This window comes from Niallia sp. Sow4_A1 (genome assembly GCF_052116745.1).
Classification (GTDB): domain Bacteria; phylum Bacillota; class Bacilli; order Bacillales; family Cytobacillaceae; genus Niallia; species Niallia hominis.
Genome location: NZ_JBQKKM010000018.1, coordinates 1 through 57,671 on the forward strand (window position 1 = coordinate 1; position 57,671 = coordinate 57,671).

At 35.9% G+C, this 57,671-nt stretch carries 51 protein-coding genes and 1 riboswitch (1 of these 52 running past the window's edge); of the genes, 20 read left to right on the forward strand and 31 right to left on the reverse strand.

The features are described 5' to 3' along the window. Window positions 1-271 precede the first annotated feature (271 nt). The 4 genes from ACTQ5K_RS11530 to ACTQ5K_RS11545 all read left to right on the forward strand — a co-directional run bounded on the left by ACTQ5K_RS11530 (window position 272) and on the right by ACTQ5K_RS11545 (window position 5,289). Complete coding sequence (locus ACTQ5K_RS11530) at window positions 272-1,030, forward strand: hypothetical protein (protein WP_109768052.1); 759 nt, start codon at window positions 272-274, stop codon at window positions 1,028-1,030. After that, window positions 1,027-1,482 (forward strand): hypothetical protein, encoded by a 456-nt coding sequence (locus ACTQ5K_RS11535; RefSeq protein WP_109768053.1) that lies wholly within the window; start codon window positions 1,027-1,029, stop codon window positions 1,480-1,482. The genes ACTQ5K_RS11530 and ACTQ5K_RS11535 overlap by 4 nt, the downstream gene beginning before the upstream one ends. 235 nt (window positions 1,483-1,717) lie before the next feature. Next, window positions 1,718-3,157 carry an NAD(P)-binding domain-containing protein gene (locus ACTQ5K_RS11540; protein ID WP_441993937.1) on the forward strand — a complete coding sequence of 480 codons (1,440 nt, stop codon included), beginning with the start codon at window positions 1,718-1,720 and terminating at the stop codon, window positions 3,155-3,157. A gap of 125 nt (window positions 3,158-3,282) precedes the next feature. Continuing rightward, window positions 3,283-5,289, forward strand: a complete 2,007-nt coding sequence (locus ACTQ5K_RS11545; protein WP_109768055.1) for a catalase — start codon at window positions 3,283-3,285, stop codon at window positions 5,287-5,289. A 209-nt stretch (window positions 5,290-5,498) separates the two neighbouring features. Here the strand turns inward: ACTQ5K_RS11545 and ACTQ5K_RS11550 are convergent, their stop codons facing one another. Beyond that, window positions 5,499-6,536 (reverse strand): helix-turn-helix domain-containing protein, encoded by a 1,038-nt coding sequence (locus tag ACTQ5K_RS11550; protein WP_441993938.1) that lies wholly within the window; start codon window positions 6,534-6,536, stop codon window positions 5,499-5,501. Here ACTQ5K_RS11550 and ACTQ5K_RS11555 point away from each other — a divergent pair. Genes ACTQ5K_RS11555 through ACTQ5K_RS11565 form a run of 3 tightly spaced genes read left to right on the forward strand, consistent with a single transcriptional unit; the run spans window position 6,435 to window position 9,518 of the window. Further along, window positions 6,435-7,595, forward strand: a complete 1,161-nt coding sequence (locus tag ACTQ5K_RS11555) for a Gfo/Idh/MocA family protein (protein WP_441993939.1) — start codon at window positions 6,435-6,437, stop codon at window positions 7,593-7,595. The genes ACTQ5K_RS11550 and ACTQ5K_RS11555 overlap by 102 nt on opposite strands. 30 nt (window positions 7,596-7,625) lie before the next feature. Further along, a complete protein-coding gene (locus ACTQ5K_RS11560) occupies window positions 7,626-8,363 on the forward strand; it encodes a ThuA domain-containing protein (RefSeq protein WP_441993940.1) in 738 nt (245 codons plus the stop codon). A 60-nt stretch (window positions 8,364-8,423) separates the two neighbouring features. Next, window positions 8,424-9,518: a Gfo/Idh/MocA family protein gene (locus ACTQ5K_RS11565; protein WP_441993941.1), complete on the forward strand. Its 1,095-nt coding sequence runs from the start codon at window positions 8,424-8,426 to the stop codon at window positions 9,516-9,518. Between the two features lie 70 nt (window positions 9,519-9,588). Here the strand turns inward: ACTQ5K_RS11565 and ACTQ5K_RS11570 are convergent, their stop codons facing one another. Further along, complete coding sequence (locus ACTQ5K_RS11570; RefSeq protein WP_441993942.1) at window positions 9,589-10,170, reverse strand: NAD(P)H-dependent oxidoreductase; 582 nt, start codon at window positions 10,168-10,170, stop codon at window positions 9,589-9,591. A 111-nt stretch (window positions 10,171-10,281) separates the two neighbouring features. Between ACTQ5K_RS11570 and ACTQ5K_RS11575 the strand changes: the two genes are divergently transcribed. The 4 genes from ACTQ5K_RS11575 (at window position 10,282) to ACTQ5K_RS11590 (ending at window position 13,705) form a co-directional block, all read left to right on the forward strand. After that, window positions 10,282-10,737, forward strand: coding sequence for a MarR family winged helix-turn-helix transcriptional regulator (locus tag ACTQ5K_RS11575; RefSeq protein WP_441993957.1), 456 nt, complete (start codon window positions 10,282-10,284; stop codon window positions 10,735-10,737). A 21-nt stretch (window positions 10,738-10,758) separates the two neighbouring features. Further along, a complete protein-coding gene (locus ACTQ5K_RS11580; RefSeq protein ID WP_048717739.1) occupies window positions 10,759-11,421 on the forward strand; it encodes an SIMPL domain-containing protein in 663 nt (220 codons plus the stop codon). A 274-nt stretch (window positions 11,422-11,695) separates the two neighbouring features. Continuing rightward, on the forward strand, window positions 11,696-12,679 hold the full coding sequence (gene guaC / locus ACTQ5K_RS11585; protein ID WP_048717738.1) for a GMP reductase: 984 nt from the start codon (window positions 11,696-11,698) through the stop codon (window positions 12,677-12,679). Between the two features lie 186 nt (window positions 12,680-12,865). Then, the gene (locus ACTQ5K_RS11590) at window positions 12,866-13,705 is read left to right on the forward strand and encodes a hypothetical protein (RefSeq protein WP_441993943.1); all 840 of its coding nucleotides are present in this window, start codon (window positions 12,866-12,868) and stop codon (window positions 13,703-13,705) included. 190 nt (window positions 13,706-13,895) lie between these two features. Here the strand turns inward: ACTQ5K_RS11590 and ACTQ5K_RS11595 are convergent, their stop codons facing one another. Next, entirely contained in the window at window positions 13,896-15,893 is a 1,998-nt protein-coding gene (locus ACTQ5K_RS11595; RefSeq protein ID WP_441130803.1) for a carbohydrate-binding domain-containing protein, read from the reverse strand. Between the two features lie 242 nt (window positions 15,894-16,135). On the opposite strand from ACTQ5K_RS11595, the gene ACTQ5K_RS11600 reads away from it, so the two are divergent. The 3 genes from ACTQ5K_RS11600 to ACTQ5K_RS11610 all read left to right on the forward strand — a co-directional run bounded on the left by ACTQ5K_RS11600 (window position 16,136) and on the right by ACTQ5K_RS11610 (window position 18,980). Beyond that, entirely contained in the window at window positions 16,136-16,834 is a 699-nt protein-coding gene (locus tag ACTQ5K_RS11600) for a polyphosphate polymerase domain-containing protein (RefSeq protein ID WP_048717735.1), read from the forward strand. 30 nt (window positions 16,835-16,864) lie between these two features. Beyond that, window positions 16,865-17,548 carry a DUF4956 domain-containing protein gene (locus tag ACTQ5K_RS11605; protein WP_441993944.1) on the forward strand — a complete coding sequence of 228 codons (684 nt, stop codon included), beginning with the start codon at window positions 16,865-16,867 and terminating at the stop codon, window positions 17,546-17,548. A 289-nt stretch (window positions 17,549-17,837) separates the two neighbouring features. Next, window positions 17,838-18,980 carry a SpoIIE family protein phosphatase gene (locus tag ACTQ5K_RS11610; RefSeq protein ID WP_031539161.1) on the forward strand — a complete coding sequence of 381 codons (1,143 nt, stop codon included), beginning with the start codon at window positions 17,838-17,840 and terminating at the stop codon, window positions 18,978-18,980. A 100-nt stretch (window positions 18,981-19,080) separates the two neighbouring features. On the opposite strand, the gene ACTQ5K_RS11615 is transcribed toward ACTQ5K_RS11610, so the two are convergent. From ACTQ5K_RS11615 to ACTQ5K_RS11650, 8 genes are all read right to left on the reverse strand, one after another. After that, a complete protein-coding gene (locus tag ACTQ5K_RS11615; protein ID WP_031539415.1) occupies window positions 19,081-19,938 on the reverse strand; it encodes a CheR family methyltransferase in 858 nt (285 codons plus the stop codon). A gap of 13 nt (window positions 19,939-19,951) precedes the next feature. Continuing rightward, complete coding sequence (locus ACTQ5K_RS11620) at window positions 19,952-22,735, reverse strand: ATP-binding protein (protein WP_441993945.1); 2,784 nt, start codon at window positions 22,733-22,735, stop codon at window positions 19,952-19,954. 546 nt (window positions 22,736-23,281) lie between these two features. Next, complete coding sequence (locus ACTQ5K_RS11625; protein WP_441993946.1) at window positions 23,282-25,768, reverse strand: helicase-related protein; 2,487 nt, start codon at window positions 25,766-25,768, stop codon at window positions 23,282-23,284. Between the two features lie 353 nt (window positions 25,769-26,121). After that, window positions 26,122-27,063, reverse strand: a complete 942-nt coding sequence (locus ACTQ5K_RS11630) for an ABC transporter ATP-binding protein (protein ID WP_031539418.1) — start codon at window positions 27,061-27,063, stop codon at window positions 26,122-26,124. Beyond that, window positions 27,060-28,115, reverse strand: coding sequence for an ABC transporter ATP-binding protein (locus ACTQ5K_RS11635; RefSeq protein ID WP_031539419.1), 1,056 nt, complete (start codon window positions 28,113-28,115; stop codon window positions 27,060-27,062). The genes ACTQ5K_RS11630 and ACTQ5K_RS11635 overlap by 4 nt, the downstream gene beginning before the upstream one ends. A gap of 18 nt (window positions 28,116-28,133) precedes the next feature. Then, a complete protein-coding gene (opp3C, locus tag ACTQ5K_RS11640) occupies window positions 28,134-29,288 on the reverse strand; it encodes an oligopeptide ABC transporter permease (RefSeq protein ID WP_031539420.1) in 1,155 nt (384 codons plus the stop codon). 1 nt (window position 29,289) lies between these two features. Further along, a complete protein-coding gene (gene opp3b, locus ACTQ5K_RS11645) occupies window positions 29,290-30,219 on the reverse strand; it encodes an oligopeptide ABC transporter permease (RefSeq protein ID WP_031539421.1) in 930 nt (309 codons plus the stop codon). A 154-nt stretch (window positions 30,220-30,373) separates the two neighbouring features. Then, entirely contained in the window at window positions 30,374-32,041 is a 1,668-nt protein-coding gene (locus tag ACTQ5K_RS11650) for a peptide ABC transporter substrate-binding protein (RefSeq protein WP_109768065.1), read from the reverse strand. Between the two features lie 564 nt (window positions 32,042-32,605). Here ACTQ5K_RS11650 and ACTQ5K_RS11655 point away from each other — a divergent pair. The 3 genes from ACTQ5K_RS11655 to ACTQ5K_RS11665 all read left to right on the forward strand — a co-directional run bounded on the left by ACTQ5K_RS11655 (window position 32,606) and on the right by ACTQ5K_RS11665 (window position 36,658). Next, on the forward strand, window positions 32,606-32,968 hold the full coding sequence (locus tag ACTQ5K_RS11655; protein ID WP_235250977.1) for a DUF3899 domain-containing protein: 363 nt from the start codon (window positions 32,606-32,608) through the stop codon (window positions 32,966-32,968). Between the two features lie 826 nt (window positions 32,969-33,794). Beyond that, entirely contained in the window at window positions 33,795-35,513 is a 1,719-nt protein-coding gene (acsA, locus tag ACTQ5K_RS11660) for an acetate--CoA ligase (RefSeq protein ID WP_441993947.1), read from the forward strand. A gap of 227 nt (window positions 35,514-35,740) precedes the next feature. After that, window positions 35,741-36,658 (forward strand): aldo/keto reductase, encoded by a 918-nt coding sequence (locus ACTQ5K_RS11665; RefSeq protein WP_349204527.1) that lies wholly within the window; start codon window positions 35,741-35,743, stop codon window positions 36,656-36,658. A gap of 73 nt (window positions 36,659-36,731) precedes the next feature. Here the strand turns inward: ACTQ5K_RS11665 and queF are convergent, their stop codons facing one another. The 8 genes from queF to ACTQ5K_RS11705 all read right to left on the reverse strand — a co-directional run bounded on the left by queF (window position 36,732) and on the right by ACTQ5K_RS11705 (window position 43,366). Then, the gene (gene queF / locus ACTQ5K_RS11670) at window positions 36,732-37,232 is read right to left on the reverse strand and encodes a preQ(1) synthase (RefSeq protein ID WP_251628937.1); all 501 of its coding nucleotides are present in this window, start codon (window positions 37,230-37,232) and stop codon (window positions 36,732-36,734) included. Between the two features lie 125 nt (window positions 37,233-37,357). Then, window positions 37,358-37,404: riboswitch (PreQ1 riboswitch) on the reverse strand. A 166-nt stretch (window positions 37,405-37,570) separates the two neighbouring features. Beyond that, complete coding sequence (mnhG, locus tag ACTQ5K_RS11675; RefSeq protein WP_031539274.1) at window positions 37,571-37,951, reverse strand: monovalent cation/H(+) antiporter subunit G; 381 nt, start codon at window positions 37,949-37,951, stop codon at window positions 37,571-37,573. Beyond that, window positions 37,929-38,213 (reverse strand): Na(+)/H(+) antiporter subunit F1, encoded by a 285-nt coding sequence (locus tag ACTQ5K_RS11680; RefSeq protein ID WP_031539275.1) that lies wholly within the window; start codon window positions 38,211-38,213, stop codon window positions 37,929-37,931. Before ACTQ5K_RS11680 ends, mnhG begins: the two co-directional genes overlap by 23 nt. Then, window positions 38,206-38,688, reverse strand: a complete 483-nt coding sequence (locus ACTQ5K_RS11685; RefSeq protein ID WP_031539276.1) for a Na+/H+ antiporter subunit E — start codon at window positions 38,686-38,688, stop codon at window positions 38,206-38,208. Before ACTQ5K_RS11685 ends, ACTQ5K_RS11680 begins: the two co-directional genes overlap by 8 nt. Before the next feature lie 36 nt (window positions 38,689-38,724). Then, a complete protein-coding gene (locus ACTQ5K_RS11690) occupies window positions 38,725-40,209 on the reverse strand; it encodes a Na+/H+ antiporter subunit D (RefSeq protein ID WP_441993948.1) in 1,485 nt (494 codons plus the stop codon). Then, a complete protein-coding gene (locus tag ACTQ5K_RS11695) occupies window positions 40,202-40,540 on the reverse strand; it encodes a Na(+)/H(+) antiporter subunit C (protein ID WP_031539278.1) in 339 nt (112 codons plus the stop codon). Before ACTQ5K_RS11695 ends, ACTQ5K_RS11690 begins: the two co-directional genes overlap by 8 nt. Then, window positions 40,540-40,965, reverse strand: coding sequence for a Na(+)/H(+) antiporter subunit B (locus tag ACTQ5K_RS11700; RefSeq protein WP_031539279.1), 426 nt, complete (start codon window positions 40,963-40,965; stop codon window positions 40,540-40,542). Before ACTQ5K_RS11700 ends, ACTQ5K_RS11695 begins: the two co-directional genes overlap by 1 nt. Then, window positions 40,949-43,366 (reverse strand): Na+/H+ antiporter subunit A, encoded by a 2,418-nt coding sequence (locus tag ACTQ5K_RS11705; protein ID WP_441993949.1) that lies wholly within the window; start codon window positions 43,364-43,366, stop codon window positions 40,949-40,951. Before ACTQ5K_RS11705 ends, ACTQ5K_RS11700 begins: the two co-directional genes overlap by 17 nt. Before the next feature lie 232 nt (window positions 43,367-43,598). Here ACTQ5K_RS11705 and ACTQ5K_RS11710 point away from each other — a divergent pair, with 232 nt between their 5' ends. Beyond that, window positions 43,599-44,291 carry a universal stress protein gene (locus ACTQ5K_RS11710; RefSeq protein WP_441993950.1) on the forward strand — a complete coding sequence of 231 codons (693 nt, stop codon included), beginning with the start codon at window positions 43,599-43,601 and terminating at the stop codon, window positions 44,289-44,291. 38 nt (window positions 44,292-44,329) lie between these two features. On the opposite strand, the gene ACTQ5K_RS11715 is transcribed toward ACTQ5K_RS11710, so the two are convergent. The 3 genes from ACTQ5K_RS11715 to ACTQ5K_RS11725 form a co-directional block, all read right to left on the reverse strand. Continuing rightward, window positions 44,330-44,887 (reverse strand): tyrosine-type recombinase/integrase, encoded by a 558-nt coding sequence (locus tag ACTQ5K_RS11715; RefSeq protein WP_441993951.1) that lies wholly within the window; start codon window positions 44,885-44,887, stop codon window positions 44,330-44,332. Between the two features lie 494 nt (window positions 44,888-45,381). After that, a complete protein-coding gene (locus tag ACTQ5K_RS11720) occupies window positions 45,382-46,659 on the reverse strand; it encodes a histidine--tRNA ligase (protein ID WP_031539284.1) in 1,278 nt (425 codons plus the stop codon). Window positions 46,660-46,923: 264 nt separating this feature from the next. Then, window positions 46,924-47,664 (reverse strand): alpha/beta fold hydrolase, encoded by a 741-nt coding sequence (locus tag ACTQ5K_RS11725; protein WP_441993952.1) that lies wholly within the window; start codon window positions 47,662-47,664, stop codon window positions 46,924-46,926. 124 nt (window positions 47,665-47,788) lie between these two features. Here ACTQ5K_RS11725 and ACTQ5K_RS11730 point away from each other — a divergent pair, with 124 nt between their 5' ends. Continuing rightward, entirely contained in the window at window positions 47,789-48,424 is a 636-nt protein-coding gene (locus ACTQ5K_RS11730) for a copper homeostasis protein CutC (RefSeq protein ID WP_031539286.1), read from the forward strand. Between the two features lie 61 nt (window positions 48,425-48,485). Here the strand turns inward: ACTQ5K_RS11730 and ACTQ5K_RS11735 are convergent, their stop codons facing one another. Both ACTQ5K_RS11735 and ACTQ5K_RS11740 read right to left on the reverse strand, forming a co-directional pair. Next, on the reverse strand, window positions 48,486-49,517 hold the full coding sequence (locus ACTQ5K_RS11735) for a polysaccharide pyruvyl transferase family protein (RefSeq protein ID WP_031539287.1): 1,032 nt from the start codon (window positions 49,515-49,517) through the stop codon (window positions 48,486-48,488). A gap of 88 nt (window positions 49,518-49,605) precedes the next feature. Beyond that, window positions 49,606-50,067, reverse strand: a complete 462-nt coding sequence (locus tag ACTQ5K_RS11740; RefSeq protein WP_031539288.1) for a hypothetical protein — start codon at window positions 50,065-50,067, stop codon at window positions 49,606-49,608. Between the two features lie 145 nt (window positions 50,068-50,212). On the opposite strand from ACTQ5K_RS11740, the gene ACTQ5K_RS11745 reads away from it, so the two are divergent. Beyond that, window positions 50,213-50,620, forward strand: coding sequence for a VOC family protein (locus ACTQ5K_RS11745; protein ID WP_031539289.1), 408 nt, complete (start codon window positions 50,213-50,215; stop codon window positions 50,618-50,620). 393 nt (window positions 50,621-51,013) lie between these two features. Here ACTQ5K_RS11745 and ACTQ5K_RS11750 read toward each other — a convergent pair whose 3' ends face one another. The 7 genes from ACTQ5K_RS11750 to ureC form a co-directional block, all read right to left on the reverse strand. After that, window positions 51,014-52,450 carry a phospholipase D-like domain-containing protein gene (locus tag ACTQ5K_RS11750; protein ID WP_031539290.1) on the reverse strand — a complete coding sequence of 479 codons (1,437 nt, stop codon included), beginning with the start codon at window positions 52,448-52,450 and terminating at the stop codon, window positions 51,014-51,016. An 810-nt stretch (window positions 52,451-53,260) separates the two neighbouring features. Then, entirely contained in the window at window positions 53,261-53,905 is a 645-nt protein-coding gene (locus ACTQ5K_RS11755; RefSeq protein ID WP_031535423.1) for an urease accessory protein UreH, read from the reverse strand. 30 nt (window positions 53,906-53,935) lie between these two features. Continuing rightward, a complete protein-coding gene (locus ACTQ5K_RS11760) occupies window positions 53,936-54,751 on the reverse strand; it encodes an urease accessory protein UreD (protein ID WP_031535425.1) in 816 nt (271 codons plus the stop codon). 3 nt (window positions 54,752-54,754) lie between these two features. Continuing rightward, window positions 54,755-55,363, reverse strand: coding sequence for an urease accessory protein UreG (gene ureG, locus ACTQ5K_RS11765; protein WP_031535427.1), 609 nt, complete (start codon window positions 55,361-55,363; stop codon window positions 54,755-54,757). Between the two features lie 33 nt (window positions 55,364-55,396). Beyond that, window positions 55,397-56,083 carry an urease accessory protein UreF gene (locus ACTQ5K_RS11770; protein ID WP_048718656.1) on the reverse strand — a complete coding sequence of 229 codons (687 nt, stop codon included), beginning with the start codon at window positions 56,081-56,083 and terminating at the stop codon, window positions 55,397-55,399. Continuing rightward, the gene (gene ureE / locus ACTQ5K_RS11775; protein ID WP_048718653.1) at window positions 56,076-56,522 is read right to left on the reverse strand and encodes an urease accessory protein UreE; all 447 of its coding nucleotides are present in this window, start codon (window positions 56,520-56,522) and stop codon (window positions 56,076-56,078) included. Before ureE ends, ACTQ5K_RS11770 begins: the two co-directional genes overlap by 8 nt. A gap of 10 nt (window positions 56,523-56,532) precedes the next feature. Beyond that, on the reverse strand, window positions 56,533-57,671 hold the 3' portion of the coding sequence (gene ureC, locus ACTQ5K_RS11780; RefSeq protein ID WP_048718651.1) for an urease subunit alpha. Its footprint extends 571 nt past the window's final position; the window shows 1,139 of its 1,710 coding nt (coding positions 572-1,710); its start codon lies beyond the right edge, outside the window; the stop codon is at window positions 56,533-56,535.

Sequence of the window (57,671 nt, forward strand, 5' to 3'; positions counted from 1 at the left end):
TTTTTTCCAGCTACCGCGCTCTCGCTTGGTGGCCTTTTTGTCTAGTTGGGGGACTCGTCCCCCAACTAGACAAAAAGGATATTTATTCTCCCACAAACATTTTACTCATACGATGAAAGCCTATTCAACAGAATACAACTGAATGATTAATCTTTATCCCTTTCATTTTGAAATTTTTACCATCCATATCCCATTTTTGCAATAGATGAATAGGAATAACTTTTTTTCATAACCTATATTCATATTCCAAATTTAGTAAGTAGGTATACAAATGAGCGAAACAATAACTTTTCCCAAAGCAAAATACAGCACGGCCGGTATTACCTATATTATGTATCACAAACCCTGTATTGTCGCTTGGTGGTCCGCTGTATTTCCCGGGTTTGGACATTATCTGCTTAATCAATATGCACGAGGAACATTGCTAACAATTTTAGAAGTAATCATTAATACTGGTGCACATATTAATGAAGCAATGGTGTACTCCTTTTGTGGAGAAATCGACCTGGCTAAATCTGTAATCAATCTGGATTGGATGATTGGCTATATTGTCATTTATCTAATAACAATAGGAGATAGTTATCGTGCGGCAAACCAATTTAATAAATTAGTTTATTTATCTATTCCTAATTTATCTCATGCAAAGATATTCCCATCAGAAATACGATACTTACAGATTAAAAATCCTTTCATTAGTGCATTATACTCCCTTCTCTTTCCTGGATTAGGGCAGTTATATAACCATAGATTATTTCTAGGCTTTTACGCTATTTTTTGGTGGTGGACATATATTTTACTTTCTCATGCACATAAGGTACTTACATTAATTATACTTGGGAAGTTTGATTTTTCCATTACGATGTTAGCTCCACACTGGTTATTATTTATGCCTTCTGTTCTTGGCGGTTCCATTTACCATGCGTATATAACTTGCGTTCACCATAATATTCTTGTTATAGAATCTCAAGAAGAGCGCTTAACTAATCGATATGCTGGTACCAAATTTAATTTAAGAGGTACAAAAGGATGATTATAGTCGGTACATTTAAGCCATCTATCGAAATCGAGCATGCAACTTCTGAAATCGAACAATATGGAATTCCACCAGAAGAGATGATGGTTTTTTATATGAATGAATACCCACCTATCAGTAATAGAAAAAAAATCCCAATCGATATCCATGTTTCTTCCTTTGAAATTGGAATGGCATTTGCTACAGGATTTGCAGTCATTGGCGCAAGCATTGGCTTTAAATTAATTATAGGCCCTATTTTCAGTGGACTTCTTGCTGCTATTATTGGCTTTACCTTCGGCTATAGTATCTATTATTTTTTCCACCGAAAGAAAGAAAGCCCCCTGCCTAAAAGCTTGCCAGATATTATTATTATCATTCAAAGTCCAAAAGAAATTGCTCCCACCATTAAACAAATACTGTGGAAACATGAAGCAAAGAGTGTTGGAATGAGAAAAAGATATGACTAGCCCGAATACTAACAAAAGCCAAAAATCTTATGGAGAATAACGTTTTAGGCTTCTGTTAGTATTTGTTTTTCGATTATAAACCCTTTTAAACGAATTAACTAAATTTTTTTAGAAAATTTAGATATATTATACATACAATAAACAAATGAACATGTTAATATATTGGCAAGACATATTAATGTGAGGAAAGTTAACATTTATTTCTTTTATTTGCAAGGGGGAGGAATTTAGCGAGATGAGCTTAGAAGCATTAAATAAACGTATACAAACAGATCTATCCTACCTTAATTATGGCGGCCAAAATTGGGTTCGTCCAAAAACTCATTCAGAGGGCCATGTTTTCGATGTAGTCATCGTTGGTGGAGGCCAATCAGGATTAGGAATTGCATTCGGCCTTTTACGAGAACGTGTATCTAATATTCTCGTTATCGATGAAAACAAAGAAGGTCTTGAGGGACCATGGGAAACCTATGCCCGTATGGTCACCTTACGTACCCCTAAACACTTGACTTCCATCGATCTTGGCATCCCATCCCTTACCTTTCGTTCTTGGTGGGAAGCACAGTTTGGGGAAGAAGGTTGGGAAAAGATTGATAAAATTCCACGTGGTGATTGGATGAATTATCTAAGATGGTATCGGCAAACCCTTCAATTACCGGTTCAAAACGAAGTAAAGCTGACTTTAATTGAACCATTAGAAAAAGGATTACATCGCCTTCATATTCAAAAAAACGGCAAGACCCCCTCTTCCTTACTTGCCCGAAAGGTAATTTTAGCAACCGGCATCCAAGGAGGCGGAGAATGGCATGTTCCACCAATGATTTCTAATAATCTCCCTTCTTATTTATATGCTCATACCTCTTCACCAATTAATTTTAATTCCTTACAAGGGAAAAAGGTTGCTATTTTAGGTGGTGGTGCATCAGCTTTTGATAATGCTAATTTCGCTCTATCCCAAGGGGTATCTGAAGCACATGTATTTGTCCGTCGCAAAAAAATGCAACGCATTAATCCAATTAGGCAAATGGAGGTGTCTGGCATGATTGAACATTTCCCTGCTTTATCAGATGAAGACAAGTATGCTGGCATTGCCCACTTCTTTCAGCATAATCAACCACCTACGAATGATACTTTTAACCGAGCAACTTCTTGGTCAGGATTTCATCTTCATCTAGGCTCTCCATGGGTAAAAGTTTCAGAAAAAGGAGATAAAGCAGAAATAACCACTCCAAAAGGGACTTATCTATTTGACTTCTTATTTATTAGTACTGGTCTTCTAACAGATCCTAAACTCCGTCCAGAATTACGATTAGTTGAAAATCATATTACCCGATGGAAGGACAGATACGATGCCCCTGAAGAAATAGCATCACCCACACTCGATGCACATCCCTATTTAAGCCTTGGCTTTTCTTTTATTAGCCGAGATGAAAAAGGGGAAGCATTGCTCCATGGGATATACGCATTTAATTATGCGGCTTTAATCAGCTGTGGATTATCTGCTTCTGCTCTATCTGGCATGAGATATGGTATACCTCGCATCGTTTCAGCTGTAACGGATGAATTATTTATGGATGACAAAGAGGCTAATTTAAATGATTTTTTCGATTACGATGTAGAAGAGTTCACCGGCGATTGGCCAGTGAATCAAGAAGATACATCTGAAGTAGTTTAACAGGAATGGCTAAGACTGATATAACGTCTTAGCCTCTTTAATGCATGTTTTAACTAAAATAAGTTGGGTATACATAACAATACTGACTATTCATTTATACATATTATCGTGTGGGAGGTATTGTAATGGATAATAAGAAATTAGAGCAATTAAAGAAATACACCATTGATAATGAACAAAAAGCTGGATTAACGACCAATCAAGGATTAAAAATGGCAGAAGATGAATTCTCATTGAAAGCTGGCTTAAGAGGTCCTACTTTAATGGAGGACTTTCACTTTAGGGAGAAAATGACCCATTTTGACCATGAAAGAATTCCTGAACGGATTGTTCATGCACGTGGTGTTGGTGCCCATGGCGTTTTTCAATTATATGAGTCCCTAGAACCATATACGAAAGCCGATTTCCTGAATGATACAAGTAAAACCACACCTGTTTTCGTTCGCTTTTCCACTGTCCAAGGATCTAGAGGCTCAAGTGATACGGTGCGAGATGTGCGCGGGTTTGCTGTTAAGTTTTATACAGAGGAAGGTAATTATGATTTAGTCGGTAATAATATTCCTGTATTCTTCATCCAAGATGCCATTAAATTTCCTGATTTTGTCCATGCGGTAAAGCCAGAGCCTCATAATGAAATTCCTCAAGGAGCTAGTGCACATGATACCTTTTGGGATTTTGTTGGTCAAAATCACGAAACAGCTCATATGGTTATGTGGGTAATGAGTGATCGAGCTATTCCTAGAAGTCTCCGGATGATGGAGGGGTTTGGTGTGCATACCTTCCGCCTTGTTAATAAAGAAGGAAAAGCTCACTTTGTTAAGTTCCATTGGAAACCGAAGCTTGGCATTCATTCACAGGTTTGGGATGAAGCACAAAAGTCAGCAGGAAAAAATCCCGATTTCCATCGCCAAGATTTATATGAGGCCATTGAGAAAGGCGATTATCCTGAATGGGAACTAGGATTACAAATCATACCGGAAGAAGAAGAATTTTCATTTGATTTTGACATATTGGATCCAACCAAAGTATGGCCAGAAGAAATGATTCCTGTCAAAATCGTTGGAAAGATGACCTTAAATCAAAATGTTGATAATTTCTTTGCTGAAACAGAGCAAGTAGCATTTCATCCTGGACATGTTGTTCCTGGAATTGACTTTTCAAATGATCCCTTACTACAAGGTCGATTATTTTCCTATACAGATACACAATTATCTAGACTCGGAGGACCTAACTTCCACCAAATTCCTATAAATAAGCCTATCTGTCCTTTTCACAATAATCAAAGAGATGGTATGCATCAAATGGCTATTCATCATGGACAAACGAGCTACCATAATAATTCATTAAATAATAACCAGCCAGAACCTGTACCTGTTGAAGATGGGGGTTATCAGCATTATCAGGAAAAGATAGATGGTATAAAAATAAGAGGGCGTAGTGAAAGCTTCCTTGATTTCTATTCCCAAGCCAAATTATTTTATAATAGCCTAGCGCCATTTGAGCAGCAACATGTGAAGGATGCCTTTAGCTTTGAACTTGGAAAATGCAAATCAGAGACAGTTAAAAATAACGCTGTAGCGCTTCTAAATCGAATTGATCGCAGCATTGCTGAAGAAGTAGCTAAGAATATTGGAGCAGTATTACCTGATGAAAATTTAGAGGTCAATTCATCGAAAAAGTCTCCTGCTTTAAGCATGGCAAATACCATAAAAAAACCAGACACCCGTTGTGTAGCCATCCTGTTAAACGGGGACCCAGATAAAGTACAATTACGTCAATGGGTCCAAACATTGGCAGCAAATAACGTCAATTTTAGTATCGTTGATAAAACGATGCGCACAATTGATGGAGATTTAAAAGTGACGGATACGTATGATACAGCGGATGCCAGTCTTTTTGATGCTGCAATTCTTATTGGCACTAGCAATAAACTAGAGAATAAGGCGATTGAATTTATTGAAATGACTTTTAACCATTATAAGCCTTTAGGTATTTTCATTGGCGAGCCTAAAGCACTAGAAAAAAGCCGTATTACATGGAATGCACCAGGTATATTTGATTTAACGAAGGATTCCATTAATCGCTTTATTACAGGAGTAGCAGAAGCCCGCTTTTGGAATAGATCTGTCTAAATATAATTGGAACATGTATCAAAGACAAAGATAAACTCGAACAATCATGCGAAAGAAAAAATTTCGGATGATTGTTTGAGTTTTTTATTAGCGTTAAAAACACAATGAACGGATATATATTTACACCTTGGCTTTATTTAATAGCAAGATTACGTCTTTATAGATATCGATTTGGTTGTATCCCATCCCTTTTTTCTCGCTATCAGAAGTCAATATGTATGGAAAGGATACATATCCATAAACGACCGTGGGTGGTTTTCTCGATACTCCTTTGGTGTACAAAGTTTTATCTTCACAAAGTTACGATTAAAGGACCGTATACTTTCATAACCACAAAGAAAAGCTATCTCAGATATATTATGTTCTGAATAGATTAATAGATAACATGCATAGTTTACTCTCGTCTCATTTAAAAAATCTACAAAAGACATATTAACATTATGATTAAAGTACTTCGAAAGATAATTATAATTGTAACCTAAATTACCAGCGATACTTTTTAAAGTTATCGATTCTGTAAAATGTGCCTGAATAAACGTTAACAATTTATGAAGCAACTCTTGATCTTGTTTTTCGCCTTTAATTAAGCTAGTTTGCCCCATTAGCTCTGATAATAATAAATAGAGACAAGCTTTTTGTTCTAGTAGATTAGAGCTATCTTTGAAAAGCGTTCTAGAAACAAGTGAATCCGCTTCCAAAGATAGGTTAAAAATTGGATTTTCAAGTGAACCATTTTCTATCATTTTGTGAAATGTCGGGACATAGTCAGGGGAAAAAATACAAATTTTTGCATGTGACTGAGATTTTGTAATAAACGAGTGAATTTCATAAGGTAATATTAGTAAAAATTGTCCAGTACTCAAATGGTAACTTTTTTGACTAATAATAACTTCCATTTCCCCCTCCATGAGGAATAATAATTCGAAGCAGCGATGGAGATGGCTTGGAAAGTTTAAATTTAATGTATGATAGTTTGCTATTAAGTTAAAATGGTGTGCTTCATATATTATCATCCGCAAAACATCCTCAGTAAAGAATAAATTTTGTCTAGGATTATATAAGTTTTTACTTGTTGTGTCAAACCTATAAGTGATAGATTTATCGATAATAAAGTAATCTAAATGGACAACAAAAGGAGATACGCTATGGAAAAACTTAGAATTGGAATGGTTGGCTATAAATTTATGGGAAAAGCACACAGTCATGCTTACCGAGATCTCCCTCTCTTTTTCCCAAATACCGTTCATCCTGTGATGAAGGTTATTTGCGGGCGTGATCAAAAAGGTGTAGCACTTGCAGCCAAACAATTCGGCTGGGAGGAATATACGACAGACTGGAAGAGGCTCTTAGAAAGAGATGACATTGATTTAATTGATATTAACGCACCTAGTAATGTCCATAAAGAAATAACTATTGCCGCAGCAACTGCTGGCAAACATGTATTTTGCGAAAAACCGTTAGCGCTTACATTAAAAGACTCAAGAGAAATGCTTGATTTAGTTGAATCGGCTGGAATCAAACATATGGTTGGATTTAACTATCGCTTTGCACCGGCCGTTATGCTGGCTAAAAAGCTAATTGACGAGGGACGGTTGGGCGATATCTATCATTACCGTGCCTGGTATTTACAAGATTGGCTTGTGGACCCAAACTTTCCTTTAGCTTGGAGACTCCAAAAAGAAATTGCTGGTTCAGGTTCTCACGGAGACCTTGGGGCTCATCTTATCGATCTGTCGCACTATCTAATCGGCGATATAACAGAAGTTATTGGGATGAATGAAACATTTATTAAGGAACGACCCATTCCTTCACAGATGACGGGCTTATCAGCAAAAGGGAGTGATAGTGATAAAAAAGGGGAAGTGACCGTTGATGATGCTACCCTATTTATGGCTCGTTTTGCTAACGGTGCTTTAGGGAGCTTTGAGTCCACACGTTTTGCTGCAGGCCATCGCTGTACAAATTCCTTTGAAATCAATGGCAGTAAAGGAAGTGTCATCTTCGACTTTGAACGTATGAATGAGCTACAGGTTTATTTCACAGATGATAAGGAGGACGTACAAGGATTTCGGCGCGTATTAGCAACAGACCCTTCTCATGCTTTTGCAGAAAACTGGTGGCCTCCAGGACATACGATAGGCTATGAACATACATTTATTCACGAGATAGTGGAGCTTATGGAGTCTTTCCGTGAAGATCGACAGCCTGTTCCCAACTTCCGAGATGGCGTAAAGTGCCAAGAAGTTTTAGAAGCGGTTGACTTATCGATTGAAAACCGACAATGGGTCCGAATATCTGACGTTTAATCAAAATATCATGAAGGAGTTGCATGTACCATGAAAAAGAATGCATTGATTGTTTGGGGAGGCTGGGATGGTCATCAGCCTGAGCAGGTAGCAGAAATTTTTAAAGGAATTCTTGAAGAAGAGAACTTTCAAGTAGAGGTATCTAATTCACTAGACTCCTATGCAGATAAAGAAAAATTAAAAACCTTGGATTTAATCGTCCCCCACTGGACAATGGGTCAAATTGAACAACAATATGTTTTAAATATTTCGGAGGCAGTTGCAGCAGGTGTTGGGTTAGCTGGGTGCCATGGTGGTATGTGTGACTCTTTTCGTAATAATGTTGACTGGCAATTTATGACAGGCGGCAATTGGGTTGCCCATCCTGGAAATGATGGGGTGGAATACACGGTCAACATCAAACATTCTTCTAGCCCCCTTTTAGAGGGCATGTCTGATTTTAAAGTTGCTAGTGAACAATATTACCTTCATTACGATCCAGCTGTTGAAGTATTAGCTACTACACGCTTCCCGATTGTTCATGGTCCTCATGCCGCGAATAAAGCGGTAGACATGCCTGTAGTATGGACTAAACGTTGGGGGCTTGGAAATGTATTTTATAATTCATTAGGCCATCAAGCAAGTATCATTGCTCTGCCGGAAGTTTCGCTCATTATGCGCCGTGGATTCTTGTGGGCATCTGAAGGGAAAAGACGAACTGAAAAATCGAATGAAGCTTCCATTTATGAAAATGTACGGAACTATACAGGTATGGGAGACAGTCAATAAAAGGAGATCATCAAAATAAAAATTATCGAAAGCTAAACATAATCTACCGGAGGGTTTCTTATGAGAAAACTTAAAATTGGCATTATCGGTTGTGGGAATATTAGTTCTATTTATATGGAAAACTGTCCGAAGTTTCCCCACCTTGAGCTTGTCGCATGTGCAGATTTAGATGTCCAACGTGCTCAACTTCAAGCTGAAAAGTTCGGTATTCCAAATGCTTATTCCGTTGAAGAACTGCTTTCTGATCCTGAGATTGAACTAGTCATCAACTTAACCATTCCAAAAGCACATGCCTCTGTCAGCATCCAAGCACTTGAAGCAGGTAAGCATGTTTATACGGAAAAACCACTTGCTGTTACACGAGAGGAAGGTAAGCGAATTTTAGAAACAGCGAAGAAGCATAATCTTCTCGTTGGCAGTGCACCTGACACTTTCTTGGGAGCTGGAATTCAAACTGCTATCCATCTGATTGAACAAGGGGAAATAGGAATACCAATTGGTGCATCTGCCTTCATGATCGGTCGTGGGCATGAACATTGGCATCCAGACCCTGCCTTTTATTATGATATTGGAGGCGGACCAATGTTCGATATGGGGCCCTATTACTTAACAGCCTTAGTGGCTCTATTGGGACCGATTAAACGAATTTCTGGTTCGGCGCGGATTAGTTATCAAGAAAGAACGATACTCAGCGCACCAAAGGCTGGTACTAAAATGAAAGTATCCATCCCTACGCATATCTCAGGAGTAATAGATTTTGCTTCAGGTGTAATTGGAAGTATTACAACAAGCTTTGATGCCTTTGGCGGTAGCACATTGCCTCCTATTGAAATTTACGGCAGCGAAGGAACGCTACTTGTTCCTGACCCTAATACGTTTGATGGTCCTGTAAAATTAAGAAAACGTGATGAACAGGAATTTAAAGAAGTGCCTCTTGCATACGGGTATAACGATAACAATAGAGGGCTTGGCGTTGCTGATATGGCCAAGGCAATTCTCGAAGGTGGAAACTATCGAGCAAATAGCGAATTAGCCTATCATGTTTTAGAAGCGATGTATGGTTTCCAGGATTCCTCCGATAGCGATAAACATTATATAATGGAAAGTACATGTGAGCGTCCTGAATCACTATCTTTAGAAAGAAAGAATTCATAATTTGCCTAAAACAATATCAAAGGAATCTCTCTCTTTGGCTAGGGGGTTCCTTTGATTAGGAAAGAATCTTTCAAGCACATATTCCTCTAAAATAGCGATAAATCTTATCTATTTTTTTCGCTTGCCCTGTTCCTTCCATGCTTCCAAATTCAAAAAATTTCACCTTTTTAATTCCTACAAAGCGAAATACTGCCTTTTTCATTAAAACCTTATGAACATTATGCAAAAAGAAAAAGGGGTACATTCCAGGTCCCTTCATAGTAGAAATACAGATGACTGACTTTCCTTTTAAGAGCCCCTTTGTGGTATATTTTCCAGTTTCTTCATAAGCAAAATGAGCAGATAATACTTGATCAAAGTATCCTAGTAACATGGCTGGTGGTCTTCCCCACCAAATAGGATAAAGAAAAACGATTTTATCCGCCCATAATAACTGATCTCTATGCTTTGAAAAAGCTGGGTTCTTATACATATGACGCCTTTTTACTTTTTCATCAAAAAATAAAATGGGATTAAAATTTTCTTCATATAAATCTAAAAGCTGTATATTCTTTATAGAACTGTTTTCCATACTGCCATTCAAAACACTTTTTAAAAACGCTCCATTTAAACTTTTCTGATTGGGATGTGAAAAAACAATCAATAAATTCATAAGAATCCTCCTCTTTTTAGTTATCATTTGATAACTATATTACCATTTCATCTTTTTGTTATCAATTGATAATTGTTTATTGATAACTTTTTATGCTATCTTACCTATGAGGTGATTCTTTTGGATGAAAGACAATTTTTTCAGAAATTCATTACATTTACAGCATCTGTTCATCAACTAAAGCACGCTTTAACGAATGATCTAAGACCAACTAATTTAACTCCGATTCAGTATAATATCCTTGAATATATTTCGATCAATGAGCCAGCGATTCCAAGTGATATTAGTTCATGTCATCAAATGTCATTGCCTAATACTAGCCGAGAATTGAAAAACTTAATGGAGAAAAACTTAATGGAAAAAAACTTAATTAATAAATTCACAGATGAAAAAGACCGCAGAAAGCAGTATATAGTGCTATCAGATGAAGGAAAAGAGGTAATGAATCTCGTATTTCATGAAGTAGAACAAATATTAAAAAAAAGAATAGACACTCTTTCAGGTGAACAATTGCAGGAAATAGCAACTGCCATGGAATTATTACAAAATAAGGTGTTTTATAAATAAACAATACAGAGGTGAATAATAATGTACCCTTCCTCTCCCCTTTTTCACACAAATGTTCCGTTAAAAAGAAGCTTAACAGTGTTTGGAAATAGCATGTTGTCCATTGAACCGACTATTTGCAAAATTATTCTTGGCATTAATACGGAGTCCAAAAATGTAACAACTGCCCAGAAAGAAAATGCTACCAAACATCAACAAGTTATTTCGTCCATTTTAGGTTTAGGTATTCCTTCCTCCAATATTCAAACCGTTGACTATACTATTCTCCCTCAATATGACTATGTGGAGAATAAACAAGTCTTCAAAAGCTATAAAGTAACCCACCTGCTATCTATCCTTGTAGAAACGATTCAACTTGCAGGAAACGTTATTGACACAGCCGTTCAAAATGGCGCAAACCAAGTTACCAGTATTCAATTTGATGTAAGTAATCGTTCGGAATATTATGAGCAAGCACTTCAAAAAGCGGTTAAAGATTCTCTTTCAAAAGCAATGGCCATTGCTGAAACCCTCCGTGTAACGATAGATCCGATTCCGGTAAAAATACATGAAATTCTATCTGATTCTAGCAATCCTATCCCACTTGCAAAAATGTCGTTTGGTCAGGTAGGAGGAATTGCTACTAATCTAGAACCAGGACAGTTACTTATAGAAGCGAAGATTGAAGCGAAATTCTCCTACTAAGCCACTTTCTATATCCTTTCAAATTATCTTTGCTATGACTTGTTGAGAAGTTAATCTAACATTCTCCTTTCAAAATAAGGGAGTTCCTTGAGTACAGGAATCTTCCTTATTTACAAAATATTTTTTACCCTCTCCAAAATGATAGCGCTTCATTAAAAACATCTCATTAAATGAAAAATCTTTGACATCCTGGCAAAAATAATGTAAAGTACCTAATGGTCGAACATTTTTAGATAACAGCGACCTTAATATTCGTATTTAGGAGTGTATTTTAATGGATAACGTGTTTGATTACGAAGATATACAATTAATCCCGGCTAAGTGTATTGTTGATAGCCGTTCAGAATGCGATACAACTGTAACATTAGGTGGCCATACATTTAAGCTTCCTGTAGTGCCTGCAAATATGCAAACTATTATTGACGAAAAAATCGCTGTATATTTAGCAGAAAATGGATATTTCTATATTATGCATCGTTTCCAGCCAGAAACACGCGAGACCTTTATCCGTGATATGCAATCTCGTGAGTTAATTGCCTCTATCAGTGTTGGTGTGAAAGCAGAAGAATATGACTTTATATTACAATTAGCAGAAGAAAATTTGGTTCCCGAATTTATTACGATTGATATTGCACATGGTCACTCAAATGCTGTTATCGCAATGATTAAACATATCAAAAAGCATTTACCGAATAGCTTTGTTATTGCTGGTAACGTTGGAACTCCTGAAGCAGTAAGAGAACTTGAGCATGCAGGTGCAGATGCTACAAAAGTAGGAATTGGACCTGGTAAAGTATGTATCACAAAAATTAAAACAGGTTTTGGAACTGGTGGTTGGCAGTTAGCTGCATTGCGCTGGTGTGCAAAAGCTGCGAGCAAGCCAATCATTGCAGATGGTGGTATTCGTACACATGGTGATATCGCAAAATCGGTTCGTTTTGGAGCAACGATGGTAATGGTCGGTTCGTTATTTGCTGGCCACGAAGAGTCTCCAGGAGAAACATTTGAAAAAGACGGAAAGCTCTATAAAGAGTATTTCGGTTCTGCTTCCGAGTTTCAAAAAGGTGAAAAGAAAAACGTCGAAGGTAAAAAAATGTATGTAGAACATAAAGGCTCTTTACAAGATACATTAACAGAAATGGAACAAGATCTTCAGTCTTCTATCTCTTATGCAGGCGGTAAAAAATTAGATTCTATTCGTAATGTAGATTATGTAATTGTTAAAAATTCTATCTTTAATGGCGATAAAGTATATTAATTTAAAAGTTACACGAAGGATGCCCTACCAATTTTGTAGAGCATCCTTCATTTGTACGAAAGGAGATAACTAGAAAAATAGTGACATATTCCTATTATATAGGTATAATAGAGACAACCTCTTAGAACTCCTTCCTTCTTATTATCAGAAATTTCAAATAAAAACACGAAAGGTTGATTGTATTACATGAAGAACTTTTCCTTCCACACAAACCACCGCCAGAGAGCAAAATCCCCAGAAACAACATTTAAACTTATTCCCCTTACCAGCACACAAAGCAGAAGCGAAATACTAAAGAAAATTGAAATCAGTTCACAATTTAATATGCGCTACCGAGGACTATTTGAATATTATGGCGACGATTTAATTGCTTATAAGAAAGAAAAGCCTACTGATTTTTTTCGAAATGAGTTTTTACGAACGTTCTCGAGTTATCTAACTGACTACCTAGAAGACAACATGCCGATCTCTTGGAATAAATGTAAAAAACCCTTTATCGAGTTACTTCTTTATATTCATCTACCTAACACTATAAAAATCTCCAAAGAAAGCAACAGCATCCAACATTTCATCTCCGAATTTAGAAAGTTTTCCATATGGCTAGATCAAAAAGAAAAAACAACCTGGACAAAGCTGTTAACTCCTTATGAAGAATCCATTAATGAGTTACTGTTATGCGAGGAATTGTTGAATAGATTATATCTCCAAATGTATCCTCAGTTTTTTGAATCCAATTGGGATTACGAAAAAGACTTAACAAGGGTTAGCCAGATCTTTGAGAAATGTACGGACATAGAGGACAGCTTCTTTCAAATAATAAATATGGAGGGAAACACTGTTTTTCTATCCAATATTCATACAAATAAACAATTTCAGATAAACAATCTTCCTATTACCAAGCGGTTTCTTGGCATCATTCTTCATGGTTCCATTGGGCGCATAGAGGGGAATACAACATGGTCATTGCTACTGGCAGCAGGGTTATATCCAAAAAAAGCGAAGCGATATTTATCCTATATGGAGTAATGAAAAGGAGCAAATTGGGTAGCAAAAAGACTGTGAAATCAACAAAAATTCAACTAAATAAGCCTTTTTAAAACAAAAAAGCCAAACAATCAACGAAACTTTCGTTTGATTGTTTGGCTTTATCTTTGGCTTGGAACCTTATGTCTAAGCAGCTTTTTTTAATCCGGCTATCATTTTCAGTAAAAATTACTTACTGGGAACTATTAGTGGAAGAATTATTCTCCTGTCTCTCATTCTCATTACCAGAAGGAGGAGCTTCTCCTCGATTTCCTTCAAAATCACCACTTGGTGGATTTCCACCTTGTCCTCCTCCTCTGCCGCCACCTGGTCTACCCATATTATTACTAGGTGCCTCTGTAATGCCAGATTCATCGACGTAGGTTACTATGTCAGAAATAGTAAATTCTACAAGTTCTGTTCCTTTTTCATAGGTCCCTGTAGCTAAACCATTACTGTTCACTTCTGTGCTACTACCACCAGAATACAATACATAAGTACTATCCTCTGTAATCTTCGGTGAGCTAATCACAACCGTTTGGTAATCCTTGCTTGGTTGTACTGTTACAATAGCATTCCCATCACTATCCTCTAAATGAACAATAGTGCCAGCTTTTTGCGTTTCCGAATAGGTCATCATAATTGAGTTTTGCTTAGATGTATCAGATGTTGTTTGTGCCATCCCCGAGCTTCCTAGCGCTACTAGTGTTCCTTCACTTATCTCTAGGCTTCCATCATAGTCTAGGGCTCCATTTCCATCATTTGTTGGACCATTAACAATAGTCGTACCGCCTGTGACTACTATTGATCCATTTGCATCCAATCCATCTCCATCTGCATTTACGTAAATGCTTCCTCCATTGATAGTTAATAGTGCATTTCCTGCAGATTCCATTCCCATTTCTCCACCAGGAGTAGCACTTTCACTACTTCCATCACTTACATTAATTCCGTCATCTGCTGTTACAACAGATATATCTCCATCATTAATAGTGACTGTTTTTCCTTCTATTCCCTCATAACTTTTATTAACTTGAATTGTTCCACCAGCAATTAGGAGCTCATTCTCTGTATGAATCCCATCATCACCAGTAAGAATAGTAAACTCACCATCCATAATCGTAATATTCGTGTCACTATGCACAGCATCATCTAAAGTATCTATTACGAATGTTCCTCCACCAATAGCGATTTCCTTATTTGCTTTTAAACCTTTCGTACTTGGGGTATCCTCCTCTTCTGTCTCTTCTGCTGCGCTATCTCCCCAAGGTTGTCCTCCCATCATTTCCTCTCTTACTTCAATAGTCTCTGGACTTCCTCCACCTGCTGTAATGGTGAAATTGCCATCTGCCACATAGAGAGAAGACTCAGCTTGTATACCATCTGTTCCAGCCTTTATATTAAATATTCCATCTTCAATGGCAATAATACCTTTTGTATCATTTGTATTCGTTGATTTAATACCGTCTCCACCTGCATTAATTTCAAACGTTCCACTCTTTATTGCAACTAAATCTCTGCCCAATATGGCATCATCTACTGCTGTTATTTTTATCGTTCCTTCCATAATTCGCAAATCATCTTTACTTCCAATTCCATTATCATAATTTCCTACTACTTCCAAAGTACCTGTCCCATTTATTGTTAAGTCATCCTTGCTAAAGATTGCTGCATTGGGCTCGCCAGATCCATCATCTTCGGTATAAGTTTCTGCATCAGACACAACATTTTCAGTTTCCTCTGCAAGCGTAATAATCGTATCCTCTGCTTCTTTTACAAAAATAGCTGAAGACTCACTATTATGAATGTCTACTCCATTTAAAACTAATTGAACCTCTCCTGTATCCGGTGCGTCAACTACTATCTGCCCGTCAGCTAAATCACCACTTAAAACATATACTCCGCCAGACCTTATGGTAACAGTTGATCCAGATGTCATTATTGCAGCCGATTCATCGTAAGAAATTTTGTCCCCATCTAAAGTAATATAAGTAGGATTTTCTTCTTCCCAATTCGTTAGATAATCCTCCTCCTCAAAACTTATATTTTCACTAATATATGCACTCACATCCATTTCACTAAGTGAGCTATCGTTACTATTTTGGGAGTTATCGCTGTCCTCACTACATGCAAATAAAAGCAAGGTACATGCAATAGGCAAGACTAACTTTTTCATTTTACTTTTTTTCATTACTATGTCTCCTTTCTTTCACCATGCCTTCATTATGAGTGCACAACCTTAACAATTCCTTTAGAATCTCGTTTTTTATTTTTCTTTCCATCTATAGAGAAAAAAAAGTCTCATCTTTCTTCTCCTGCATCTACTTTTACAGTATTTTTACAAAAAATTAATACCTTCTTAAAAATCTTAAGGATAGATTAAGGTTTATAAATGATAATGTGTCCAAGCAGTTAACAGAAAGGAGAATCAAAATGGAAGCACAAAAACTAAACGGCTTAAATGGCCGAACCGAACTAAAACATGAATTAAATCAAATAGATTGTTACTTATTAAGAAATAAATTAAAGCATGTGATGGAAGTTGACCCCCATGCTACTAATAATGGGAAGTATCTAATTAGAAGTGTTTACTTCGATAATATTGAAAACAAGGCACTTATTCAAAAAAAAGAAGGACTTCTTAACCGAGATAAATTTCGAGTAAGATTGTATGACTATAATACAAACCTCTTAAATTTAGAAAAAAAAAGCAAACGTAATAATTTGACCTATAAAGATAAATGTAGAATTACAGCAGAAGAATATGAAAAAATCCGCATTGGAGATATTAAGTGGATGGAAAATGACCATCGCGAATTGGTCAAAGAACTATTCATTCAGATGAGTTTATATCAATTAAAGCCACATACAGTGGTTGATTACGAACGGGAAGTATTTATCTATCGTTATGGAAATGTCCGGGTCACCTTTGATAGCTCCATTAAAACAAGTTTCCGAAATAATGATGTACTGAACAAGGATTTACCTATGGTTGAAACCAACCCAGATATCACCATTTTAGAGATTAAATACGATGAATTTTTGCCTGAAATAATCAAAAATCTTCTTCAATTAAGTGATAGAAGAAAAGGAACTTATTCTAAATATCAAATCAGCAGAATGTATGGATAAATTTATATAAATTCAAGGAGGAACAAAAAAATGAGTAATATTAGCTTCGAAGATATTTTCAAATCAAGTATTTTAGAAAAAACGAGTAACTTTTCCGTAATTGATTCTTTAATAGGGCTGTTAGTAGCCTTTGGCGTCGGTTTATTTATCTATTATGTTTATAAAAAAACTTTCTCAGGTGTCATCTATTCCCACACCTTTAATATTTCTCTAATTATTATATCAATGGCAACTGCCTTAATCATTATCGGGATATCATCCAATGTTCTATTATCACTTGGTATGGTTGGTGCCTTATCGATTGTACGCTTTAGAACTCCTATTAAAGATCCTATGGACTTAGTTTATTTATTCTGGGCAATTGTTACAGGAATACTTTGTGGAGCAGGCTTTATTATCCTAGTTATATTAGGTGCTATCCTAATTGGTTTAGTTCTTATTCTGTTTACTAACCGAATCAAAATTGAAAATCCTTATTTATTAGTTGTTAAATATACAAATGAAGCGTTAGAAGGTTCATTAACAAAAACTATTTCAACTCATGCTAAAAAATTCTCCATTAAATCAAAATCAATTATGCCTGGAAACGATTTTGAAGTAACATACGAAATTCGTGTGAAAGAGAATAACTCTACCTTTATTAATACTATTTCTAAACTTGATGGCGTGAAATCAGCAATTATGCTTAGCTATGATGGAAATTTCACTGCATAACGAATAAGGATTTTACGTAATGCTGATTCCAATCATACACATTCATTTCATAGGCTAAGCATATTCCCATTGGTTTTAAAAAAAACAGCTTATAAAAGAAAAAACATCCAATCTAAGAGAACTCTTATGTTGCGATGTTTTTTTCTTTTCCATTCTATAATACTTATAATTATTATTATCCAATAAAAATCTGTATAATTATAGTTATATACACTTGATGGTTTTAAATAAAATAAGGTATACATAATTTATTTCTTAACATCATAATAGACAAGGAGTTATAAGAATTATGACTATTCTTTTAGTAGATGACAATACTGTCAATCTATTTGTAATGGAAAAAATACTAAAAAACGCTGGGTACGATGATTGTGTTTCTCTCTCTTCAGCCCAGGAATTATTTCATTATTTACAACTTGATGCTCCGCTTTCGACAGGGAATAGTGTGGATTTAATATTGCTCGATATTATGATGCCAGAAATCGATGGCATTGAAGCTTGTAAACGCATTAAAAAGATGGAACACCTCAAGGATATTCAGATTATCTTTGTAACAGCATTAGAAGATAAGAATAAGCTCGCGGAAGCCTTGGATATTGGTGGTGTAGATTATATTACAAAACCTCTAAACAAAATCGAACTCCTCGCAAGAATACGCGTTGCTCTACGGTTAAAGGCAGAGCTGGATTGGCATACTCAACACGAAAAAAAAATTCAGTATGAATTAGACTTAGCAACACATGTACAAAGAAGTCTTTTAAGTGCCCCTTTAGAAGATGAACATATGCATATTGAAGTTTCTTATTTGCCTTCCTTTAATCTTGCAGGTGATATGTATTATTGGCATAAAATTAATGATCACAAATATGCAATTATTTTATTAGATATGATGGGACATGGAATATCCGCTTCTTTAGTGTGCATGTTTATCTCTTCTGTCCTGAGAGAATCAGTTAAACAATTAGTGAAGCCAGATCTTGTTATCAAAGAATTAAATCGCTATATGACCTTATTAAAAAATGAAAAAGAAGGTCTTCCATTCTACTTTACGGCAATCTATTTAGTAATAGATACAGAGAAGAAAACAGTGGAATATGTCAATGCTGGTCATCCTTATGGATATATGCTAATGGATGAAAAGGAAGTAGTTGCATTAGAACAAGGTACTTGCGCAGTAGGATTTTTCGATGAAATGGAAATTAATACAAAAGAAGTTACCTTTGAAAAAGATGTACAAATCATCCTTTATACTGATGGTGTCTTAGAAGCAATGGGACCGTGTGAATTTGAAGCCGAAAAGAAAATCCAAGCAATTTCCTCCAAAAGATGGGAACATACCAGCTCCGTAATGGATCACCTTCTAACAAAAGAGCAACAGTCTAATCAGCCAGATGACATGTGTGTATTAATGATCCAAGCAAAAGGCAAATAATTAACACTTTACTTATTTCTTTAATGAGTACATAGTAAATAAAAAGGATTTCTCCTAAAGAGAAATCCTTTTTATTGTTTTAGAAGAGCTCCTATAAATCTTAGTAGATTTTCTGATAAAGTCTTTCTCCACCAGCAAGCTCTCTATATTTTGGCATTACATCAACAAAGCTTAATGTCTCTTTATCTCCTAAACCAATAAAGCCATCTTTACTTAAACTTTCATAAAATAGATGATGCACCTGGTTTTGGAGCATGGGATTAAAATAAATGAGTACATTTCTACAAATAATGACATGAAATTCATTAAAAGATTGGTCTGTTACTAAATTATGTTGGGCAAATATAATATTTTTCAATAGATCAGAATGAAAATAAGCATATTGATGGTCTGTTTTATAATATTCCGAGAACGCATTTGTTCCTCCTGCAAGCATATAATTCTTAGTATATGCTTGCATTTTATGTATAGGAAATACCCCTTTGCTTGCCTTTTGCAGTACATTTTCATTCATATCTGTTGCATATATAACTGCCTTTTCCTTTAGCCCCTCTTCTTCCAATAAAATAGCCATCGAAAAAACTTCTTCCCCTGTAGCACATCCCGCATGCCATATCCGGATTTCATCATACTTTCGTAAATGTGGGATTACTTGCTCTCTAAATGCACGAAAAAAGCTTGGATTCCTAAACATTTCCGTTACATTGATAGAAAAATCATTTAAAAGCTGTTCCAGGAAAACCTCTTCATGAATCACTCGTTCAAGTAGTCGTGTAATCGTAGGAATATTATCCATTTTCATTCTATAGTAGATCCTGCGTGTAATAGAAGACCGGTTATATTGACGAAAATCAAAACCTGATAATCGAAATATCCCTTCAAGCAGCAGATCCACTTCTATATCTGCATGATCTGGATTCTCTACCTCGTGTTCGTTATTCAGGAATGGATTATTCATAACCGCCTCCTCCTTACTTAACTAGCCATACTCTTAGAACAGAATATAATTGATCTAAATCTAGTGGTTTACTAATATAATCTGATGCGCCTGCTTCCAGACATTTCTCGCGATCGTTTTTCATTGCTTTAGCAGTCAATGCAATAATAGGTATTTCGGTCAAGTTCATTGTTTGACGAATAATAGTCATTGTTTCATAACCATTCATATTTGGCATCATAATATCCATTAGAATCACATCTAAGTCAGGTGTTTCTTCAATAATTCCTAACGATTCTTTTCCATTGTGTGCAACAAGGACGTCCATCCCTATTTTTTCAAGGGTTGTTTTAAGAGCAAATATATTGCGGTTATCATCATCAACAATCAATACTTTTTTCCCTTTAAATACATCATCATGCTTGTCACTAGACAACATGATTTCCGCCTTTCTTTCTTCCTCATGTCTCTGTTCTTCTTTATCTATTTCAAATCGAGCCTCTTGCTTTTTCACTTCCATTGTAGCTGCAACATTTATATCACTAATATTGAGCTTTGCATCAGCTATTCCATTAGGAAGACTTGGAATCGTTAAGGTAAATGTACTTCCTTTTCCTTCTGAGCTCTTCAAAGAAATCCATCCACCTAGTAATCTAGCAAATTCTCTACAAATAGATAGTCCTAGACCAGTACCACCATATTTACGTACAGTGGCCCCATCTGCCTGCTGGAATGTTTCAAAGATTAATTTATGTTTATCTCTCGGAATGCCAATACCGGTATCCGAAACCGAAATTTCCAGCCATTCTCTGCTTAATTCTTTCATGCTTCGACTTATCTGTTGCTTTTTCTTAATATTTAAAGAAACGGATCCACTTTCCGTAAACTTAAAGGCATTGGATAATAGATTTTTTATAATTTGTTGGAATCTCTTTTCATCTGTATACATAATATCTTTAAGTGTTTCCTGCTTATGTATAATAAATTCTACATCCTTCTGCTTTGCAATAGGGGCAAAACTTCTCTCCAATTGTGAAGTAATATCATTAATACTTACCTCACTAAAATGAACATCGAGCTTTCCTGCCTCAACTTTTGAAAGATCAAGAATATCATTTATAAGCGAAAGGAGATCTTTACCAGAAGAATGAATGACATTCGCAAACTCCATCTCCTCTGCCGACAGATGATTAGCGTCATTTTCTGCAAGCATTTCCGAAAGAATTAGAATACTATTTAATGGCGTTCTTAATTCATGGGACATATTTGCTAAAAACTCTGATTTATAATTAGAATTTTGAATGACCAATTCGGTTTTCTCTTCCAATTCCTCTTTTGCTTTTTCTAAATCTTTTGTCTTCGCTTCCGCTTCTCTTGTTCGATCTTCTAGTTGTTCATTTGTAGCCATCAGTTCTTCTTTTTGCATTTGCAACTCTTCAGACTGTGATTGTAATTCCTCTGACTGTGTTTGTAGTTCTTCAGATTGTACCTGTAGCTCTTCGGTCATGGCTCTAGATTCGTTTAATAAGCGAACAATTTCCATTCTACCCATAATACTATTAATCGTTACTCCAAATGATTCTACTATACCAACAATCAAATCTTGCTGAAGCTTTGTAAATTCAGTCATCGTCGCAAGCTCCAAGACAGCAATAACGTCTCCCTCAAACATAACGGGTACAATTATAATGCTTCTTGGTGAAACATCCCCTAAACCGGTTGCGATTAAACGGTAATCATTAGGTATTTCCTTATAGTGAATCATGCGCTGTTCTTTTGCACTTTGACCGATTAGTCCTTCTCCTAATTGAAAAGTGTCTCTGCCAATCGCCTCGCCTGATTCTGCGAACGTTGCGGCCTTTACATACATTTCTTTCTTTTGTTGTGCATCCTTTACATAAAATGCTCCAAAACTAGCATTTGTTTTTTTAGCCAATTCTGTAATAAATGTATTGGACAAAGCTTCAATAGAAGCAAGCCCTTGAAATTTCATCACAATATCGGCGACATTAGACTGTAGCCATTCTCTCTGCTCTACATTATCAAGAAGCAGATTAGTCGCTACAGCAAGCTCTTTTATTTCATCATTCGTTCGCACATGTATGCGTGTATTAATGATGCCTTTAGATGCTGCAATCGTACCTATAGTGCCTGTCACTTCTTTAATCGTTCTAACAATGGATTTAGAAATTTGACTAGCAATAATAATCGCAACAAGGGAAATCAAAACTAATGCACCAAATAGACCAATGGTTACAGTATTATTTTGGGCATCTAATTTTGCTGCTTGCTTAGCAGATGCAGTCTTTTCTGTATCTCTGAGTGAATTAAACTTCTCTGTAATATCATTTATATACTCTCGACCAGAATCTGACTCAAAAAAAGCATTTAGAGCATCTAGATTATTCTGTTCTTTGTATTGGATGGTTGGCTCGCCTGCTGTGTTAATCCAATTTTCAATATTATCTTTTATTTCTAATAAATTTTCCTGCTGTGCAGGTTTATCTTTCATTAACTGATAAAGTTCATCAAATTGCGCTTCCCAGTTTTCCTTCCCATCGTTATACGGAATTAAGTAGCTTTGGTTACCTGTTATTATAAATCCACGCTGACCTGTTTCCATATCTAAAACACTTTTTTCAATGGAAGCAGTTAATTCCTGTATGCGAGAATCATAATTAATAATCGAGTTACGTTCCTCTTGCAAGGATCGAATTTGATTATTGAGCAAAATTACCGACACAAGTAAACAAAGTATAATAACAATGTAGCCAAGGATAATTTTGGAGCGAATTCCGAACTTGAATTTCGATTCCATTTTAATTACCTTCCTTAAATTAGTTTCTATTTTAATAGTATAGTATTTATGATAAAAATGAAAAGGAAATTCGCTCTATTTTCTTCCATTATTTATAGTGTAAATGACTTTTGCTTTTGACTCAAACCATCTATTTTAATAAAACTTCTAATCAACAAATAAATAAATACTTGATTAATCGTAGGAAAGAGGCTGGGACATAAGCATTTCAACTAATAATAGACACGAACTTTTATATAGTTATAATATACATAAAAGTTCGTGTTTATCATTTGGGAAAAAGGTTTAAAAACGAATTGAAATAGAGCGGAGGACGCTCGACTCCTGCGGGAAATAGAGGAAAGGCTGAGACCCCGTAGCGCAATGGAACGACTTAGTTTTTACACTTGATATATTTAAAAACATAGATAACCAACATGAGAAAGTAGCTTTATTTAAGAGCTAAATTAGAGATTGTTCTTATTAAAAATTATTTATTTAGTTTTATCCCAGCCTCTTCTTTTTCCCTTTCTCTGTCAGCAATATGCAATAGAATACTACTCCAAATTATGTTCTATGAAAACAATCATTACAGATAGAAAATTTAAATCTAGATGACAGCTCTTTTCCACACTTTCTACATGTTTTAACACGCTTTTTCCCTTTAATTCCAGCTTTCAAATGATCATTTATTTGATCACTCAATTCTCCTCTTAACTTTTCCCAATAATATGCTTCTGTTCTTCTTTCCAATTTATATAAAAATAATAAATGAAGGCCGATAGCCTTATACGATAACTCTAACTCCTCCAAGCTGTCTGTTTTTAGTTTAGGTTCTGGTAAATCCTTATTTTCAACAATTGCCTCCATATTGATTTTCCATTGAGCACGTAAGGCTGCTTCACTTGTTGCAAACGGAAGCTTCAAGAAGCTGAATAAGTCATGTAAGGACATTCTAGCTTCCACCATTGTATCCATTATCATTTCATATAATAGTACTTCCTCTGCTAAGGATGCCTTTTTTGTTCCCTCTGGACTTTTAAAGTGTCCCCATAAATAGAAGAAAAGCCCAAGGTTATTAGAGTACTTTTGAAATCTTTCTAATACAGCATTAGTCGGTGCAATCGTAAATCCATAAAGATCATTATCCTTTTTTTCTAATAAATACTTCATCTTTTTACGATCGCTTGTAAAAGCAACTCTGCCAATATCGTATATTCCTTTTCTTCCTGCCCTACCTGCAATCTGCTTCACTTCCTGAGAGCTTAACATCCTTCTTCTTATACCGTCAAACTTGTCATTTTCTAAGAATACGATTCTTCTTATCGGCAAATTAAGCCCCATTCCAATGGCATCTGTGGAAACAATTACCTTTGTTTCTCCTTCAATAAACCGCTGCATTTGTTTTTTTCTAGCTTCTGGAGGCATACTTCCATAAATTACACTTACTTGCCAGCCATTTCTTTGTAACTCAGAAGCCGTTTCTAATACACCTCTCCTTGAAAAGCAAACAAGCGCATCTCCTTTCCTTGTTTTGCTCAATTGAAATAAATCCCCTTCTATTTGTAACGGCGTATCCCTACGATACTCGTGGACTTCCACATTTGCATCGCCTAGTAGCTGCAGAAGCATATTTTTTGCATGTAGACTTGCGATAATATGAATCTCTTTTGCATTTGCCTTCGTTATTGCTCGATACCATGAAAATCCCCGTTCCTTATCTGCAATCATTTGGGATTCATCGATAACCACTACGTCATAATATTCTTTCTCATGAAACATTTCTACTGTACTAGACTGATGTTGTGCCTCTAGTACAAGCTTTTCCTCTTCCCCTGTTTTAAGAGAGCAAGGTACACCTTGCTGATTTAGTTTTTCATAAATCTCTAATGCCAGCAATCTTAATGGAGCCAAGTATAAACCACTGTCTGCCTCCATCATGCGATTAATTGCTTGATACGTTTTACCAGTATTCGTTTCTCCGGTATGCAATACATATTTTATATTTCTACTAGTTGGAGGATAGTATTCTTTACCAAAAATATCCTCAATCATTCTTGCTTCTTCTTCTTTTCGCCGCCTTTGTTCCTCGCGATCCTCCGCTTCTTTCAGTTCTTTTCTTTTGCGATCCTTCTCCATTATCTCCTTATGAATCTCCATATCAAAAGGAATATCTAATAGCTTCTCTAAATCAATTATATATTCAGGAAATAAATCTTCTAGAAACTCTCCTGTAATTTCTTTAAGTAACGGCGTACTTGCTTCTAGTAAAAAGGAGTTGGATAAGGATTGATTAAATACTTCTTGATATTCCTCCTTTATACGTGTTGGTAGTTTATCTTTTACCCATGAAGGAAAAAAATCAATGAGATGTTGAAAAATTAAATTTTCATATGTTTCTGTTCTGTCTTCTAAAAAGTAAAATTGGTTATAAGACATGTCCATTTCATTCGATAGATATTCTTCAAACGTTATTTCCATGGAAGGCAAAATAATCCCATTTCTATCGATCTCAACAGCAATATTACATCCCGTTAAATAGCGTATATAAAGAAAAAGTTCCTCATAATGTTTCTCCATTAATTGTTCTATATAATAAGAGAATTTAGCGGAATATTTACGCTTCCTTTCCAAATCATTATTTTCCTCTACATGTTGTAAGTAGATTTTCCGTATCTCTTTATATCTATTTTCCCATTTCTCTTCATGGTCGCCTATATGTGCTTTAAGCCAACCCTCATATGAAAATACATCAACATCTCGAATTTCATTTCGAAACAATCGATTTATATCCTTTTTATTAAGATCACTGATATCAAAACCTTTACTAGTAAGATAATCCTTTTTTTCAGAATAACGAATATGGCTGGCAGCTGTATTAATCCATGTGTTTAACCATATTTGCTCGATAAACACCTTTCGATCAGCCATGTATTGTTCAAAGGATGGTTTAGTTTCTTGTTTTTCTAAATACTTATTTACGTCATCCATGATAAGCGTTTTTGTTTGTTGAATCGCTTTATCATATTGGGATTTTAATATTGAATTGACCATTTATGAACTCCTATAATATATATTTCCACTCTTCTTTTACTTATTTTCCTTTATTTTAGCGTAGTCATGTAAATTTTTTAATATTTTTTGGATTTTCTTGTGTTTTTTGATGGGAGTTTTACTATTTATAGAGAACACAGCCTTCCTTTCTACGACAAGATACTGTTTAGTCAAGTAAGGGTATGTCGGTTTTTATCGTTTTTTAGAAAACGATTTTTCCTCCATTTAGGATTACATATGTAATGATAGGGGAAAGAAAAAGAATACAGATTCATTTCCTGAGAAATGAAAAAATCCTTGCATCTTGGCAAGGATTATTTGGGAGGTCTTCTTTAATAGATTAAATTTGATGCTTATTTTTTCTTTAGGCTCAATTCTCTTTTGTACTTCTCTAACTCTTTCGTAGTACAACGCACAAAGTGACCTGGAGTAATTTCTCTTAACTCTGCTGGCTCACTAGTGTCATGTACGGATGGATCATAAGCGATTCTTGTACGTTCACGCTCATAACGTGGATCTGGAAGCGGAATTGCCGATAATAATGATTTTGTATATGGATGAAGTGGATTATCATAAAGCTCATCTGCTTCTGCTAACTCAACCATATTTCCCATATACATAACACCAATACGATCACTTATATATTTAACCATAGATAGATCATGGGCAATAAATAAATAAGTTAATCCACGTTCCTTTTGTAACTTTTTCAATAGGTTAACAACCTGTGCTTGAATAGAAACATCAAGTGCAGAAATTGGCTCGTCACAGATGATGAAATCTGGCTCTACAGCTAGCGCACGAGCAATCCCAATTCTTTGTCGTTGACCACCACTGAATTCATGTGGAAAGCGTGTAGCATGCTCTTTGTTCAATCCAACTACTTCAAGTAATTCTTCTACTCTCTGACGACGTTCTTCTGGTGTTTTTGCAAGCTTATGATTATCAATACCTTCTGCAATAATATCCAGTACCGTCATACGCGGATTAAGAGAGGAATGAGGATCCTGGAAAATCATTTGCATTTTTCGGTTAAACTTGCGAAGCTCTGCATTTGATTTTTTTCCATGCACATCTTCGCCTTCAAATTTAACTTCTCCACCTGTTGCATCATAAAGACGGATAATGGTTCTACCTGTTGTAGACTTTCCACAACCAGATTCACCAACAAGACCAAATGTTTCTCCCTTAAAAATGTCAAAGGATACACCGTCTACCGCTTTAATGATTCTATCTCTACCAGCTGAAAAGTGCTTTTGCAAATTCTTTACTTCTAATAATTTTTCGTTAGTCAACTTTTTTCACCGTCCTTGCGACCTGTTTTGGAGAAACCAAGCATTCTTTGTTTAACCGCTTCTGGTGGCTCAATCTTTGGTGCATCTTCATGTAATAGCCAAGTTGCTGCATAATGTGTATCAGAAACTTTAAACATTGGTGGTTCCATCACTGTGTCAATTTCTAGTGCAAATTGATTTCTAGGCGCAAACGCGTCTCCTACTGGAGGCTTTAACATATTTGGTGGGCTTCCAGGTATAGCAAATAGTTCTTCATCCTTACTATCAAGTGTAGGCATTGATCCAATTAATCCCCAAGTATAAGGATGCTTTGGATTATAGAAAATATCATCTACTGTACCAATTTCAACAATTTTACCAGCATACATAACAGCTACGCGATCAGCAACATTTGCTACTACACCAAGGTCATGGGTAATAAAAATAATCGCACTCTCCGTTTTCTTTTGAATGTCCTTCATCAATTCAAGGATTTGAGCCTGAATCGTAACATCAAGTGCTGTAGTTGGTTCGTCAGCAATTAAAATCTTCGGATTACACGCAAGCGCAATTGCTACAACCACACGTTGACGCATTCCGCCTGAAAATTGATGTGGAAATTGATTAATGCGAATTGCTGGCTGTGGAATGCCTACTAATTCAAGCAACTCAAGCGCACGTTTCTTAGCGTCAGCTTTATTCATGTTTTGATGCTTGATTAGACCTTCCATGATTTGATTCCCGATTTTCATTGTAGGATTCAAAGAAGACATTGGATCTTGGAATACCATAGAGATATCTTTTCCGCGAATTTTTTGCATATCCTTCTTCGATTTTTTAATAAGATCTTCGCCTTCAAATAAAATTTCTCCACTTTTTATAATACTTTGTGGTTCAGGAAGAAGTCTCATTAAAGCATTGGAAGTAACGGATTTACCAGAACCGGATTCTCCTACAATTGCTAGTGTTTCCCCTTTATTTAACTCAAAGCTAACACCGCGAACAGCTTGTACTTCACCGTTGTAGGTGTTAAATGATACTCTTAAATCTTTGACTTCTAATAATTTACTCATTTATAAACACCTACTCTCCTATTTATGCATTTTTGGATCGAATGCATCACGCAAACCATCACCTAATATATTGAATGCAATCATTAATACTGATAATACAGCCGCTGGGAAAACTAGTAAATATGGGTACAATCGTAAATTGGCAAACCCTTGCTGAATTAAAGCACCTAGTGAAGCATTAGGTGGGACAATACCAAGTCCGATAAAGCTTAGGAATGCTTCGAAGAAGATAGCTCCTGGAATGGAGAACATTGTATTAACAATAATAATACCAGTTATATTCGGAATTAAGTGTCTTCTAATTATCGTACCATTTGATGTTCCTAACGTTCTAGCAGCAAGAACAAATTCTTGATTTGTTAGCTTTAATACTTCGCCACGAACAATACGGGACATACCTATCCATCCTGTAATTGCTAATGCAATAACAATGGAGACAATACCAGGCTGGAGAATAAGCATCATTAAAAGAATTATTACTAGGTTTGGAATCCCTACTAATATTTCTGCAATACGCTGTAATACGTTATCAACTCTTCCGCCATAGAAGCCAGAGACACCACCGTATGTTACCCCAATTAATAAATCAAGAATTGCAGCAACAAATGCAATGATTAAGGATACTCTTGTACCTTCCCAAAGTCTTGTCCATTGGTCACGACCAAGTGTATCAGTACCAAACCAGAAATAGGTATCATCCATCTCCTTTGCTTCATAGATATGAAAGGTTGCTTTAACAGCAGCAGAATTTCTTGAACCGTCTCCTTCTTCAAGGACTTTAATATCAACAAACTCATCTGTACTTTTATAACGAGCCATTGCCTTTGTAGTTGCATCTTCCACATCAGTGCCTTCATATCGACCTGATAATGTACCATTTAGACCCAACCAAGAAACATTCTCTAATAATGGCACCCTAGGCGGAAGCTTTGCTCGAGAAAGTTCCTGATCATCGTTACCATAGTCATTCATACTTGGACCAATTATACTCATAATAATAATTAACAAAATTATGAATATGCTAACTATAGCAGGCTTGTTTTTCATTAGCGTTCTTCTTGCATCCTGCCCAAAGGTTCTACTTGGTGCCGTTATTTTTTCACTAACATTTTCTTCTTGATTAAGAGGCTTAAATAAATTCTTATCAATTTGATTAAGATTTTTCTTTTCCATTTTATTTATTACCTCCTGCAATTCTAATTCTAGGATCGATTAATCCATATAGGAGGTCAATAATTAATATAATGATTACAAACCCAAAGGCAAACAATAATGTTGTCCCCATAATTGTCGGATAATCATTTACATTAACAGATGATACAAATTGCTCTCCAATTCCAGGAACAGCAAATATTTGCTCAATTACTAAGGATCCTGTCATTAAGCCAACCGCCATTGGCCCAATTACTGTAACTAAAGGAATCAATGCATTACGTAATCCATGCTTGAAAATAATTCCTGCTTCACTAACTCCTTTTGCACGAGCTGTCGTTATATAATGTGAATGCAGAACCTCGATCATTTCAGTTCTAGTGAACCTTGCAGCTACAGCTAGTGGTGAGATTGCTAGTGCAATAGTTGGTAGAATCGTATATTCAAACCCATCCCAAAGCGCAACAGGTAGTAAGTCCCATTTCACCGCCAAGAAATATTGTAATAGTCCTGCAAATACGAACGATGGAACTGATGTCCCGAGTACCGCTATAATGGTGGATGTAAAATCGATTGGACCATTCCTATAAATAGATGCTATTAAGCCCAGTAGAATTCCAACAACAGTTCCCAGCACTAAAGCCTGTCCACCTAAAAGCGCAGAAGGGCCAATTTTAGACGTTAGAATATCTGTAACCGGCGTATTATCAAATGCAAACGAAACCCCTAAATCCCCCTGCACTAGGTTTCCTAAATAACGTACATATTGAACAGGAATCGGATCGTTCAAACCATATTTTTCCAATATAATTGTTTTTTGTTCTTCACTTAATTTATCGTCAGCCTTCAGCGGACTTCCTGGAAGGAACTTCATCAGGAAAAAGGAGACTGTTGCGATAATGAACAGTGTTATTAACATATACCATAAACGTCGAAGTAAGTATCGAGCCATCTGTGCACCTCCTAATTTTCTTTGTTTATTATAGCATAATAATTTATTTTTGCTATAATCAGAATTTTCCTACTCAAAAATACAAGAGAGTATATGCTATAAAAGCATACACTCCCTCTTATTTCATAGCATCGAATTTTTCAAAAAAGCGAAATTACTCTTCAGCTCCAATAGATACCCATTTGTATTCATAATCTGGTCCAAATGGATTTTCAATTAAGCCATGAATTTTTGGAGATGATAGGAATGCGCCAGCACTTTGATATACAGGAGCGATTGCCGCATCTTCAAATAGAATCTTTTCAGCCTCTAAGAAGTTTTGGTAACGAGCTTCGTTATCTGTAGCAAGAGTAGTTGTTGTTTCTTCTAACAATTTATCGTACTCTGCATTTGAGTAACCCATTTTGTTATTTCCGCCATCTGTAATCCATAAGCTTAAGAAAGTGTATGGATCAAGGTAGTCAGGACCCCAACCAGCTAATTGAAGATCGTAGTCTTGATTAGTATCTAAATCTAAACGTTGTTCAAATGGTACTTGTTTTAGAGTTACTTTTAATCCTGGTAGATTTGTTTGTAATTGGTTAGCAAGATATTCGTTCATTGTTTTAGATACATCTGTATCTCCGCCTAGGAATTCGATTTCTACTGAATCAGTTCCTAATTCTTCTAAACCTTTTTCCCAGAATTCTTTCGCAGCAGCAGTATCATATGTTACAAGATCTCCACTAACTTCGCGGAAATCACCACTACCGTCAGGCATTGGAGTAAAGTCTGCTGGAACTAGACCATTAGCAGCTAAAGAACCATTATTTAAAATTGTATCTACTAAAGCCTGTTTATCAAACGCACGGCTGATAGCTGCGCGAATATTTTTATTAGCAAGCGCTTCGTTTCTTGTTTGATTTATTTTCAAATAGAATACAGAGTTTCCTGCTTTAACTGTATAATCTTCATCAGAAGAATATTGGTCAACTAAGTCTGAAGATAAACCAGTACGGTCTACTTCTCCTTTTTCATAAAGGTCAACCGCTGTTTGAGCTTCTTTTACTACTACATAATTAATCGTTTCTAACTTAACTGTATCTGCATCCCAGTAAGTATCGTTTTTAGCAAGATTCCACTTTTGAGATGTACTTTCCCAGTTTTCTAATTTGAAAGGACCATTAGCTAATAGATTTTCAGAGCTAGTAGCGAAAGCCTCGCCTTTTTCTTCAACGAATTTTTGGTTCAATGGTAAGAATGTACCAAAAGTTGTTAAAGATTCAAAATAAGGTGTTGGGTTAGCAAGTTCAACAACTAGAGTATAATCGCCGTCTGCTTTAACTCCCAAGTCTTCAACTGGCATATCACCTTGGCTAATTTCTGCAGCGTTTTTAATTACGCCACCCATCATATATGGACCGTACTCAGAACCTGTATCAGGATTTACAGCACGTTGCCAAGCATAAACGAAATCGTTAGCAGTTACAGGATCTCCGTTTTCCCATTTTGCATCTTCACGTAACTTGAACGTCCAAGTTAAGCCATCTTCAGATACTTTATGGCTTTCAGCAATACCTGGTGTAACTTCTCCGCCTTCACCTAAACGATTAAGACCTTCCATTGTAGCACCTAAGAATTGGAAACCATATTGATCTGTTGCCATTGATGGATCCATAGAAGGAATCGCATCTCCGTTAATTAAGTTTAATACTTGTTCAACATTTTCTTCTGATGAACCATCAGTACCTTCAGACGCGTTATCATCGCCGCCAGAACATGCTGCTAAAAATACACTCAGTATCAATGTAAGTGAAAGCAGCCAAGTTAATTTTCGCTTCATTAAAAAAGACCCCCCATTGTTATATTATTCTGTAAATTACATCTAAAAAAGAAGCTAAAGTGAGTATACTATTATTCTAGTAGAGTTGTAAAGACTAAATATAGAGATAATTTCAAATATTGCTATAGTGTGCTAGAGTGCTTTTGCATTATAACAACAAAGATAGCGCTTACTTTTATATTAAAATTCTAAAAATTTATATTAAAAATATAGCAAAAGATATGGCAAAAGAACGATTAATTGTTAAAAATATCCATATCTCAATATACTTTTCTCCCTGAAATTAGAAGACAGTATTATTATTGTAGAATTTCATAATAGGATATATTTACATTATTAGTTCTTTTCTTCCTTAATATTGTAAATAATAATCCGATTCCTCCTAGATTAATTCAACTATCTTTCAACTATATAAAAATGAAGGTGACACTCTTTTTGACTATTTGATAGTATATATGCTCAATATTTTATAGTCATATGGCTTCCGAAAATGTACATTCTATAAAAGTTAGGTTAAAATACGATTATTCGTGTTGCAAACATACTTAGTAAAGGTGAATAAACATGCTTAATAAAAAATGGTCTCTATTTCTAATAAATATCTTTATAACGGGAATTCTTTTTTTTATTTTTTCTTCTGAATATACTTTTGTTTCTTATATAAATACTGTCTTTTATCTTACTTTCTCTTATATCGTTGTTTTTCTATTTCAATATATTGCAAAAGGAGGCTTTTTTGACGGAGTAACGTTCAGCTTCCGAAGATTCCATCACGTGATTCTTAAAAATGATGACTACTTGGATGAATGGAAGGAAAAACCACTTCCATCTCAAAAGTTTAACAAAAGGTTTTACGCTACAATTAAATTTCAAGTACTACTTCTTTTGATTTATCTATTCATTTTGCTTTTCATTCACTATATTTAATACTACTGTTTTTATAGTCCTTTTTAATGAAGATTTTCCCATTAAAGAGGCTGGAACAAAACTAAAAAACTAGTCTTTAAAGACGAACAATCTTTAATTTAGCTCTTAAATAAAGCTACTTTCTCTTGATGGTTATCTATGTTTTTTAATATAGTTAAGTGTAAAAATTCAGTCGTTCCATTGCGCTACAGACGCACGATGCGCCGGGGAGGAAGCTGAGCCTCCTCGCATGCTAGGGCACTGAAAAACTGCAATATAATCATAATTGTTGGTGGCCGACTTATAAATTCGGGTATTTCATTTGTTTTCCGAGGCGACAGCTCGCTTTCCATGGGGCGAGCGCCGAGCCGCTTCGTCACTGCGTTCCTGCAGGGTCTCGGACTTTCTCGCAACTCCCATAGGAGTCGAGCTGTCGCCTCTCCAAACCAACTTTATATTCGCTTTCAAATAAATAAATACTTATTTAATTTGGAGAAACTATACTTTTTCAGTGCCCTCCTCGCATGCGCTGCGGGGTCTAAAGCGTCTCTATTTCCCGCAGGAGTCGAGCGTCTTCCGCTCCATTACACTTCGTTTTTAAACCTTTTTCTAAAAAACAAACACGAATTTTTTTGTAAATTAATTACATTATAGTTCTTGTTTAATGTTGGTAGAAATGCTTATTTCCCAGCCGCTTTATTCCTTTATATAGAAAAGTTTTAACTTATACCCCTATCCATTTTTTAAATGTAGGAATATTTATTCAATTACAACATTAAAATTGTATATATAGTGTTTTCCCATTATAATAGTGTTGTTAAAAAATTGAAATGAGGGGGATGTATGAATGAAATTGAAAGCGTTTCCACCTGTTAAAGGCAAGCATAACCTTGAGAACTATGAGGACTTGTACCAACATTTCAAATGGGACCAAGCAGAAAAGGAATTTTCTTGGCATCAGACTGGAAAAGTTAACTTAGCTTATGAAGCAATTGACCGTCATGCTGAGAATTACCGTGCCAACAAAGTAGCCCTCCACTATTTTCATCCATCAAGAAAAGAGACATACACATTCAAAGACTTAAAGAAATTATCAAATAAAGCTGGAAATGTTTTAAAAAAAGTAGGAAACGTAAAAAAAGGCGATCGAGTGTTTATTTTTATGCCTCGTTCCCCTGAATTATATTTCGCTTTAATTGGAGCGATAAAATTAGGAGCCATCGTTGGTCCACTGTTTGAAGCATTTATGGAGGATGCCGTAAAGGACCGTCTCCATGATAGTGAGGCAAAAGTTATCATTACTACACCTGAGCTTGTAAATAGGATTCCACATACAGAATTACCAGCTTTAGAAACAATTTTTATTGTTGGGGAAGATGTACAAGAGGATGATAAAACAAAAGATTTCCTTCAATATTTTCGCTCTGCTTCTATTGAATTAGACATAGAATGGGTTGATCGTAAAGATGGATTAATCCTTCACTATACCTCTGGTTCCACTGGAAAACCAAAAGGTGTGCTTCATGTCCACAATGCGATGATCCAGCACTACCAGACAGCAAAGTGGGTCTTAGATTTACAAGAAGATGATGTCTACTGGTGCACAGCTGACCCTGGTTGGGTAACAGGTACCTCCTACGGCATTTTTGGTCCTTGGCTAACTGGCTCAACAAATGTGGTTGCAGGTGGGCGCTTTAGTCCTGATATTTGGTATAAAACGATTGAAACATTTGGAGTGACCGTTTGGTACAGTGCACCTACCTCATTCCGGATGCTAATGGCAGCTGGGGATACGGTTACCGAAAAATACACCCTCTCCTCCTTGCGTCATATTCTAAGCGTAGGTGAACCGCTAAATCCGGAAGTAATCCGGTGGGGTCACGAAGTATTTGGACATCGCATTCATGATACTTGGTGGATGACTGAAACTGGTGCACAGCTGATATGTAATCTACCTTGTATGGATATCAAGTTAGGCTCAATGGGGAAACCTCTTCCAGGGATAGAAGCTGTTATTCTGGACGATAACGGAAATATTTTGCCGCCAAATCAGATGGGGAATTTAGCCATTAAAAAAGGTTGGCCATCAATGATGCATACAATTTGGAATAATCAGGAGAAGTTCAATAGTTATTTTCAACATGATGAATGGTATGTTTCTGGCGATTCCGCTTATATGGATGAAGAAGGTTACTTCTGGTTTCAGGGACGGGTGGATGATGTTATTATGACGGCTGGAGAAAGAGTTGGTCCATTTGAAGTGGAAAGCAAACTAATTGAATTTCCGGCAGTAGCAGAAGCAGGTGTAATTGGAAAGCCAGATCCTATTCGAGGTGAAATTATTAAAGCCTTTATTGCACTAGTTGACGGCTATAAAGAAACAGATGAATTAAAAGAAGAAATACGTATATTTGTAAAAACAGGCTTGGCCGCTCATGCCGCTCCAAGAGAAATTGAATTTTGCGAAAAGCTTCCTAAAACCCGTAGCGGAAAAATAACGAGACGTGTTTTAAAGGCTTGGGAACTCGGACTCCCTACTGGCGATCTTTCTACAATGGAGGATTAAAATTCAAAATAATAGGAAAAGAAATGGAGTGCTTCTTCCATCTCGAAATGGGAGTGCACTCCTTTTCTATTTTTTTTGCTAGAAAAGGAGTATTTTTCGATTTCATAAGTCTAAAGGTTGGTGTTCATCTCCTTTCTATGGCAAAATAAAAATGGTCTACTGTATTAGAAATTTTAATCTTGCACAATTATTAAAGCGTTTTCTATTAATAGAAGGGACTGAGAAACGTGAGAATAATCAAACTAGGTAGCAGTAATTTAGAAGTGCCTGTAGTAGCGGTTGGCTGCATGCGTATTAACTCATTAGAAAAAAAGGAAGCAGAGCAATTTGTACAAACTGCTTTAGAACAAGGTGCTAACTTCTTTGATCACGCAGACATTTATGGTAGCGGTACTTGTGAAGAGATATTTGCAGATGCTATTCATATGTCTCCAAGTGTACGCGAAAATATTATTTTGCAATCCAAATGTGGCATTCGCAAAGGAATGTTTGACTTTTCAAAAGAACATATCTTAAACTCCGTTGATGGAATATTAAGTAGGCTAAAAACAGAATACTTAGATACCCTTCTGCTTCATCGTCCCGATGCTTTAGTTGAACCTGAGGAAGTTGCAGAAGCATTCCAAATTCTTGAGCAATCTGGAAAGGTTCGTCATTTTGGCGTTTCTAACCAAAATCCGATGCAAATACAACTATTGCAAAAATATGTGAAACAGCCTCTTGTGGCTAACCAATTGCAACTAAGTATTACAAATGCCAATATGATTTCTAATGGAATCAATGTAAATATGGAGAATGACTCTGCAATTAATCGTGATGGCAGTATTTTAGACTTCTGTCGCTTGCATGATATTACAATCCAGCCTTGGTCTCCATTCCAATATGGTTTTTTTGAAGGGGTATTCCTTGGAAATGAAAAATTTCCTGAATTAAATCAACAAATAAATGAAATTGCTGAAAAGTATCAAGTCAGCAATACAACTATTGCGATTGCGTGGTTATTGCGCCATCCTGCTAACATGCAGCCGGTTATTGGAACAATGAATGTGGATCGTTTAATCGATTGCTGTAAAGCAAGTGATGTTCATTTAACACGAGAAGAATGGTACAGTATTTATCGCGCTGCTGGGAATATCTTGCCTTAATCCACAAAGGAAAATATGACTTTAAAAAGCCAGTCAACAACCACAAAATTGCGAGTTGTTAACTGGTTTTTTATTATCGATTATCTACTTTTTCTGGATACATATCATGGTTCATTAATCGATGGGCTGCCATCTCTTCAAATTTAGTGCCCGATTTTCCATAATTGCACCATGGATCAATTGATATTCCGCCACGTGGAGTGAATTTCCCCCAAACCTCGATATATCGAGGATCTAATAGTTTGATTAAATCATTCATGATAATATTGACACAATCTTCATGAAAATCACCGTGATCACGAAAGCTATATAAATATAATTTAAGAGATTTGCTTTCTACTATTTTCTTATTTGGGATATAGGAAATATACATTGTGGCAAAGTCAGGCTGTCCAGTTATTGGACAAAGGCTAGTAAACTCTGGACAATTAAATTTTACAAAATAATCTCTATCAGAGTGGAGATTATCTACCGATTCTAACACCTCTGGTGCATAATCACTTTTATATTGAGTATTTTGATTTCCTAACAAAGTTAAATCTGTTAATCCTTCTTCTTTCTTTCTTCCAGACATTTGAGCTCCTCCTTGTTTGGTGTTTCCCAACACTGCATAAAAGAGAGGTATTTTACCTTACGCAGAAACTAGCTGAATAAAACAAAAAAGCCATATCCTTTTTATGGACATGGCGTTGATTGCATGTATCCATAGTTTTTTATAGAGGGTATTCGCTATGAACCTCTCCCGTCTCAGTACGGGTATTTCGTTTTTAACTATATAGAAATCGCGAAATTTCGTCAATTAGAAATAAATAACTTTCTCTCTTCATGAAGATGTAACGTAATTTTTTTAATGAATCCACAGCCTCAATCGTTCCAATATTAATTTTCCTATCCAAAAAAATCAATCTATGCCTACTTGTGCTGAACTTCTATTGTTTCGATTCCTTCTTCTTCCATTTCAGCCTTTAAATCATCTTGTACTGTTACATCCGCAAGCTTTACTTTAGAACGATAGGCAGAACGCACGACTACATGGGATGCGACAGGTGAGGTTAGGAAAACAAAGAAAATTCCTAGAAATAAACGAATACTAAAAGTTCCCTCTATGATAAAAAAGACAAACGTTCCAACAAGAGTAAAAAGTACTCCCATTGTAGAGCCTTTGGATGCAGCATGTGATCTCGTATAAACATCTGGAAGTCTTATTAGTCCTAATGAGCTAAGAAAACAGAAGATAGCGCCAAAAAATATAAGTAGAACTGCTATAAGCTCAATCGGATTGTTTTCGCTCAATGACTACACCTCTTTCAATATATCGTGCAAAGGCAATGGTTCCAATAAATGATAGAATCCCTATTAATAAAATTACTTCAAAAAAACCTGTATTTCGAAGCAACACAGAAAAGATAGCTACTCCGGCAATTAAATTAATCCCCAAACAATCAAGCGCCTGAATTCTATCTGGAGCAGATGGACCTTTGACCAGCCGAAAAACCGTTGCAAATATAGATAGAACAAGTAAAATTAAGGATCCAACCAATAGATTATCAATCATAACGAGTCACCCTCTTAATAGCCTTTTCAAATTTTTCCTTCGAACGAAAGATGGATTCTTTTTGAGCGGGTATATCCATTGCATGGATAAAAAACTTATTATTATCAGAAGTGACCTCCACAACAACTGAGCCCGGGGTTAAATTCATTAATAAGGCTAACAAGGAAACCTCTAATTCCCCCTCTAATTCCGTCTCTAAGGAAAATATTCCTGGGGAAATATTAATCCTAGGTTTTATTATTTGTCGAATGACGACTACACTCGATGTAAACAGCTGTTCAATAAAAACAACGAACAACTTAATGACTGCAAAAAATGTCTCTAAATAAAAGTTAGTTGACATATAGCGGCGCAAGATAAAGAGAACGAGAATTCCAAATAAATAACCAGTAAAGAAGGTCAATACATTCCAGGTGTCTTGCAAAAACATCCAAATGACACCTATTAACAAGTTAATTAATATTTGCATAGGCATATTAATCACCTCTTTCCATCCATTTAATTACTCCTTTTATTTTCCATTTCCCAAAACAGCCTCTATATAATAAAGAGGATTCATTAACCCTTCCACTGCCATATCTACATATTCATGTATTCCTTCTGTCCCAATGCCTAAAGCAATCGTCAAGAAAGTAAGCACAGAAATTGGCAGCATTAATCCTTTTGTTGTCCCTTTTTCTTCTTCAAGTGTTAAATCCGTATATCCCCAAAACACCGACATAAATACTTTCATAATAGAATAAAGAACAAATAAACTACTAATCAGTCCAAATGCACCTAGCCAATAGTATCCTGCAGTAAATGTCCCTTCTGTTATAAATATTTTACCTAGAAAGCCACTTAAAGGAGGTATCCCTGATAAAGACAGTGCTGCAATAAAGAACATCCAGCCTAACTGAGGATGCAAGCGAATCAATCCGTTCATTTCATCTAATTTACTTGTTCCTGTTAGATGGATTACGGTGCCTCCTAATAGGAAAATAAGTGCTTTAATCACCATATCATGAATGAAATAATAGATAGAACCAGTCATCCCTACCGTTGTATAAGTAGCGACTCCTGCTAAAATAAAGCCGACACCAATGACCACATTATAGGTCATTACCTTATAAATATCTCTATAGGCAACCGCTCCGATTGCCCCAAGTGTCATCGTAATACCTGCAAGGATGCCAATTAATAAATGTGTTATTTGTACTTCATGATAAAAAATCAAGGTAAATACTCTGATAATTGCATACATTCCAACCTTTGTTAAAAGGGCAGCAAAAATAGCGGATATAGCCGTCGGTGGTGCACTATAAGAGCCTGGAAGCCAGAAGAATAAAAATAGCCCCGCCTTTAAACTAAACACAATTAAAAATAATATCGCTACGGTTGTCATTAATCCATCTTGACCAACTTCGGCAATTCGAACCGACAAATGTGCATAATTTAGCGTTCCTGTAATCGCATATAAATAAGCAATTGCCACTAGAAATAGAAAAGATGAGATAATGTTTATTAAAATATATTTGATTGATTCCCTTAACTGAACTCTTGTTCCTCCTAATGAAATTAATACATATGAAGCAACAAGCATTACTTCAAAACAGACAAATAGATTGAAAATGTCACCCGTGAAAAAAGATCCGTTAACCCCTGTTATTAAGACCAAAAATAAGGGATAAAAATAATATTTTTCTCTTTGCTCACCAATTGAATGAAATGCGTATAATAAACAACAAAATCCAATAATACTAGTAACTAAAACAAGAAGCGCTGCAAACATATCTGCAACCATGCTTACGCCAAACGGCGCCTCCCATCCCCCTAACTGAATGGACTGTATTCCTTCTTCTTTAATTTGAAAGATTAAAATAATCGTTACAATAAAAACAGAAATAATTGCTATTAGACTTAATATTCGATGAAGCGTAACTTTGTCTCTAAAAATCACCATAATCATCGCAAAAACGATAGGAAGGATGATCGGCAATATTACAATATTATTCATCCTCATTACCCCTCAATAAATCTGTATCATCGGTGCCAAGCACTTTAAATGCTCGATAGCTTAGGACTAAAAACAAAGCAGTCGTTGCAAAGTTTATAACAATAGCTGTAAGCAGCAATGCTTGCGGCAACGAATCAGCAAAAGTGTGATCGGTTATTCCTAAAAGGGGAGGACCACCTTTTTTCAATCCCCCCATTGTAATAATAAGCAAGTTTACACCGTGACCAAGTATAGATGTTCCTAAAATAATTCGTAATAATGTCTTTGTTAAAATAAGATAAATTCCAATGGAGAATAATACTCCCACTAGAATAGACATTAATGTCTCCATCAGCGATCATCCCCAATCGTCATAATAATGGTTATCGCTGTACCGATAACGGCTAGAGCAACGCCAATATCAAAAATGACAGCTGTCGCTAACTCTGTTTTTCCGAAAACAGGCAAGTCAAAATATCCGAATGCTTGAGTCAAGAAGGCTTCCCCAAATACCATTCCACCAACGCCTGTTAAAACAGCAATTAATACACCTACCCCTGCTAACACTTTAAAATCAACAGGAATATTTTTTCGAACAGTCTCAATATCAAAAGAGAGAAAAAGCAAAATAATCGCGGCAGCAAAGGTAAGACCACCAATAAATCCCCCGCCTGGAAAGTGATGTCCAGATACAAATAGATTTATGGCAAAGGTAAGGATAATAACGACGGCAACCTTTGTGACACTTCGAATGATAATATCATTTGGTTTCTTCATTCTTATCCCCTCCTACAAGCCTAACTTTTATTAATGTATACACTCCTAGACCAGCAACTGTAAGGACAAGGATCTCTAACATTGTATCTATCCCTCGGAAATCAACTAAGATAGCATTAACAATATTCTTTGCTCCTGCCAATTTATAGGAATCTTCATAGTAGCTCGAAATAGAGTCAAATAGATGGGTACCATTAGCTGAAAGAGCAACAATTGTAACAACTGCGCCTACTCCTATTGAAATAATGGCATTGACCGCTTTGAAACGAATCCTACTAATTTCCTTCTTTAATTGCGGCAAATGATAGAAGCACAGTAAGAATAAAACGGTTGTCACTGTCTCAACTACTAATTGTGTGAGTGCCAAATCAGGAGCTCTAAAAAGTACAAAGAAAAACGAGACAAGAAATCCTAGGGCACCAACTGCTACAATGGATGTAATCCTTGATTTAGAGAAAAGAACGGTAACCGAGCTTATAATCATTGCAATAACTATGCCAATATCAAAAAAACTAATTGGTGAGTCCTGAGACATATCGAACGTGACCCCATTAAACAACACGAGAGATCCCCCGATTATGACAATAAGGAATCCAAATATATAGACTAAATAATCACGAAGGAATCCTGTCATATAAAAATCTGTTATTGATTTTGCCAGCTTCTCCATATATTCCAAACTAAGATTATATAAATTGCTTAAGGTGATAGCTTGTGGATAAAGGCGATAAATCTTATACCATTTTTTTAATAGTAAATATAAGATAATTCCAACAGCCACAACCCCAATCGTCATCCAAAGTTCTGTGTTGAATCCATGGAAGGCACTGATCTTTTTGGATTCCACCGAATGCGCAAGAGATGGTAAAACCGATGCAAAAGCTGGCTTTAATAAATACTTGGAAACAACATTAGGGATAAAGAAGAACAGAATAACTAATGCCCCTAAAATAATCGGCGAGACTAATAAACCAATTGGTGCTTCATGAATCGCTTTATCTAATTTTGGCGCTTTGTTTTTTCCTTTAAATGTTTTGAATACCAAGATCATGCAATAGATAAAGGTAAAGACACTTGCAATCCACGCAATAATGGGAATAATCATACCCAGATGCGGAAGATTAAATATTTCCATATGGGAGGCATTCACTACAGCAGTAAAGAACATCTCTTTACTTAAGAAGCCATTGAATGGAGGAAGACCCGCCATTGAAAAGCCACCAATTACAGTAAGCGTAAAGGATACGGGCATTAAGTGAATTAATCCACCAAGTCTCCGAAGATCTCGAGTACCAGTCTCATGGTCAATAATCCCTACAACCATAAATAAAGAACCCTTAAAGGTGGAATGGTTTACTAAATGAAAAATAGCTGCAAAAATAGCTGTTGCATATAATCCCGATTCTTCTACTCCTAAATCCTTATATAATGCAGCAGAACCTATACCCAGTAAACTCATAATCAATCCCAATTGACTAATCGTTGAATAGGCTAATAATGCCTTTAAGTCTGTCTGTTTCACTGCATTAAAGGATCCATATAATAAAGTGAATAAACCAATTCCTACAACAAACCAAAACCACTCTGCTGTGCCGCCAAAAATCGGTGTCAAACGAGCAACTAGATAAATTCCTGCCTTTACCATCGTGGCAGAGTGTAAATACGCACTAATGGGCGTAGGTGCTTCCATAGCATCAGGCAGCCAGATGCTAAACGGAAATTGCGCCGATTTTGTAAAAGCGCCAAGCAAAAGAAGAATCATGGCTGGTATAAATAAACCGTGATTTTGGATTAGATGGACATTCGCTAAGGTCTCTCTAATACTTGTCGTATCTGCCATAATAGAGAGCATGATCAGTCCTGCTAACATAGCTAGCCCGCCAAAGACAGTAATCAACATTGCTTTTTGGGCACCATATCTTGAGCGATCTCTTTCATACCAATAAGCTATTAGTAAAAAGGAGGATACACTAGTAATTTCCCAAAATACATATAAAACAAAATAATTATCAGATACTACTAGTCCAAGCATCGCCCCCATAAATAACAATAAATAGACATAGAAGTTATGCAAAGCTTCCCGGTGTTTTGATAAATAGAATATAGAGTACAGAATCACCAAAGCTCCTATTCCAGCAATCAATAAACCAAATACTAAGCTTAGTCCATCCAAATACGTAGTAAAGTTAATATTATAAGCAGGTATCCAGTTGACTGTAGAAGTAAATACCTCTCCTTTCGCTATTTTAGGGATATACATCAATAGGAAAAGAAAAATGGTGAATGGAACAAACAAGACGAACCAACCTGTATGAATCCGAGGCGTTAGCCTTTTATATATAAAAGGTACAATTAGTGCAAACATAAATGGCAGCAATATCATAAAATGTAACCATGTCATTTGTTGTATCCTCCTCCTTTTTTGCAAGTTTTATATTTTGGGTTTTCTTTAGCTAAAACGTATTTATAATGGAAACTATGTCTAACCTTACTATTAGTACTAGAAACGGATAATAATTGTCATTTGGATAATTTAAGAAATGCATTGACTCATAAAGTAGCATACGTTATAGTCATACATAGTTTATTATTAGTGGTGTAAATCATTCACATCTATTGAGGTGAAAAAAATTATGGTAAATGGAAAAGAACGCATGGATGAAAGTATTTTAGTATGCGTTTATTACGGACCTAACGGTGAACGCCTTATACAAAGAGGCTGTAAAATAGCGAATATGCTTGATTGTCCACTTTATATCCTTACGGTTGATCCGAAACCATTTGATGAGTTGGATGCAGAAAAATCAAATTATATTGCTAGATGGAAAGAATTAGCTGAACGTCATAGTGCCGACGCATTTATCATTAAAGATAAGGAATCGCGACCAATCTCTAAAGTGATTGCAGAAGTAGCTAGAGAGAAGAAAATCACACAAATTGTTCTTGGTCAAACTGCACAAAGTCGTTGGGAACAAATTGCTAAAGGCTCCATTATTAATTCCTTATTGCGTGAAATCCCTTTTATTGATCTTCATATTATTTCTGTTGCACGCTTTTTGAAAAATCCAGAAGGCCAATATGAAAAAGGTGTACGTGCGTATTTAGTAAAAGAGGGAAATGGCTATCGCCTAATTTTCAATCATACAAAACATGTAATGTATGAAGGAATTTTCTTTAAAGAACAAGGCACTGATTTCAATAATGGTGTTTTTAAATTTATGAAAGATAAAGATACATTGCAAGTTCAAGTCCATGAGGACATCGTTAACGAATTAACTAATGTTGATATTGATACAGATGCTAGTAATGATGATGACTATTTATAAGTTTGACTAATCTCCACCTAGTTTGGTGGAGGTTTTTTTTAAAGATTGACATCCACTTTTACTAAACGCTTTTCTTGCTTATCAATCCCAATATATTTTAACGTTTCTGCCCTCGAAGTATGATTATATACATTCATCAGTAAGGAAATCGCAATCCCTTTTCGATATGCATGATAGCCAAAAGTTTTTCGCAACGTATGGGTTCCAATTTTCCCCGGAATTCCAACTAGCTTCGCCGCCTTATTAATAATCCGATAGGCTTGCTGGCGAGTGATTGGTTGATTATTTTTCTGCGATTTAAATAAAAACTCATCCTCTTTGAATTCCCGTTCCTCCATATATTTCTCTAACTCCGTATGCACCTTACCGTTTAAATAATATGCTTTTACTTCATCAGCATCATGAAGATACAAAAACTCTTTCATTCCAGATTCATCTTTTACATCCTGAACCTTCAATGCGAGTAAATCGCTTACTCTTATCCCAGTATTTATACCTAACACAAAAAGCAACAAATCTCTTTGTGATTGTTTACGCAATACTTCTTTAATCGCATTAATACTTTCAATTTCTTTTATAGGATCGACATATTCCATCCGTTCGCCTCCTAATAATGTTACATAACTTTATGTTATCATCATTTAAGTAACATTACAACGAATAAACTTTCATCTTAATTTTTTCTTTTGTAGTATGCTTCTTTTGTTTTGGAAATAGTCTGTTGAAGACGGGTCTTTGGAAAATGCTTTTAGCTGTAGTAGGAAAGGGGGTTTTGATTGATTTGAAAACGAATAGGAGCGTGTTTTTTCTATTACCTTCTTTTTTATGAAAAATGGGCTTTGTTTTGATCACTCTGTTACCTTCGCGCTTCTTTTTTCTTCCATTCGAGCTTAGAGACGGGTTCTCTGTTACCTCCGCGCTCCTTTTTTCTTCCGCTCGGGCTCAGAGACGGATTCTCTGTTACCTTCCTGCTCGTTTTTCCTTCCATTCGGGCTTAGAGACTATTTTTTTAACTTGCTAATATCCTTTGAATCAACTCTCACATAAATAAAAGCAGTAAATGTCTCCCATCTACTGCCTCGTCTAATGATTAATATTCGAAATTCACTATCCATTCTTCTCCTGTTTTCATATCTCTCACTTTATACATATTGCCTGCCACTTCCTCGTCTCCTAGTATAATCACCTTTTTGACACCTTCTTTATTTGCTTTATCTAAAGCTTTCACCAGTTTTTTCTTTCCTAACTCGAGCTCTACTTTAAAGCCTTTGTCACGAAGTGTTTTCGCAACTAAAAAAGCTTCCAGCGGTCGACCAATCGGAATAATATAGTAATCCAGCTTTGCATCATCAAAATCTATTTTATCTAATAAAAGAGCAGATAATATAACATCCAACCCAAAGGAAATACCCACTGTTGCATAGGTTTGCTTTGAGCCAATTAATCCGCCTATCGCATTGTCATATCTTCCGCCGCTACCTATGCTCGACTTTATTCTCTTATCAGTTAAGAAAATTTCATAGATTGTTCCAGTATAAATTTCAAGACCTCTCGCAAGAAACGGATTGAATACGCAATATTGCTCCAGTCCAAACTTCTTTATATACGATTGTAATTCATTCCATTCTTCCAGCCCCTTTCTAATGCTCTCTTCTTTTTCTGCCAGCTGTTGATAGTACTCTATTATGCCGATTAAATCCTTTTGTAAAAAAGCATCAATCTCCTCTATTACTGTTTGTTCTAATCCAGCATCTCTTAGTTCTTCCTTTATTTTTTCTTTACTAATTTTTTCTATTTTATCTACTATCAAAATCACCCGATTTATCAATTGATCCGCAATATTCAATTGACGAAGAAACCCAACTAATAATTTTCGATTATTGTATTGAATCGTTACTTCCATCTTTAATTTATCAAAAATATTCAAAGCCATCATCATAAGCTCTGCTTCTGCCATTTGCGATGGAACACCTACAATATCGACATCACATTGTGTAAACTCTCGATATCTCCCCGTCTTTATCGGACCATCTCGAAATACTTTGCCAATCTCATAGCGTTTAAAAGGCATTTTTAGCGTTGGATTCATCGCTACCACTTTCGCAAAGGGAATGGTTAAATCATAGCGCAACGCCAGCTCCCTTTTGCCACGATCAGAAAGAGTGTACATTTCTTCTAAAATTTCCGCTCCACCTGCGTATTTAGAAGCAAGCAATTCTTGGTAATTTAAGATAGGTGTCTCAAGCGGTTTGCAGCCATACTGAATAAATACATCTTCCATTGTTCTCCGAATATTTCTTCTGATTTCTTCCTCTCTCGGTAAATAATCCATTGTTCCTTTAACATTTTGGTAAATCATCTTCTTCATTTTTTCATGCCCCCTGTTTAAAATAAAATAAAAAACCGCCCTTGATTTAAGTAGTTAAAACTTAATCAAATGCGGTTTCATGAGAAATAGTCTTCCTATGTACGATTTTTAAATCGAAATAGCAAGACTACTTTTTATGATGATGTAATTGTGAAAGGTTGATGCTGTGCGTACGTTTAACCATTTCAATCACCTCTTATTTTCCAAATACTTTAACATATTGGAAATTATAAAACAAGACCCACTTTACTTTTTAATAAGTGGTTAACTTTCCTCACCCATTTTTATGTTTGCATCGCCATATTTCATCAGAAAAGAATCTAACATTTTAGTATAAATCTCCGGCTGTTCATCCTGAACTAAATGTGCCGCAAAAGGAACAACTGCAATGTGCATATTCGAATTTATTTCTTGATAATAGCAAGCGCCCTCTATCTCGTCTCTTTTTCCTTCGCCTACTATGCAAAGAATCGGCATCTTTAATGCATGTATATCCTTAATTTCATGAAATGGATACCACGTTGAATCTTGTGTTATTAAAAGGGCTTCTCTCCAATCCCCTCTATGAATTTGGTTGAAATAATCAGCTACCTCTTCCTTTTGCAAAAGGTGACTTTGTTGCTCTATGTCTTTAAGATGTAACTCTTCCCAATTATCAGGCTTTAAGGGCATAACCCCCGAGATAGTTAAACTCTTTACTTTTTTAGGATGCTTTTTTGCAAAAATGATGGCTACCAATGCTCCTATTGATCCTCCTACAATATGAGCAGAGTCTATTCCTACATGCTCCAACGTTTCAAACAAATCATTAGCAGATTCATCAAAGAAATTAGAAAAATTGGATACTACAGAATGCCCATGCCCTCTTAAATCAGGAGAAATCACCTGGTAATGCCTTTGAAAAAAAGCTCTTTGATACTCAAAATCTGTTAACCCTGTTTGCAAACCAGTATGAAGAAATACAATCGGTTCTCCTTTTCCTTGAATAGAAGTATGTAATATCACTCAATTCCCTCTCCTTATTTCCCTAATTTTCTAAATTTTATATTTCATCAAGTATAACCGATTTTTCACAGTAAATATATGGTACACTAGCTAAATTAGACGTTAATTAAAAGGTGTTGAGACAATGATAAAAGAAATCTGCGTAGAAAACTTCACACTCGTCCCAAGAGCTATTCAAAATGGTGCAGATCGGATTGAGCTCTGCGATAATCTATCTGTAGGGGGAACGACTGTTAGCTATGGTGTTGCTGCTAAAACTATCTCCTTTTGTCGAAATACCAATACTAAAGTAATGGCAATTGTTCGTCCAAGAGGTGGGAATTTTATTTATACCGAAGATGAAGTGGATATTATGTGCCAGGATATTCATCTTTTTAAACAGCTTGGTGTTAATGGAGTGGTAATTGGTTGTTTAAATAAAGGGCAATGGATTGATGAAGAAGCAATGGAAAGATGCTTAACCGCTGCTACTGGTTTGGAGGTTACCTTTCATATGGCCTTTGATCATATTGCTCCTGAGTTAAAGAACCAAGCAATCGACTGGCTCATTTCCCATCGGGTAAACCGGATATTAACACATGGTGGTCCTCTATCTACTAAAATTGAAGATAATATACCTACGCTGAAAAGTTATATCGAATACGCTGCTGGAAAAATCATTATTCTTCCTGGTGGAGGGATTACCTCTGCTAACCTTCCAGTTCTATCTGTTCAGTTAGAGATGAAAGAAGTCCATGGATCAAAAATTTTTGGAGCATAGTAAATTATCGGAAACTACATAGTAAAAGGAGATATCCTAAACGGATACTCCTTTACTACTTTTACCCTCTAAAAAAATCCTTCAACACTTGAAAATCCTCTCTAACATCAATCTTATTGGGCTCAGCACTTTGTAATCTTTCAATAATAGCTGGAAGCTCGTTTAAATCCTTATTATCGGTATACTCAATAAATGATAATTCATGTAGCCAATCATTATACGAGTGCTTCGCTTTTCCGTAGCTATTCCCGAATACCAAGCAAGGAGTCTTTGTGATAATTGAAAAGATCATTGCATGCAACCGATCTGTGATTATTAATTTTTTAGAACCAATTTTATCAAGCATTTTTAATAATTGAGGTTCACGATCAGCATAATCAATCACATCAACTTCTGAAAGCACCGTATCCGTTCGTTCCACTGGATTATCTTTTCCAACCAAGTTCATTAAGTCTGAGACAAAATTTTCTTCTGTTACTTTTTCCTTGTCTGCTCTTAGAACGAATAGAACACCTTCCCTTTCAAGGTCCCTTGGTTCAATGGAAAGGGATAGCACCATATCTGGAGTGTACAGTACATTTGCTTGGAAAGTATCTTTTAAGATTTCTAATGTCTGATTCTCTCTTGCTACTAAAGTGAGGTTAGGATTTTTGTTATATGCTTCTTGGCTTTTTTTCTTTTCTGCTTGTCCTTCCTCTGTATCCTCAAAAAAGGCAGATTGAGGGAACACAATCGTTCGGTAATCTTTAAATGACTCGATGACCTTTCTGCGATCCTCCTCAATATCCAAGTACAGGCTTCCTAAATTTCCTCCACCGGTAAAACAAACAACATCATCCGTTTTAATAATCTTTTTAACTAAATCGATTCCTTCCTCTGTTGCATAATCCATAATTTCAATATATTCATAGTAAGGGAAGCAATTTTTAATAAATTTCTCTTCCGCATACGCTATGGCCTGATCGCCAATATTTGTATAACTCGGAGAGCCAAATAGAAACACTTTTCTTTTATTATTAAATAACGCTTCCTGATTTACATTCGGAGCAATTCCTTTTACTATATGAAACTCTTTTCTCGCTTGGTTTAACATAACGCCATTCCTCCTTCTATAGATCTTGTAGTTTTTGTCATATACCCCAAATGAGCAATATTTATTCCCAAATTAGTCACTTTCTCTCTTACTTCTTCTGTTTCCATGCCAATAGAATGGCCTTGCCATCACTTGGTGCATTTTCTCCATAATCAAAAGGAAGCAACGCAAAGAAGATATAGTATAGGGAGAAATACGCAAACTGATAGAAAAAGGAGCTTCTTGGGAAAACATCCTGCATAATGAATAAATTTATTACTAAAACGGACAATAGATTAAATAAAATTCCTCCACTATGAATTAAAATCCGTTGCCATCTCTTTTTTTCTTCAATTCCTTTATAATAGCAAGTTGCATCTATAAAATAGAACAAATGAACATGGATGGGACCAATACAGAATAGCTCATTCCCCTTTCCAACGATCAAATCACCCTTTCCGCCAAACAGCCAAACAAAAAAATGGTGTCCAGAGGCATGAATCAAGCTAACAATAGGCAATATAACGAAAAAGGCCCATGCGAATTTATCAAGATCGTCTAGAGAAAACATCCTCATCCTCCCTTCTTCCTATCAGGATGAACTAGTTTACAGATTATTACTCTTTTAAATTTGATATAGTTAAGATACCTCCATACTTTAAAAGTAAATCCTCCATTAGATATTTGATAGATTTTGGAAATATTTATACTATATAATGGATTTATCTGATAATTTCATAGAAAGGAGAACTATTTTGATACAAAAAATTGGACAAATTGGCGTAACAGTAAGAAATTTAGAACAAGCCGTTCACTTTTATAAAGAAAAACTTGACCTTCCACTTTTGTTTCAAACAGATAATATGGCCTTTTTTGTTTGTAACGGTTTGCGTTTACTTATCACTCTACCTGAAAATGAAGAATTTGATCATCTAAGCTCAACGATCTATTTTCAAGTGGAGGATATCAAATCAGCTTATGAGAAGTTAAGGAAGAAGAAGGTTCTTATGGAAAGTGAACCACACCTTGTTGCTAAGATGGGAACTACCGAAACCTGGATGGCCTTCTTTCGTGATTCCGAGGGGAATATGCATGCATTAATGAGTGAGATAGAGGCTGCCTGATTAGGTAGCTACTTGTTTTTACTTTTTGGGTTAGGTTGATGAACTTTATTCCTCACGCTTTGTTTTTTTCCGTTATTATTCACCTGCTTAAAGCCACACATTCTTCGAGATGCCGGCTTTTCTTTTTATTTAGTTGAATAGTGAAAATCTTCTCTTGTATCCTTATTCCTGTGCTTACCTTCCCTTTTATAGGGGGCAAAGCAATTGCTTACCTTTTCCCTTTGTATTAGACAATTTCCATTCCCCTGTACTTTTCTTTTAAAAAAATATAAACTCATGCAGGTATGGTTCTTTATTAAACCATTTAAAGCCTCCAAGTTTCACGTGAAACAAGGAGGCTTTTAACGATATATTTATATATTTCCTAGAAAATATTCTCATTCACTTCTTCCTTTAAACTAAAAATGCAAACAATTTGATGATAGGAGCTAAAGTTTTTATAGCTATTCTCTTCCAAAATGCCACATCTGCTTGCTCTACATCTTCTTTTGCTTTATAGCTTCCATCTTCTGAAACCTGAAGACTATGGTTATCGACCGTTTTATTTAGTTCTTTCTGCAAAAAGTGAGCAAATTCTTCACTATCAATCAAAAGCATGGTTTCTGTGTTTAGGAACGTACTTCTGGCATCTACATTGTAGGAACCAATCAAACTAATTTTTTCATCAAATATATATGTTTTTCCATGAAGGGACTCTGTCTTTTCCTGATATTCAAATAATTCATCGACCCAATTAATGATAGAGTGTCTGTTTGACCAATATCCTGAAAAAGCAACCATATTAGGTGTTGATGCAGCAGAGTTTGTCAGCACCTTCCAATGATCTACTTTTATTTTCTCTGGCTTTACATATTCAAGCATTTTCTTCGTAGGAACAATATATGGACTTTCTAAGTAAATGGACTTTGTAGATTGCTCGGTTAAAGAAATTAGTTCCTTCCAAATTAATGGATCTTTATTAACCCGCTGATGTGGATTGTGCAGCAAAAATACCTTGTCAGTTGAATAAGCATCTTTTTTCCAATCTATTGCTTTATCTATTGGCAATGGATACACATCTTTTGCATGTGTTAGAAGGTCCATTGCTTCTTCCTCTTTTTCTTTCCCTAATTGTATCTTCCTATGTGATATTTTTTTAACTGCATTCTTTGAAAAAGGATGTTCCCAAACATATTGATAATAATCATCTATTTTCTTTAATACACTGGTATCCTTTTGTTCCTCTGTAAATACAATAACATCTCGATCATTTGACGCTCCTTTTGTTCCTGCTGCGCTAAAGTATTTATCCCCTATATTTCTTCCCCCCACTATAGCAAGTTCACTATCAATGATAAATAGCTTATCATGAAATCGATTATTCCATGTCCAAGGCTTTCCTAAATGAAGAGGTTCATAATACTTCAATTTGATATTTGGATGAGTAAATATCGCATAGCTATATAAACGTAAATCTTTGTTGAATTGATTGACTATGCCATCTAATAAAAGCCTTACTTTGACACCACGATTCGCTGCATCAAACAAACAGCCGAAGAATAAATCTGCATATGGTCCCTTTTGAATCGCATAAGTGGATATATCAACAGATGCCTTTGCGTTCTTTATCAATTGCAGCCTTGCTAGACCTGAGTCTTCCCTATCTTGTAATAAAACGACTTTATCAGGCGAGACCACTTTTTTATCATTCTGATTGAGTTTAGTCGTTGGCTTCCAAAAAGGGTCTGCCTTGGGATGATAAAAATAAGGAACAATGACACAAGAAATTACAATATAAAGAAGGTAAACTCCAACAAATACCATGATTGTCTTCAGACTATGACCGATCATATTGTCTCCCACCATTTTTTTATCTTATTCTTACTATCTTCTCCCTAATTTGAAGTATTATTAAAAAGAAAAATTCTATTGAATATTAATTACTATTTATTGTTTTAAAAAGTATTCATGGAGAAGTAGAAAGAAGTCAGTCTTGATTCAATAAAGTGGGGATTTAAAAGAGGCTGGGACAAGACTAAATAACTAACTTTTAAAGACGAATAATCTCTAATTTAGGTCTTAAATAAAGCTACTCTCTTATGATGGTTATCTATGTTTTCGAATATAGTCAAGTCTAAAACTAAGTCGTTTCATTGCGCTACAGACGTACGATGCGCCGGGGAGGAAGCTGAGCCTTCTCGGCACGGAGACCACTGAAAAACTGATAGCTATTGATGATTGGTCATAACCGCCTTTTAAACTTAGAGTGTAAATTGTTTTCCGAGGTGACCACTTGCTTTCCATGGGGCGAGCGCCGAGCCGCTTCGTCGCTACGCTCCTGCAGGGTCTCGGACTTTCTCGCTGCTCCCATAGGAGTCAAGCGTTCACCTCTCCAAACCAACTTAATATTCGCTTTCAAATAAATAAATTCTTATTTAATTTGAAAAAACTATACTTTTTCAGTGCCCTCCTCGGCACGCCTGCGGGGTCTCAGCCTTTCCTCTATTTCCCGCAGGAGTCGAGCGTCCTCCGCTCCATTTCACTTCGTTTTTAAACCTTTTTCTAAAATAATAAACACGAACATTCATGTAAATTATCTACATAAAAAGTTCGTGTTTATTATTAGTTGAAATGCTTATGTCCCAGCCTCTAGTAATGATCTTATATCCAAATCTTAAATAAACCATCATTGATTCCGATGTTATACATATAATAAATTCCAAATAGGATACTGATGCTTCCTGTGATTTTTGTAAAAAGGGCATTTACCATTACCCCTTTGTTTGAGAATACAAATGGGACACCTAATACAGTAGTAAATAGTAACATGCCGACACAGGTCCCTATACCAAAAATAATGATATAAATTGCACCTTCCCATATGGTATGTACTGTACTCATCGTTAATAGAACCATTGCTGCACTTCCCGCAAGCCCATGAACTAATCCTAATAAAGTGGACTTCCAATAAGAAGTTGCTCCATTTCTGTGATGGGAATGTGTTTTTCTTTCTTTTAAAAAAACATTTGAAATTCCTAAATAAACAAGGACGATGCCAACTATAAATTCCAAAGACATCGCTACTGGATCTGATATTTCCTGTTTTAATCCAATGACAATTAACCCAAATACAAATAATGTAAAGGTATGTCCAATTCCCCAAAATACCCCAGACAAAGAGGAATTCCATAAATTTTTGCTTCTACTCGCAATCGTAGAAACTGCAATTACATGATCTGGTTCTAATGCATGCTTAAATCCAAGTATTAGTCCAAATAATAAGATGGACAGCAATCCAAATTCCATTATTGATGTTCCTCCGTTTGACTTATTATGTTAGTATTTTCTCCATCTAAGTGCTTCTTTTCCTAAAAGAAACTTCCGTGCATAGGTATGCACTGATTGAAAGATTCGCTCAATTACTCCGGTATTACAAGCTAAAATGCGTAAAATGACTCCATTTTCAGGTAGTTTGGAAATACCAAGGCGGATATCCTCTTCCTCCTTTTCCACTAAGTGATTCAATTCTTGATAAAAGGAGCGATCCGCTTGGTCATGTACAAGTACAAGTGTTCCAATATGGGTGAAACCTTCCATTTGCATAATAGATGTAAAGTCTTCTTCCGGTTTCAAATAAAGATGATCAAAGAAGATTAGTTTATTATTTCTATATATTTTTTGCTTGGAGCGAATCCATGCATATTTAAAGAAACTCCCATCCGCCGCCCATCCAGGAGTGATGATATCACTAGCAAAATAACAGGATCCTTCTTCCATATGTACAACTGTATTTTGAAAATATTTAGCTTGTTCATAAGCGATTATAGGATCAGGAAAGTGTTCTAATATACTATTTCTTTCAAGGGTAATCACCGTATCTTGCTTCACATAATCCATTGGTGTTCGATATATTTTTGTAGAGGATTGGGTGGTAACAGAGATTGCGGCGTCTTCCTCCACACAAATGGATGTTTTATATCTATCTCCATCCACATAGCCTCCTCCTACATGAATACAATAAATGGATGGTGCACTTTCTTCTAAATAAACTGGCCGCGTAATTTTCATAGCTCCTTCATAATAACAATCACTAAGCACTGTTTTATGTTGTCTTTTCTTTGCAGAAAATTGCAAAACACCTGTATAAGTCATTATCTATAGTCCAATGAGAAATGCTTGCTTTTTAATCCATTCCACTACTTCTGAAAGTCCAATTTCCTCTTTCAAGTTTGTAAAAATATAAGGCTTCTCTCCTCTTGCTGCAATCGTATCTCGCTCCATCACTTCCAAGCTCGCACCAACATATGGAGCTAAATCAATTTTATTAATAATAAACAAGTCCGATTTAATCATCCCTTGCCCACCTTTTCGTGGGATTTTTTCTCCTTGAGCTACGTCAATAATATAAATAGAAAAATCTACAAGCTCTGGACTAAAGGTTGCAGCCAAGTTATCTCCACCACTTTCGACAAATATTAGCTCTAAGTCTGGATGTAATTCCTTTAGCTCATCAATAGCTGCGAAATTCATTGACGCATCCTCTCTAATGGCGGTGTGAGGACATCCTCCTGTTTCTACACCGATAACTCGATCTTCTGGCAACACACCATTTTTCAGTAAAAATAATGCATCCTCTTTCGTATAAATATCATTTGTTACAACGGCCATGCTAAGCTCATGTTGCATAGAACGAGTTAATTTTTCAACAAGCATCGTTTTCCCTGCACCAACTGGGCCTCCGATTCCAATTCGTATTGCTTCCATTTATTTCACTCTCCATTTGCTAAATAATTAAACTTATGACATAAAAAGACGGACATGTAACTGTTCATGCCTCATTTGTGCTATCTCAAGTCCGGGACTAACACTCGCAAAATCATCTATTGTTAACCCCATAATGGTATCCACACACGTATCTATTAACGGCTGGATTTCAACCAGTATCTTTTGTCCATTTGTTTGTCCTAAAGGGATGCCGCGCACAGCATTTTGAACAAGGGAAGAGACGGATGTAAAAAGATAGGTTTTCATAGCAAGCACTTCTTCCACATTCAAATAGTGAGCAAGAATCGCAAATACAATGCTTGTATGTCCAAAAGCATCCTTTTCTTTTATATGGGAAATATATTTTGTTATATTAGCAGAGTGATAGAGGTCTTGGCAGAGCTTAGCCATCCTTTCCCCCATTCTTTTATTTCCCATTCTTGTTTCTTCAGCTAGAGAGGAAACGTATAAAATTCTATCTACTTCTAAAACTTTATCCCAGCTACTTGTTGCGATTCCTTCATATGCTAAGTGAAAGGCAAGACCATCTACATAGACGAGCTGTTTCTTTAAATAAATTGTTAATGCCTTATAAAAGCTGTGCTTATCCGTCACTGTCCCTTCTTGGATATATGTTTCCAAGCCAAAGGAGTGAGAAAAAGCCCCTGAAGGAAAGTTAGAATCACTTAGCTGCAGCAATGGATATAAAGAATTAGTCATGGCTATGCCCAATATGGCGGAAGGCCTGCTTTACCTTTCGATTCTCTCTTTTATAGGGAATTAATAATTGCTGTAATAATTCTTCTACCAAATAATCATATTGAACAATCATTTCATTGCCTTCAAATTGTGCAGGTAAATGACGGTTTCCAAGCTGGTGTGCAATTTCACCCATTTGCTGGATGCTTAATGGCTGAATGGTTAGAACATCATCTTCCTTCACAGAAATGACAATCATATTCTTATCATCCATGTATAATACATCTCCATCAAGGAGGTCCCTCTTATCTGCTAAGCGAATGCCGATTTCCTTTCCATGGTCTGTCACAACTCGCTGGACTCTTTTTAATAAATCATCGCTGTGCAAATAAACTCTTTCTACGTGATTTGCTCTTTTTTCTAATGTTGCTATATTTCCAACAATCTTTTCAATAATCATCTTAATCACCTCAAAATAAAAAATATCGCTGTGCCATTGGCAGCGTCTTTGCTGGCTCGCATGTCGCAAGCTTTCCATCCACCTTTACTTCATAGGTTTGCGGATCAACTTCAATGGTTGGCGTCTCTCCGTTAAAAAGCATATCTGCTTTTTTTAATTTTCTTATTCCAGCAACAGGCTTAACTATTTTTTGCAAATTAAGCGCTTGATGAATTCCTTTTTCATAGGCTGCTTTTGAAACAAATGTCATCGAGGTTTGATATTTTGCACGACCGAAACTTGCAAACATCGGCCGATAAAAAACAGGCTGTGGTGTGGGAATACTAGCATTTGGATCCCCCATTATGCTATGAGCAATTAATCCTCCTTTTAAAATAAGATCCGGTTTCACTCCGAAGAAAGCAGGATCCCATACAACTAAATCAGCTAATTTTCCTACTTCAATGGATCCAACATAATCAGAAATTCCATGAACAATTGCTGGATTAATCGTATATTTTGATACATATCGCTTTAGACGAAAGTTGTCGCCAACTCCCTTGTCTTCCTCCAGTTTCCCTCTTTGCTTTTTCATCTTATCCGCTGTTTGCCATGTTCTAGTAATTACTTCCCCTATCCTTCCCATAGCTTGAGAGTCTGATGAAATCATGCTGAAGATGCCTAAGTCATGAAGAATATCTTCTGCTGCAATGGTTTCTTTGCGAATACGAGAATCAGCAAATGCAATATCTTCCGGAACGGATGGATCTAAGTGATGACAAACCATCAGCATATCTAAATGCTCTTCCAGTGTATTTATCGTATAAGGTCTTGTTGGATTTGTAGAAGATGGCAAAATATTAGAATAACTAGCTGCCTTTATAATGTCTGGTGCGTGGCCCCCACCTGCGCCTTCTGTATGATAAGTATGGATTACTCGTCCATCAATGGCAGCAATGGTATCTTCAACAAAGCCGCCTTCATTTAAAGTATCTGTATGTATCGCTACCTGCACATCATATTTATCCGCAACTTTTAAACTTGTATCAATAGCTGCAGTTGTAGTCCCCCAATCCTCATGCAGCTTCAAGCCTATCGCTCCTGCTTCAATTTGCTCTGCCAACGCGTCTTCACTTGATGCATTTCCTTTTCCAAGAAACCCTAAATTCA

Coding starts and splice junctions, on each gene's coding strand:
- ACTQ5K_RS11530 (WP_109768052.1), top strand. CDS start 272: ATGAGCGAAACAATAACTTTTCCCAAAGCAAAATACAGCACGGCCGGT.
- ACTQ5K_RS11535 (WP_109768053.1), top strand. CDS start 1,027: ATGATTATAGTCGGTACATTTAAGCCATCTATCGAAATCGAGCATGCA.
- ACTQ5K_RS11540 (WP_441993937.1), top strand. CDS start 1,718: ATGAGCTTAGAAGCATTAAATAAACGTATACAAACAGATCTATCCTAC.
- ACTQ5K_RS11545 (WP_109768055.1), top strand. CDS start 3,283: ATGGATAATAAGAAATTAGAGCAATTAAAGAAATACACCATTGATAAT.
- ACTQ5K_RS11555 (WP_441993939.1), top strand. CDS start 6,435: ATGGAAAAACTTAGAATTGGAATGGTTGGCTATAAATTTATGGGAAAA.
- ACTQ5K_RS11550 (WP_441993938.1), bottom strand. CDS start 6,536: ATGAACGGTATTTGGGAAAAAGAGAGGGAGATCTCGGTAAGCATGACT.
- ACTQ5K_RS11560 (WP_441993940.1), top strand. CDS start 7,626: ATGAAAAAGAATGCATTGATTGTTTGGGGAGGCTGGGATGGTCATCAG.
- ACTQ5K_RS11565 (WP_441993941.1), top strand. CDS start 8,424: ATGAGAAAACTTAAAATTGGCATTATCGGTTGTGGGAATATTAGTTCT.
- ACTQ5K_RS11570 (WP_441993942.1), bottom strand. CDS start 10,170: ATGAATTTATTGATTGTTTTTTCACATCCCAATCAGAAAAGTTTAAAT.
- ACTQ5K_RS11580 (WP_048717739.1), top strand. CDS start 10,759: ATGTACCCTTCCTCTCCCCTTTTTCACACAAATGTTCCGTTAAAAAGA.
- guaC (WP_048717738.1), top strand. CDS start 11,696: ATGGATAACGTGTTTGATTACGAAGATATACAATTAATCCCGGCTAAG.
- ACTQ5K_RS11590 (WP_441993943.1), top strand. CDS start 12,866: ATGAAGAACTTTTCCTTCCACACAAACCACCGCCAGAGAGCAAAATCC.
- ACTQ5K_RS11595 (WP_441130803.1), bottom strand. CDS start 15,893: ATGAAAAAAAGTAAAATGAAAAAGTTAGTCTTGCCTATTGCATGTACC.
- ACTQ5K_RS11600 (WP_048717735.1), top strand. CDS start 16,136: ATGGAAGCACAAAAACTAAACGGCTTAAATGGCCGAACCGAACTAAAA.
- ACTQ5K_RS11605 (WP_441993944.1), top strand. CDS start 16,865: ATGAGTAATATTAGCTTCGAAGATATTTTCAAATCAAGTATTTTAGAA.
- ACTQ5K_RS11610 (WP_031539161.1), top strand. CDS start 17,838: ATGACTATTCTTTTAGTAGATGACAATACTGTCAATCTATTTGTAATG.
- ACTQ5K_RS11615 (WP_031539415.1), bottom strand. CDS start 19,938: ATGAATAATCCATTCCTGAATAACGAACACGAGGTAGAGAATCCAGAT.
- ACTQ5K_RS11620 (WP_441993945.1), bottom strand. CDS start 22,735: ATGGAATCGAAATTCAAGTTCGGAATTCGCTCCAAAATTATCCTTGGC.
- ACTQ5K_RS11625 (WP_441993946.1), bottom strand. CDS start 25,768: ATGGTCAATTCAATATTAAAATCCCAATATGATAAAGCGATTCAACAA.
- ACTQ5K_RS11635 (WP_031539419.1), bottom strand. CDS start 28,115: ATGAGTAAATTATTAGAAGTCAAAGATTTAAGAGTATCATTTAACACC.
- opp3C (WP_031539420.1), bottom strand. CDS start 29,288: ATGGAAAAGAAAAATCTTAATCAAATTGATAAGAATTTATTTAAGCCT.
- opp3b (WP_031539421.1), bottom strand. CDS start 30,219: ATGGCTCGATACTTACTTCGACGTTTATGGTATATGTTAATAACACTG.
- ACTQ5K_RS11650 (WP_109768065.1), bottom strand. CDS start 32,041: ATGAAGCGAAAATTAACTTGGCTGCTTTCACTTACATTGATACTGAGT.
- ACTQ5K_RS11655 (WP_235250977.1), top strand. CDS start 32,606: ATGCTTAATAAAAAATGGTCTCTATTTCTAATAAATATCTTTATAACG.
- acsA (WP_441993947.1), top strand. CDS start 33,795: ATGAAATTGAAAGCGTTTCCACCTGTTAAAGGCAAGCATAACCTTGAG.
- queF (WP_251628937.1), bottom strand. CDS start 37,232: ATGTCTGGAAGAAAGAAAGAAGAAGGATTAACAGATTTAACTTTGTTA.
- ACTQ5K_RS11680 (WP_031539275.1), bottom strand. CDS start 38,213: ATGATTGATAATCTATTGGTTGGATCCTTAATTTTACTTGTTCTATCT.
- ACTQ5K_RS11685 (WP_031539276.1), bottom strand. CDS start 38,688: ATGCCTATGCAAATATTAATTAACTTGTTAATAGGTGTCATTTGGATG.
- ACTQ5K_RS11690 (WP_441993948.1), bottom strand. CDS start 40,209: ATGAATAATATTGTAATATTGCCGATCATCCTTCCTATCGTTTTTGCG.
- ACTQ5K_RS11695 (WP_031539278.1), bottom strand. CDS start 40,540: ATGGAGACATTAATGTCTATTCTAGTGGGAGTATTATTCTCCATTGGA.
- ACTQ5K_RS11700 (WP_031539279.1), bottom strand. CDS start 40,965: ATGAAGAAACCAAATGATATTATCATTCGAAGTGTCACAAAGGTTGCC.
- ACTQ5K_RS11705 (WP_441993949.1), bottom strand. CDS start 43,366: ATGACATGGTTACATTTTATGATATTGCTGCCATTTATGTTTGCACTA.
- ACTQ5K_RS11710 (WP_441993950.1), top strand. CDS start 43,599: ATGGTAAATGGAAAAGAACGCATGGATGAAAGTATTTTAGTATGCGTT.
- ACTQ5K_RS11715 (WP_441993951.1), bottom strand. CDS start 44,887: ATGGAATATGTCGATCCTATAAAAGAAATTGAAAGTATTAATGCGATT.
- ACTQ5K_RS11720 (WP_031539284.1), bottom strand. CDS start 46,659: ATGAAGAAGATGATTTACCAAAATGTTAAAGGAACAATGGATTATTTA.
- ACTQ5K_RS11730 (WP_031539286.1), top strand. CDS start 47,789: ATGATAAAAGAAATCTGCGTAGAAAACTTCACACTCGTCCCAAGAGCT.
- ACTQ5K_RS11735 (WP_031539287.1), bottom strand. CDS start 49,517: ATGTTAAACCAAGCGAGAAAAGAGTTTCATATAGTAAAAGGAATTGCT.
- ACTQ5K_RS11740 (WP_031539288.1), bottom strand. CDS start 50,067: ATGTTTTCTCTAGACGATCTTGATAAATTCGCATGGGCCTTTTTCGTT.
- ACTQ5K_RS11745 (WP_031539289.1), top strand. CDS start 50,213: ATGGATTTATCTGATAATTTCATAGAAAGGAGAACTATTTTGATACAA.
- ACTQ5K_RS11750 (WP_031539290.1), bottom strand. CDS start 52,450: ATGATCGGTCATAGTCTGAAGACAATCATGGTATTTGTTGGAGTTTAC.
- ACTQ5K_RS11755 (WP_031535423.1), bottom strand. CDS start 53,905: ATGGAATTTGGATTGCTGTCCATCTTATTATTTGGACTAATACTTGGA.
- ACTQ5K_RS11760 (WP_031535425.1), bottom strand. CDS start 54,751: ATGACTTATACAGGTGTTTTGCAATTTTCTGCAAAGAAAAGACAACAT.
- ureG (WP_031535427.1), bottom strand. CDS start 55,363: ATGGAAGCAATACGAATTGGAATCGGAGGCCCAGTTGGTGCAGGGAAA.
- ACTQ5K_RS11770 (WP_048718656.1), bottom strand. CDS start 56,083: ATGACTAATTCTTTATATCCATTGCTGCAGCTAAGTGATTCTAACTTT.
- ureE (WP_048718653.1), bottom strand. CDS start 56,522: ATGATTATTGAAAAGATTGTTGGAAATATAGCAACATTAGAAAAAAGA.